Raw genomic sequence first — 57,671 nt, forward strand, 5'->3', positions numbered from 1 at the left:
CTAATAGAGTTTTGTCTTGTTGTTGAGTCAGGAATACCCTTAATCTAGCGCCCATATATTGAGTTACCTCAGTAAATGTCTTCTCTTTCTTTACTTATTTTAACATAGTTCGGTTTTTTGGCGCCGACCTACTTAGGGTCAAGCTGAGGTGGCCAGTTCAACCCCTAACTATTATTAATATCCAAATTGCAAAGTCACAGAAGCTTCTACCTGCTGTTCCCCTCCCACCACAGGCGTTGTAGCGTCAGCAGCAGCCATACGAGGAGCAGCAAACTGCCGATACATTGGAGGCGGCGCGATCGCACCGTTGACTTGAATGCCCAGAATGTCTCCCCGCTTGAGGTTAAGCGCGCTAAAGACTGCATCCGCTTGCGCTTGAGCATCTTGAGTTGCTTTTTTGATTGCTTGTTTTCGAGCAGATTCGATCGCACTTTCGGCGGCGGCAAAACTCACACCGTCGATGCGTGTGGCTCCGGCATTCACCGCATCGTCGAGCAAAGTGCCGACAGATGCAGTATTAATCCGAAAACTGACGGTATTTGTCGCTGTATAGCCAGTCAAGCGCTGCTGGTTGTTTTCGTAGCTGTAAGTCGGGCTGAGGGTGATGCCGGCAGTTTCGAGTTTTTCGACTTGGCGCGATCGCAGCAACTCTACCACAGCGGACGATCGTCTCGCCGCTTCCTGCTGCACCTGGGCCGCCGTTTTCCCCTGCACCTCAACCCCCAGGCGCACTTGCGTTTGAGTTGTAGGAATCGCTTCCACACCCCGCCCAGTAACAGTCAACGTTCTGATCCGCTGTTCTTGAGCCGCCGCCGGATCTAATCCCACGAAACTGACGAGAGTTAAGGTTAAACACAACGCTGTTAGCAGACTACGGAAATTAATGCGATCGCGACGTTGCAAATTTGAATTCATAAACTTGATTCTCCTCACATACAACAGATGCTATACTTTACCTTGCCACTGAAATTGCTAAATATCCGGGTTGTTACATTTTTAGAAACTAAAAAAATAGTCAGTAATATAGTCAGTAATTTTGATATCCTTTCTCTTCGCTGTGCTTATCTCCCTGGTCAGCTTTCCACTTAATATCTTTGCAAAAGTGAGATGCACCCATTAAACAGTCTGTGACATATTCCATAACGACGGGCTGTTGGGTATATTCACCCGATCGCTTTTCGATTAAGCTGCGCCACGTTAAGGATTCTAAGGACTCTAATAGGGTCGCCCGTGAAATTGCAGGTACAATGTTGGCTTGCAGTTCAGCAATGGTTGTATATTCTCGATTAATCGCCAACAAATACATGATGGTTTTTTCTACGGGCGACAATCGCTCAAATTGCCGAGTTAACAAGCGGCGGATGCCATTAAATACCAGTGTCTTTTCTTGCAAAAATGTGGCAATCTCTCCATCAAACAAACTCTGAATTGAGGCAGAAACTATTTTTACTACCAGCGGGTTGCAACAATACAATTCACAAAGTTGGCGTTTTTCCGCATCGGTTCCCACGAGTTGCTTGGAGTCAATGAATGCCAGGGATGTTTCCCTGGAACCTTGCACAGAAAGCGATCGCACTGCTCCGTTTAAATCTTCTAATATGGCGACTTTTGAGGATTTCTCACGACTGGTGAGTAAAATACAACTCTGATGACTGGCTTCTCCCAGTAATTGAAATAAGTCACCATAGTCTGTGAAATCTTGCTGGTAGTATCCGGCGCAATTGCCTGCTTGTAAAATCGTTTCTTGATTATCCAAAATCACCAAACAGCGATGGGTTTGCAGCCAGTACAGGAGTCGTTCGGGTTTAGCTTGGATATCTTGCTGGTTAGAAAGGAAAGGCACCAGTTCGGACAACAACGTATCTAAGAGAGGGGCGTTACGGAGCGATCGCCAAATCACAAATTCAAATTGTTCTTGTAAGAGTTGAGCGACTTTAGCCGCTAAGGTACTTTTACCGATTCCACCCATTCCCACGAGGGCAATCAGTCGGCAGCGATCTTGTATTATCCATTGAGTGAGGGTTTCAATCTCTCCAACTCGACCTTGGAAGCTGGAAACATCGATCGCCTCGCCCCAATCTATTGACGGTTGGATTTGAGGTTGGGGAGTGGCGATCGGGGTATCAAAGTGAGTGAGAATGCCGCGCAGATTGGTTTTGTTGACTTTGCGGCCCAAAGCATCACTGAGAAGCTTCCAGAATTTGGGGCCAATGTCCCGTTGGAGATAGTTGATGGAGTAGCCCGATCGCTCGGCGATGCGATCGTAGGTCAAGTTGTTCCAGGCACCGAATAAAAGGGCAACTTCAACCTCAGTGAGCGTTCTAGCGATTTTGCGGGCGATCGCATGGTTGACAATCTCCAATGCCTGCTCAAATTCCATCTATTTTCTCGCTATGTATAAAACTGCCTCTACCTTAAATCATACTTTCCCTACTTGACAACTCCATACTTTCCTGTAAAGACAGCATCGGGGAGTTGGGATAGATTATTGATTACCAGGGTTTCAAAGCCTTCAGAGCTTAATTATCTACATACTCTCTATACCAGATATTCAGATATATAATCTACCAATTCCAATCCAAAAAACAGGAGAATTTTCTCATGAATATGAACAATTTCCAGGGTGGTCTCTTCAAGATTGTTGCGCTTCACAGCAACAAGGTCTTTGATGTTCCTGGCGACAAGAAGTTAGAGGATTGTGTACAGCTTCAGCAATGGTGGGCTCTTAGCGGTGGAGTGAATGATCAAAGAGAAAATCAACTATTCGTGGTTTTCCCAGTTGATGATATTGGTAAATACTTTGTCATAGCAAGTTGGTGTAGTGGGAAGGTTTTAGATATTAAGGGGCAGTCCGTGGATGAGGGCGCAGCAGTTGTACAAGCTTCGTTTTTAGGTCAGGATAATCAACTATTTGAATTAGAAGCGTTTTCAAACGAAGCAAATACTTATTGTATTAGAGCAAAACATAGTGGTAAATTAATCACTGTTGCAGGAGGACAAGAACATACAGACGGTGCGAAAATTGTTCAATCTCAAACTTTTCCTTCATCTAACTATGGATTTAGATTTGAGAAGATAGGCGAGATTCCAGATATGGACTTGGTTAAAAGTATTCTGGCTCAAGAGCCTGTCCCCTCTTCGTCTGAATTTCCTACGTTAATAAACCCACAAAAGCCTCAAAATACTAGAGAGTGGAAAATGGTGGGAAAACCATTTTTAGTGCCCTATTTCATGGTTGAGGATAACAATCCACATTGGCAGCTCAAAAAATCACCTTATTATGTCTTGACTCGTGAAGTTTGCTATACATTGAATGAGGAATATTTTACTTATAATAATACTGCCTCAGAGCAAGAATATGAGGTAATAGTCAGAGCTGGGTTTACGACAGAAGAGGCTCAATCTTTTAGTAGGACTACAGGAATAGAAGTATCAGGAACTTATGCATTAAAGGTTGGTGCAAAGGTAGGAGCAGAAGCTGATTTTAAAGTTGGTAAAGTGACTGGTGAAGTTAGTAAACAAACCTCTATAAGCCTTACAGCATCTGCAAGCCTTTCTCTAGGTTATTCGAATTCAACCTCCCTCTCTAGACACAACGAAACTGAGATAAGGCGGCTAGTAAAATGTGATCAATATACAAGTCTTGCAGTGTGGAGTCAAACCAGCAAGTTTACTTTGACTCGTTTGGATAAATCTAAGCTTAAAACTTGGGAATTACTTGAAGGAGGAATCTTTATTGATGATATCAAAATTCCTACATAGCGCGATTTGCGTTTTTCATAACGGGACTTAGACAAAATAAGGCGGGAAAACAGGCTCAAATCTAGTTACAGGAAGAGTTTAAGGTAAACTTATGATTTTTCTGTCTGTGACTGGGTTTGAACCGCGTTTACCCCCATCGAGCTAAATCGCTTTGCCAGAGAGGGATAGAGCCTGATTTTAGCTCCAAATTTGTCTAAATCCCGTTAGTAGCGATCACAGATATTGTATGTAGTGAGATCGCTACCTATCTTGTAGAGTGGGCAAGTGCGATCCCTGGCATTATCCAAAGAGGCAATCATTTTCCAACTGGAGGGGAGGAGTTGCTCTTAAAATAAGGGGTCGATCGCCTTCTTAATTTTTGGTACGATCGCGCACACTCATTTCCCAATTTACGCACTACGTGGCTCAGTGTGATTTTCATTAGGAGCGATCGCAATTAGATGAACCTCCAATCGGTGATTGAGCGCACGGGCAATTTTTTGCAGCATTGAAAGCGAATGTCCCTCATACTTCGCATCTTCACGCCGTGCGATCAGCGACTGTTTTGCCCCAATGCGATCTGCAAGTTGCTGTTGGGTCAATCCTGCTGGCGTCCCAACCTCATAAATGAGATGACGACAGGATACGGATACCGTTTGCGAATTCCCCTCTGTTTACACTGAACGGTTTAGTTCATAGAGGAAGCGATCGAGAACTTTTTGAGCCGTATTTTCTCAAGCCATTGAATCCTGAGCCGACAATTATTGCCGTCATTGAGTGTTCTTTTTTAAGGAAAAGTGGCAAAAGAATTGTGGGAAAAGCTTACCTTTATAATCGCATATAGCAATCCTAAATTATTTGTGAATTTCTTACTTCCTCCCCTTGGTAATAAGCATCTACTTTGTACTTTTATTGACAAGTGAGATTGAGATCAGAATTTTATTTTGAATCATCCTAACCTTCCTTCATTCGTGTATTATGGTACTTTCGCTGCTTAAAAATTGTCGGGACTATTGAAGAGTGTAAAAATTTAAAATATGCAATCGTTAAAACAAGCTGCCCGCCGACTTAAGAAAGAGACTTACGCGGTTTGTTTAGCCAGTACAGACCAGAGAGTACCTTGGTACGCCAGAATTTTAGCAGGGCTTACGGTGGCCTACGCTTTTAGCCCGATCGACTTAATTCCTGACTTCATACCGATTCTCGGCTACTTGGATGATTTGATAATTGTACCTTTGGGAATTTGGCTGGTACTGAAGATGATTCCGCCACAGGTTTTAGCCGAGTGCCGGGAAAAAGCCGCTACTGAAATAGAGCGAGGAAAACCGATAAATCGGGCTGCGGCTGCTGTAATTATTGCGATTTGGATTGGCTTGGGAATATTAGCAGCAATTTTGCTCAAACAAATATTGAAACGTTAGAAATCCGGGCCGTTGAAACCGCGGCTATACAGACAAAACCCGCCGACGCAGGTGGAATAATAGGCGGTGAAAATTATGTTTTACCTTATTCTCTCTTCGTCTGCGGAGGCGGACATCGTTTGTGTAGACGCGGTTTCAACCGCCGTCTGATATTCATGATATTATATTGTAGAGTGCGCGCACCTGACCTTAAAAAAAACTCGCGGCATCACATACCAAGTATTATTTATCCTTAAAAAAATCAAACTAACTTTTTAGCTATGACTCAAACTACTACCGATCACCTCAGCCACCTCAACCCATCCCAGCGCCAAGCAGTCGTCCATTACAACGGGCCGCTGTTAGTAGTAGCGGGGGCTGGTTCGGGGAAAACCAGAGCTCTAACTTACCGCGTAGCAAACTTAGTTCGCACCAACCGAGTCGATCCCGAAAATATTTTGGCGGTGACATTTACGAATAAAGCCGCTAGGGAGATGAAAGAAAGAATTGAGAAATTGCTGGCGACTCAGCAAGCTGAAGCTGAATATGGCAAACCTTTGGCAGATTTAGCGCCGGATGTGCAAACCAAATTGCGATCGCAAATTTACCATAGAATTACCAAACAGATTTGGATGGGGACTTTTCACTCTCTGTGCGGCCGGATTCTCCGCTACGATATTGAGAAATATCAAGACGAAAAAGGCCGCCAATGGAAGAAGAATTTTTCAATTTTTGATGAGTCAGATGCTCAAAGTCTCGTCAAACAAATTGTTACCAAAGTCCTCAATTTAGACGATAAGAAATTTGACCCGCGTAAAGTCCGCTATGCCATCAGCAATGCTAAAAATAAAGGTTGGTCTCCTCAAGAATTCCTCGCCGCAGAACCGGATTACCGAGGGCGGGTAATTGCGGATGTTTACAGCCGTTACCAAGATGCTTTAGCCGCCAACAACGGCTTAGATTTTGACGATTTAATTCTGGTTCCGGTTAAACTCTTATCCCAAAACGAGCAAGTATTAAGTTATTGGCATCACAAATTCAGACATATTTTAGTTGATGAATACCAAGATACGAACCGCACTCAATATGATTTGATTCGGATGTTGGTCACAAATAATGTTGACCCGAAAGAGTTTGATAAATGGCAAAATCGCTCGATTTTTGTGGTGGGCGATGTCGATCAATCTATTTACAGTTTTCGGATGGCGGATTATACCATCTTGCTGGAATTTCAAGAGGATTTCGGCGATGGTTTGTCGGATGCAAAAACTCAGACGATGGTAAAATTAGAGGAAAATTATCGATCGCGCGAAAACATCCTGGAACTCGCAAACCACTTGATCGAACACAATACCGAACGCATCGAGAAAGTTCTGCGACCGACTCGCGAACCCGGAGCTCCGATTGTGGTATGGCGCGCCGACAACGAAATAGATGAAGCGCAATTTGTAGCGGGGCAAATTCAGTCCCTGAAGCGCCAAAATTCCGAATATGAACACGGGAGTAACTTTGCGATTCTCTACCGCACCAACGCTCAATCTCGCTCCTTTGAAGAAGCGTTAATGTACTTGGATATTCCCTACAATATTGTCGGCGGCCTGAAGTTTTACGATCGCAAAGAAATCAAAGATATCTTAGCATACCTGCGGACGATCGCCAATCCCGACGATAGCGTCAGCCTCAAACGCATCATCAACACTCCCCGCCGCGGCATTGGCGACACGACATTTGGTAAAATCGAAGATGCTGCAACTCAATTGGGGATTCCGCTGTGGGAAATTCTCAGCGATGAATCTTCTGTAAATACTCTCGCAGGGCGATCGGCAAAAGCTATCATTAAGTTTGCCCAAATGATTAGTAATTGGCAACAAAAACTTGAAACTACGCCCGCGTCGCAAATTGTCCAAGGAATTATCGAAGATTCTGGTTACATTGACGATTTAAAAAATCAAGGAACCGAGGAAGCAGAAAATCGCATCGCCAACGTTCGAGAATTGTACAACGCGGTGATCCAATTTGAAGAACAAAACGAAGAACCGACGCTGACATCATTTTTAGCAAAAGCATCTTTAGCATCCGATTTAGATGATTTGAAAGAAGACGATTCTCGCGTGTCGCTGATGACGCTGCACTCGGCAAAAGGGTTAGAATTTCCTGTAGTATTTTTAGTTGGAATGGAACAGGGTTTATTTCCCAATTTCCGCAGTTTAGATGACCCGAAAGCAGTTGAAGAAGAACGCCGTTTGTGCTATGTCGGCATCACTCGCGCCCAGGAATTGCTATTTCTCACCCACACTCGCGAACGCCGCCTCTGGGGAGGATACCGCGAACACTGCACGCCTTCGCTATTCTTGGGGGAATTACCGACACATTTGCTAGCTGGAAGTGCGAAGAAAACTAAGGCGGGTAAAACTGCTGCATCCCAGGGAAAAACTAATAATTCAGCAGCCGATTCTGGGAGTTCTCCATCAGAATGGAAAACGGGGGAACGGGTTTTTCATCATGCTTTTGGAGTTGGAGAAATTACCCACGTTTTGGGAGTGGGCGATAAAACTAATCTGGCAATTAAGTTTAAAGGTTTGGGCCGCAAAATCATCGATCCGAGGACGGCTAAGTTGCGGCGAGTGTAATAGAAAAAACTCCAAGAATACCGGGCGGTTGAAACCGCGTCTGTACAGGCAAAACCCGCCTCCGCAGGTTGAAGAATGGGCGGTAAAAATGGCGGTAAAAATTACATTGTTTTCTTCAGTCCGCAGAGGCGGACATCGTTTGACTTTCTGGCGGTTTCAACCGCCGGATTTTCTAAGTAAAAAGCAGAAATCAAAAGATAAACTCTTATGTCTTACAGTCAATTTACGACCATCGGCAAGGTTAAAGAAGCCTTCAATCTCGTAGTAGTTGAAGGAATCAGATTTTTGCCAGAAATCGAGCCGATCGCACCCGCGACAGCCTTACAGACCATGCTGGAGACAAATTTGCCTTGGGCGATCGCCACTAGCACAGAAAAAGCCCGTTCAGAAGCTATTATTAACCCTGTCTTGCTGGAAGTTCGCAACATTCTGAACCAACAAATCAGCGTGTTTTCGGGTGAAGAATTTAATGTCGATGCTACTGTTGGACTTACAGGAGTTTGCGATTTTCTGATCAGCCGTTCCCCCGAACAGTTAGAAGTTGAGGCCCCGGTAATTGTGATGGTGGAAGCTAAAAAAGGAGATTTGAAAGTAGGTTTGGGGCAGTGTATTGCTGAAATGGTGGCGGCCCAAAGGTTTAATGAAGCAAAAGGTCGATCGATCTTAGCCATCTACGGCAGTGTTTCTAGCGGCACAGCTTGGCGGTTTCTCAAGCTAGAAGGGCAAATAGTGACGATCGATCTTACCGATTATCCGCTACCTCCAGTCGATAAAATATTGGGATTTTTAGTCTGGATGGTGCGCCAAAATTAGCATATATCAAATCTGCGTTAAAAACCCCGATCGGAGTCGGCGGTTTCAACCGCTACTAAACAACCAAAGTCCGAACAGAGGGATTAAAAAGAAATAATTCAAGGCTATCCAGTAAGGAATCGCCCCTGAATCGATCTTATTAGACCTCTTGCAAAAAAAATATATGTTATAATTAAAGGTTTTGAGTTTTAGACCCCAGAGCTAACTCATAATTGTAAAGTGCTGATATAACCTGCAATCTGCTTCACTTAAGCCAAACCCTTTATTATAGCATAAAATTATTTTGCAAGAGGTCTATTCGATTACCTGAGATTCCACACGCCTGTATTTACCCGCCAAACGTTCTCGACGCTGGCGGCGGTTGTCAGCTTCAAATATGGCAATTGCTTCATCTAACTTCAAATTGAAAGCGTCAAGCTGTCGGCAGACTTCACGCATCTTTTCAACGTGTCGCTTTCTGGTTTCAGCGTCGGGGATTCTAGGTTGTTGATTCATCGTAAGTTCCAATCCATTTTGATTTCTTGAATGCTTGCTGCTGAGGCATCGACAATGGCCTCTCCGTCTTCTATCGTGCCATACAGAAAGGTTAACGTATCCGCAGTCGCAGCGGGTTGAGATTCTGCCACCTGCTGCAAAAGCCTGTACAAACGATTGTAAGAGGTTCTCAACCTTTCCTTAATATTATCCAGAGATTCTAGTTCGGGGAGTGTCGCTTCTGTCTCGCCAAACTGCTGCATTAAAATATATTCTGTGGCGGTTGTTTCGTTGAGGATTTCCACTAGCCGCCGCTGCAATGTGAAAATTGTGTTCAGGATGTCATCAGGTAGCTTTGCCATTGTCCTTAATTTTTAGGGATAACAACTTAACACAATATATCAGAATGTTTGATCGTTACCAGGCTCTGCCTGGTAATGCAGGTGCGGAGGCTCTGCCTCCTTTTATCTAGTAACTTACAGAAGAGAGGACTGTAGGAGGTGTTTAAGTTATTAAATTTTAGATTCTTAACACAATATAGCAGAATGTTTGCTTCCTTATATTTGAGTTTGAATCAAGAGCGATCGCAATCCCAATTACCACATTTAAGCCTAACTAAAAGCATCCAAGTTACAATCTCCCGCATCGATCCGTGAGGTCGCTTTCTTCAATCCTCCAATCTCAAATCGATCGCACTTCGCATCGCCAATAACGCCGTTCCATAAGCAGCCGCAGTCTGAACAGGAGTTTCCACCGGCACTTTCAAATACCGCTTTCTGATCGCACTCCAAACCGCATTTTTTGCGCCACCGCCAGCAGTATAAACCTTTGTCAAAGGAGTTGCACCCAAGTCCTGCAATAATTGATATCCCCGCGCTTCAATCCGCGCGATACTTTCTAGCAAACCGTGCAGAAATTCCACAAAATCAGCGGGACGCGGTTCGAGTCTGGGCGCTAAATTCGGGTCATTAATTGGAAAGCGATCGCCCTTTTTAAACAATGGGTAATAATCCAGCAAATTCTCTTGTTCGGTATTAATTTGTGTGCTATAATTAGCTAATTCAGCATCAGTAAAAAAGTGTCGCAGCACCGCACCTCCGGTATTAGAAGCGCCTCCAACCAACCACAAATCGCCTAATTTATGGCTGTAAATCCCGTATCGAGAATCATCTACGCGGGTATGACTTAACAGTTTGACGGCTAAAGTAGAACCGAGAGAAGTTACTGCTTCTCCTGGTAAATTGACACCGCTTGCTAAAAATGCTGCAATACTATCGGTTGTGCCGGCACAAACTGTACAATCGCGGGGAAATCCGAAGCGACTCCTCACTTCATCTTGAACTTCCCCCACAGGCGTGCCCGGTGCGACAACGTGCGGCAATTTAGGCGTTGCAGCGCCCGCAATTCCCTGGATCAGCCAATCGGGATAGCACAAAGTATCAACATCGAAACCGAGTTTTAAAGCATTGTGATAGTCGCTAATTCCTAATTTTCCGTGCAGCAAAAATGCCAGCCAATCAGCTTGATGCAGGAAAACCGTAGGGGCGGTGGATGATGCGTGCCCGCCTTCCTGCCACCACAGGAGTTTTGCCAGACTGGATGTAGCGCTTAATACTGTGTGGTTATCCGGGGCGATCGCCAGCAACGTCTCTGTCACGGCTGCACCGCGCGCATCGTTGTATAAAATGGGTTCGCATACGGGTATACCGTCAGTATCGCACAGCATGACAGTGGAAGATGTGCCGTCAAGGGCGATCGCCCTTACCTGATTGCGGATGGTTGGGGGGATTTGCTCAATTACAGCCGAGAGTGCATTTTGCCACACCGAGGGTAATTCAGTCTGTTGTTGCCCGTTGTTGGCAAAAGTATATTCAGTCTCACAATGGATTGTACCCTGGGAGTCGATGATTGTCGATCGCGCGCCCGTAGTACCGAAATCTATTCCCAAATAAAGATTCATTTGCCACTCCCGCGATTTTTCCTCTACTTGACGAAACCACAAAGTTTATTTGCATCCTGCCTCTAGTTGTTTAATGATATCTCTGACTTTTATTGGCATTTATTATTAATGTAAGTAACAGGTAATGCAATGACAAAAAGCCGATAACTTCGTAGAAAAATATCCTTAAAAAAATGCTTAACAAAGGGCTGAAATCGCTATAGCTTACAGCTTACAGCTTACAGTTCTCGATGCGAGAGAAGAGAACCAAACCCCACCAGCCCACCAAACCAAACCCAACCCGCACGCAACAACGAACCCACGGTAGGTGGCCCTCTGGTGCTTGCAGATTAAAGGTTAAATCATTGTAGCTCAACCAATCTTTCCTCCCCTTTCTTCTCTTTCGCCAACCGACGCGATCGCCTAGCTTCTTTTCAGTATCCCAATCAACTTTGCCGCCCACTTCCAACCAAATTTTTTTCTGGACACTAAAACCAAAGCGACCCTGACTATATTTTACCCACAACTGGTCGATGGTTCGTAAATCATCGCAAGGAAAATTATCCATTGAACCCGTATCAAAATAATCTTCCTTCTCCCGTCTCGCAGCTTTCAGCATTACCTTTATTGTTTCCTGATCCGCCTCTTTCCACTTCCCTGCTGCTAATAAATCCCGCAGACGAGTATAGTCAACACCCCGCGCTGATTTCAGGGGGTCTGGTGGCGGAGGAGATACTTGAGGTGATGGTTGAGGTGATTGAGAAGCAAGAGCCTGCAAAATTTCAGTAGCAGATTGATAACGTTTCTTAATAGCAGGTTGGATCATTTTATCTAAAATCTGACCCAGTTCCGAGCTGACAGATGTTTTTAAGTGTTCTCGCCACACCCACTCAAACTCGCTATCATCGAATAAATCAATCGGTTCAACCTCAGTTAACAGACACAGACAAGTCACACCCAGACTATAAATATCACTCGCATGAATAGCTTTGCCGTTGGCTTGTTCCGGTGCCGTATATCCAGCCGTCCCGATCCTCGTTCCCGTTACCGCTAGAGCCGTTTGTGTCGCATATTTCGCGGCTCCAAAGTCAACTAAAACCAGTTGCCCATCTTGCTGAAGAATAATATTTTCTGGCTTGATATCTCGGTGAATAACTTGGCGGGAATGAATGAACTCGAATACTGGCAGTAAATTATTAAGCAAATTGCGAATTTGCGTTTCGCTAAAATATCCCTGAGATTTTAGTGTTTGGGCTAAATTTTCACCGTCGATGAATTCTTGGACTAAATACTGCCGTTCATCTTGACTAAAATATGCTAATAATTCGGGAATTTGAGAGTGTTTACCCAACTGTTCAAGGCGGACTGCTTCAAGCTCAAATAACTCAGCAGCTTTCTGGATACTAGAAGCGCCTTGAAATTGGGGGTAAAATTGTTTAATAACACAGGGTGGTTTTGAGGGTTTATACTCGTCAACAGCTAGAAAAGTGCGCCCAAATCCCCCTTGTCCAATGATTTTTTGCGATCGGTAGCGATCGCCCAATAGCAGTTTATTCCCACATTCGTGACAGAAGTTTGTAGAGCCAGACGGGTTTTGCAATAGGCAATCAGGGTTTAGACACTGGCTCATAAAATATGCTTATACATTATAGATTAAAGCTTTCGATGGGATGCCAGCCCAGATGGTTTTAAATGTGAAACAGCAGATCCCGGTAAGGACACGGCATTGCCGATATGTGTCAACTTAACCCCAAAACCTTTGTATCTCTCGCTTTTATCCGAGGCCAGATCCCCCTAAATCCCCCTTAAAAAGGGGAGTAGGGGTTGACTTTGAGCGGACTCTTGTCCTCGTCAACTTAACCCCGAAAACCTTTGTATCTCTCGCTTTTATCCGAGGCCAGATCCCCCTAAATCCCCCTTAAGAAGGGGAGTAGGGGTTGACTTCTATCGGAATCTTGTCCCCCCCTTATTAAGGGGGGTTAGGGGGGATCTGGCCTTAGCAATAAACAGCAGTCTGTGAGTACGTTTGACCTTAAGTTGAGACTAATAAGCAATGCCTAAGTCCCCACTCAAAACTACTTAAACTTTTGTCCCGCACTCAGGACAAAATTTATTGCTCGAAACATTCTTCGCGCCGCAACTCGGACAATAAATCAACTCTGCAGATGGCAACGTGCTGCGTTCCGGCAAACCAACCATTTGAGCGTTACTTTTGCCCGGAACAACCATCGGATAGCAGTTTTCGTCCCGCGTCACCTTGACGTTCATCAGCACAGGACCGTCATGAGCGAGCATTTGGGCGATCGCACCCTCCAACTCATCCGGCCGCGAAACCTGCATCCCCTTCACGCCGTAAGCCTCAGCCAGCATCGCAAAATCCGGCATCCCCACAGTCATATTCGACGACGAATAACGCTCGCCGTAGAAAGCCTGCTGCCACTGCCGCACCATGCCCTGCCAGCCATTATTTACAATCACAGTCTTGACATTAATGCCGTATTGTGCTAATGTTCCCAACTCTTGAATATTCATTTGGATGCTAGCGTCGCCAGCAATACAAATGACTTGCTCGTTGGGTAGCGCCATTTTCGCGCCCATCGCCGCCGGCAGCCCAAAACCCATCGTTCCCAAACCAGCGCTGGAAATCCAGCGACGCGGCCCGTTGTTTAAGAATTGAGCCGACCACATTTGATGTTGACCGACATCCGTCGTGTAGTAAGCATCCGGCGCTTGAGTAGCTAATTCCCAAATCACCTCTTGCGGAGACAAAATGTCGGGGTAGTGGGGTACAACTAACGGATAGTCCTGTTTCCAGCGATCGATCCTGTGCAGCCATTCCGCAGTTTGTCCGGGAGTACCCGAAACACCAGTTTCCCGACAGCGGCGCAGCAAATCCATCAAAACTTGCCGGACATCTCCGACAATCGGCACCTCCGGGCCGCGATTTTTACCTACTTCCGCCGGATCGATATCGATGTGAATCACCTTCGCGCGGGCGGCAAACTCGTCTAATTTGCCCGTGACGCGATCGTCAAACCGAGCTCCGACAGCAATCAGCAAATCGCACTCGGTAACGGCAAAATTAGCGTAAGCAGTGCCGTGCATCCCCAGCATTTTCACCGACAAAGGATGTTTTTCGTCAAAAGCGCCTTTGCCCATCAGCGTTGTCGTGACAGGTAATTGGAACATCTCGGCGAGTTCCTTAATTTCCTCGTGGGCCCCGGCTGCGATCGCCCCGCCGCCCACATAAAGCAAAGGACGCTTCGCTTCCTTCAGCAAATGGATTGCTTGATTAATTTGCCGGGGATTTCCCTTGACTGTCGGACGATAGCCAGGAATTCTCACAGATCCGGGTTCCACCGGCAGATACTCAAACTCTTCTAAACCGACATCCTTGGGCACATCAATCAACACCGGCCCCGGCCGCCCGCTACTCGCGATGTGGAAAGCTTCAGCCACAATTCGGGCCATGTCTCTGGGGTCGCGCACTACATAGGAATGCTTGACAATGGGCAGAGTAATGCCGTAAATATCAGTTTCCTGAAACGCATCAGTGCCGATCGCCGGACGGGGAACTTGACCCGTCACAATTACCATCGGGATAGAATCCATGTGGGCCGTCGCAATCCCCGTCACCAAGTTAGTTGCGCCTGGCCCGGAAGTCGCGAAACAAACCCCAACTTGTCCGGTAGCGCGGGCGTAACCGTCGGCGGCGTGAGCAGCACCTTGTTCGTGCCGCACTAGAATGTGTTTGATCGCGCCTGTTTCTTCAGCCCGGTATAGTTCGTCGTAAAGCGGCAAAATTGCACCGCCGGGATAACCGAAAATATGCTTGACACCGTGGCGGATCAAGCTATCGATTAAAGCAAATCCACCCGTTGCACGCCTGACGGCTACTTTAGTTTTTAATTGCACTGATTTTTTTCCTCAAACTAATTATGAATTTTAATGAAAGCTTTTATACTACTTTAATCTCTACGATCGAACTCTGAGAATTTAACGGCGGATATTTTACAAAAAGTTTCGCGCTGGGGCGGTTTGCGATCGTCCGATCGCAAAATTGTGGAACAGCAGAGGAAGAAAAGAAATAGAAGAAATCGCCGTTTCTATGCCGGTTTACCGCGATATGACGCTATAGGGCATTGGCCAAACAGGTCATTGGGCATTGGCCAAACAGGTCATTGGCCAAACAGGTCATTGGGCATACCTCACCACGCTTGATAACCGCTATATGTTAGAGATCGATCGCGAAAAGAAAGCCATCTTCCTTCTTCCTTCTCCCTTCTTCCTGATGACGTTATATGTTCGCTCGGAGGCGAAAGCACTAATGACTGATGACTAATGACATCTTCCATCTTCCGACGGACATCAGACTTACATCCGTTACATCCGTTACATCCGTTACATCCGTTACATAATCCGTTGCCGAACTTCTTCCTTCTTACCAAAGTTCACAGAGCATCCTTTAAGACTTTGCGAGTGTGGTGCCAAGCTGCCATGCCCATCACCGAGACCAAAAAACCCAAACTCAGCAACACGATCCGCAAACCCAAGTCATCCGATCCCACTACTTTGCTGACAGCATCCGTCAGCGGGCCGGTCAGCGCTAAAGGCAAACTCAGAGCAATATTAATCGCATTGTTCTCCAAGCCAAAGACTTTTCCCCGCATAGATTCGGGAGTTTTCTCTTGAATCAGAGCTTGCATCGGGCCGTTAATTAAGGAAGCGCCAAAACCGAACAGAGCGCTCAATCCGAATCCCAGCCAAAGCTGTCTGGTAAAAGCAAACATTCCCAACACAAAACCCATCATCAAAAAACCAATTAATGGCAAAGGTTTGTGGTGCATTCGATCGCCCCAGTGGCCCAAAAACGCCGCGCCGAAGACCATTCCAACTCCCGCAGCAGCCAGCAAAAAGCCAAATTGAGTTTCTTTGAGACCTATTTTGCCCGAAAGTGCGATCGCCAGAACTTGCAGCGCCGCAAACACCGAATACAAAATCGTCAACTGCAGCATCGCGTTGCTAACCAGGTGGTTGTGCTTCAAATAGCGCAAACCTTCCTTAAGGTCTTGCCAAGGATGGACATTTTTGGCACTGCTACCGGGATGATTTTCTTTGATGTGCATGGCATAGATCAAACCTGCGGATATCAGGTACAACCCACCCAACAAAAACTCTTGATAAGCTGGCCCGAAGCTGTGTTTGACCCAACTAAACAGCGGTTCGCCGATCGTCATCCCGACAATAATTCCGCCCATTGTGGACGAGGCGAACAGAGCATTTGCCGACATCAGTCCCTCTCGCCCCACGGCCAGGGGGATTGCCGCCGCCTCTGCTGGAGCAAAAAATTGCGTTACAGTAGAGACCAAAAACGTAATCACCAGCAACACAGCAAAAGTTTTGGGCAAAAACGGCAAAGCTACAATCAACACGGCTCGAATCACGTTACAGGCAATCAGCATTTGCTTTTTGGAAAAGCGGTCTACCACAATACCGGCCGCGGAACCAAAGAAGATCGCCGGCAGCGTGTAGGCGATCATCACCGCTGACAGCATTGAATTTTCCGAATACTGCCAAGAAACAGGCCAGGGGCGGTAATCGCCGGTTTTCAGCAGAATAATCAGCAATACGTAAAAGATTTTATCCGCCACTTGGGCCAATAACTGGCCCGTCCACAAGGCGAGGAAGGGGCGATTTCTCAGTAGGGCATCAAGCCCGCTGCGGTCAGGGGGAGGGCTGGCTGGGTGCATAGGAATAGTTTAACTGACCGCCTCTAGCAATTATAGTTTTCAGCAATACGTGCAAATCTGACATAGCAAAGCGGAAACTCGGAAAACTCCTGTCTCCTGCGTTCTTTTTCTGTTTTAGCAGATCGGCGGGGGACGGCTGCTGCTGTCTTCTTAACTCTACCGCGATCAGCCGGAGCCGAGAACCCGCGCGCCCGGAAAATCCGAGAAGATTGTTAAAGGTTGGCGTGCATTTCATCGCGAGTACAAGATAGGGTAATATACTTGACAAAATACTTGCTGCTGGCAGTGATCTTAAAAGATGTCACGCCGATTAAGTAATATAACGAAGGTACTAACTGTTAGGAGTGAGAAACTTGAAAAAGGTTGAAGCTATTATTCGCCCCTTTAAACTAGACGAAGTGAAAATCGCACTCGTCAATGCTGGTATTGTGGGGATGACTGTTTCTGAAGTTAGAGGTTTTGGCCGTCAGAAGGGCATGACAGAACGCTATCGCGGTTCTGAGTACACCGTTGAGTTTTTGCAAAAGCTCAAGGTCGAGATTGTTGTGGAAAACGATCAGGTTGACATGGTGGTTGATAAAATTATCGCGGCTTCCCGCACGGGCGAGATTGGCGACGGCAAGATTTTCATCTCTCCTGTAGAACAAATTATTCGGATTCGGACTGGGGAAAAGAACTTGGAGGCAATCTAAGATACTGGGGCATTGGGCATTGGCCAAACAGGCCAAACAGGCCAAACAGGCCAAACAGGGCATTGGTCATTGGTCATTGGTCATTGGTAACTGCCAACGAAAAACCTCTTTCCTGTTTAGTTCTGATACCAAGCGTGTCAATATCCAATGCCACAGTTACCCCATGTTTTGGCTTTTTTCCTCATTAGGGGTTGACAATGTTGGCTAGCTGTGGTATGAGAGCCAAGAATGCTCGACCGCGGTGAGAGCGCGATCGCTTGATATCCGGTGTCATTTCGGCAAAAGTCTGTTGCTGTGCGGGTACGTAGAAAATGGGGTCATATCCGAAACCTCCCGTACCGCGAGGAGTGTGGAGGATTTCGCCCCGGCAAATTCCTTCAACTTGCAAGGCAATTGTACCGTCGGGACGGGCGAACGCGATCGCGCAAACAAATTGTGCTTCCCGGTTTGGTTCGTTTCCCAATTCTTTGAGCAGCCGAGATATCCTGTCAGCATCGCTTGAACCGTACCGCGCCGAGTAAATCCCTGGTTGACCATCGAGTGCATCTACCATTAAACCAGAATCATCGGCGATCGACCATTCGCCAGTTGCTTTGGCAATTTCAGAAGCTTTCAAGCAAGCATTAGCAATAAACGTTTCCCCAGTTTCCTCAATTTCCAACTCTTCCGGTTTCAGGCGCAATTCCCACCCCAAATCCTGAAGATAAAGCTGCATTTCCTTAAGTTTACCCGGATTGCCCGTAGCCACAATTAGCAATTTATTATTTGTCATCAGTCGATTATGCCTTTCAAAAAACTTTGATCCGTTTATCTACGGTACTAAAGTATAATTTACAGCTTAATTGTTCAATAAACACAACTAAAAACCGATTGTGATAGTTGAGGAGGCCGAATGTGGATTCTATAGTAATACTCTTTCATTTATGAATAAGAAAGATTTTTTTTAACCGCAGAGGGCGCAGAGAACGCAGAGAAGAAGAATGGAGAAATAAGTGATATCAAATCCGTTGACATCGGAATTATTCATCTCTATCTCTTCTTTTCCTCTGCGACCTCTGTGGTCTCTGCGGTTAAAAACTCTAATTTTTCTGTGCCCAAGCTTTCGCCCAATTCAAGTTGTGCATCACGTCTTTCAAGGTCGCCGCTTCGGAATACAGCCGCAATACTGGTTCGGTTCCGCTAAATCGAATTAACAGCCAACTTCCGTCGGCTAATCGGAATTTATCTCCGTCTACTTTGTTGCAATCTACAACTGCTTTGCCGGCGATTTCTGTTAATGGTTGATTTTGCAGCAAATCCAGCAAGCGCGCTCTTTCTTCCATGTTTGCTAGGTGCAAGTCGATTCTGTCATAAGCTGAAGTAAAGCTTGTTTCTTGTTGCAGTCGGCTGTAAATTTCGCTTAAGTCTTCCCCGGATTTGACGACTGCTTCTAACAAGTACAGGGCTGACAGTAAAGCGTCTCTTTCGGGTATGTGGGTTCCGTAGCCGATTCCTCCTGATTCTTCGCCGCCTACTAGGACTTTGGTGGTTAACATTCTATCGGCTATATACTTGTAGCCGATCGGCGTTTCAAACAATGGTAAGCCGTAAAGTTCGGCAATTTTGGGCATGATGTCGGAACCGCTGACGGTTTTGATGACTTCTCCGGTGAAGCCGCGCCGTTTTGCTAGGTGTTCGATTAATATGGGAACTAGGATTTGTGAACTGAGAAAATTTCCTTGGGAGTCAACGGCTGCTATTCGATCGCTATCTCCGTCAAATACAAATCCGATCGACAAACCAGAGCTTTTTCGCTGGTGAGTCCGCATCACGCGGAACAACTGCGACAGGTAGCGCGGTAAAGGTTCTGGTGCACCGCCACCAAACAGCGGATCGCGATCGCTATTGACTTCATGCACTGGAACTTCTAATATTTGAACTAAGCCGCCCGCCGCCGCGCCGTGCATTACATCTACAAATACTGTAATTTTACTGGATGCAATTGCCTCTTTTATCGCTTCAATATCTACCATTTCCCGCAAGGTTTTGCAGTAAGCCGGCCAAGGATTGAAATTCTCCAATTTTCCGGGAGTTGCTGCGAGTGTGGCTGGATTTTCGAGTTTTTCTTCTATCTGTTGCGTAACTTCGGGCGAAACTGAACCGCCAAACCCGCCCTTGACTTTTAACCCTAAATATGCGCCGGGATTGTGGCTGGCTGTCAGGACGATCGCACCCAAAGCATTTAATTGTTTGGCCGCTAAACTGAAAGCTGGAGTTGGAGCATAAGAATCGCTCAGTAATACGTCAAATCCGGCGTTTTGGACGGCAACAGCCGCTGTTTGGGCAAAATCTTCAGCCAGAAATCGGCGGTCGTAACCGACAATTACAGTACCGCTGCTGGCATTATTGCCGCCTGTTTGTGCGAGAACTTGTGCCGCTAAGGGAGCGACTAACGCTACGCGATCAAATGTAAAATCGTCAGCAATGATGCCGCGCCAGCCATCTGTACCGAATTTAATAGGATTCATTTAGTCACAAGTCATGAGTCACCTGTCTATTTTATGGGGTTATTTGTCGATCGTCACTAGAAACTGATAACTGTTGACTGTTGACTGCTGACTCTCATTAGCCTTGTTTGATAGTTATGTTGGGTTTCATCTCTCAACCCAACCTACTGACAACTGTCAACTGCCAACTGTCAACTGTCAACTGCCAACTGTCAACTGTCAACTGACTAAAAGAATGCCGGTTGGTGGCGGATCAAATTCAAGAATTCTTCGCGAGTTTTTTGTTCCTCTTGAAACACGCCCAACATGGCACTCGTCACCGTCCAAGCACCAGGTTTTTGTACACCCCGCATTGTCATGCACATATGGCTGGCTTCCATTACCACAGCTACTCCCTGCGGTTCCAATATTGTCTGAACTGCTTCGGCAATTTGGCGCGTCAAACGTTCTTGCACCTGCAATCTGCGGCTGTACATCTCGGCAATTCGGGCTAATTTGCTCAATCCCACTACTTTTTGGTTGGGAATGTAAGCAATGTGAACTCGGCCCATAAACGGCAGCATATGGTGTTCGCACATACTGAATACGCTGATGTCTCGTACCAGTACCATTTCGTTGTGACCTTCGTCAAAGATAGCGCCGTTGAGGAGTTCTTCGAGGGATTCACTGTAACCACTGGTGAGAAACCGCATTGCTTCTGCTACCCGTTTTGGGGTTTTGAGCAATCCTTCGCGTTCGGGGTCTTCTCCTACTCCCAACAGCATTGTCCGAACGGCCTCCATCATTTCTTCTTGGCCTACTTCTGACGGTTTCGGTACGTGGGATTCTTGACCGTTCGAGGAATTGCGATCTGGTCGAGTTGGGATGCGCGGGGTGTTGTTGTCTGCGGTTTCTGAAAGTTTCATGCTGTCAGTCGAGATTGAGTTTGATCCATTGGAACTGGTGTTTGATGAAATTGTCATAAGAAGTTGGTGTAAGGGTGAATCGATTTTGGATTGGGGGATATAGCTAGAGATTCAAAGATTGTTGAATTCGAGAAAAATCCAGCAGTCTAAAATCTCAAGTTCACAAAACTCCTGCGTTGGACATGAGGGTGATTTCTTCAATTACTGCACTTGCTGGCAACTGAACTGCGTGCAGAATTGATTGGGCGACGATTTCTGGGGTTAACATGGCACTGCGATCGAAGTCGGCTTGCATAGTTTTTGTGTCCCACATCGGAGTATTGACAGAACCCGGACAGATTGCTGTTACGCGAATTCCGTGAGCCCGTTCTTCGGCGGCTAAGGTTTTAGACAAAGCCATGAGACCGAATTTGCTGACGCAGTAGGCCCCCCAGTTGGGGAAGGTTTGGTTGCCGGCGATCGAGGAAACGTTGATGATGATTCCCGATCCGCGATCGCGCATTCCCGGCAAAATTCCTAAAATGCACTGCCAGACGCTTGTAAGATTGAGGTCTAGAACGCTCTGCCAGTCGGTTAGGGATGTTTCGGTCAAGGAGCCTGTATACCCCATGCCAGCGCTGTTGACTAGGATATCTACGGGCCCGAATTGAGAGGCGATCGCGCTGATGCCGCTTTGCACTTGCTCAATTTTTGCCAAGTCTAAGGGATAAGCTTCTGCTTTCACTCCAAATTCTCTGGCTGCTGTGGCAACGGCTTCTAGGTTTTCTGACTTTCGGCTAACTAAAGCTAGATTTATGCCTTCAGCAGCGAACGCTAGAGCCGTCGCTTTGCCAATACCGCTGCTCGCTCCGGTAATCAGAGCCTGCTTTGTTGTTCGATCGTTCATTAAATTTCCTGATACTTTCGATCGGCAAATCTTTAAAGCGTTGCAGCCTGCTTTGGCAAATTAGCAAGCTGTTGGCTGCGGGTGATAACAGTTAATTATGAGATAAACATTAAGAACTGTTAAGCCGCTGTCACCTGAGAAATTATAACACTGCTGACGGATTAGCAGAATTATCGGTTGCGAGTTATGAGTTACTCGCTTGAAGTTAAGAGGTTTTTGACTCATAACTCTCTGCTCGATCGACTCAAGCAGCAATTTCAGTGAACACACCGATGTCGCGAAACTTTTGATACCGGAGTTGTCGGCGCTGCTGGCCCGTAAGCTGACTTAGTTCTGCTAAGTTTTCCAACAAAGCTTGTTTAAGCATGGACGCAGCTTTGAGGGGATTCGAGTGAGCGCCACCAACTGGTTCTGGTACTATCTGATCTAGAACGCCGAGGTTTTTCAAATCCCAGGAAGTGATTTTCAGGGCTTCTGCCGCCAAGTTAGCTTTGCCAGAGTCTTTCCAGAGAATGGCGGCACAAGCTTCGGGGGTGGCGACGGTATACACAGAATGTTCTAACATCAACAGCCGCTCGCCGACACCGATACCCAAGGCTCCGCCGGAACCGCCTTCGCCGATGACTGTGCAAATAATCGGAACGTCGAGGCGAAACATTTCTCGGAGGTTACAGGCGATCGCCTCTCCTTGTCCAAGCTGTTCAGCTTCTAAGCCCGCCCAAGCCCCCGGAGTGTCGATAAAGGTGAAAATTGGCATCGAGAAGCGATCGGCGTGTTCCATCAACCGCAGGGCTTTGCGGTAGCCGCCGGGAGCTGCCATACCGAAGTTGCGGGCGATATTGTCTTTAGTGTCGCGCCCTTTTTGATGGCCGATGATGACTGTGGGACGCCCGTCTATGCGGGCAATTCCGCCCACTAGGGCCGGGTCGTCTCCGCCGCACCGATCGCCGTGAAGCTCGATCCACTCGTCGCTAATTGCCTGAATGTAATCGAGAGTGCTGGGGCGGCGCGGGTGACGGGCAAGTTGCAGCCGCTGCATGGGGGACAAGCTGCTGAAGATTTCTTGTCGCAGTTGGGCAGAGCGAGCTTCGAGTTTGCGGATTTCGTCGGTGACATCGACGCTGTTTTCTGCAGCGAGTTCGCGAATCTGGTGAATTCGGGTTTCGAGTTCGGCCAGTGGTTTTTCAAAATCTAGGAGTAGTGGTTTACGGTCTGAGTTTGGCACGCTGATAATTTCTATAAGGTTTTGTCAGGTTTTGTCGATCGACTATTTCCAGATCCTACCCTGTCAGGGGATGCTGAAAAAGAGGGGAAATTTGGAAGTTTTAAATTTTTAATTATGCTTGGCTTACTAAGCTGGTTGAACATCAGAGACTTGAGCCTCGTTTTTTGCTACACTATTTTTGCTTGCTTCTGATTTTTACCATAAAGAATTGGTTTAAAGCCCCAAGCCTGATCTGGAGAAATTAAAAGAAGACTATTCATTACTCCAATCCTCTTCCTTCCAGGTAGAGGTCGCTATCTTGCGGTCAACTGTCAACTGTCAACTGTCAACTGAAGCCCCTATTTCCCAGCGCCCCTGGGTTCCCCACCGCCACAAAAGACCTAACCCTGCTGAACTTTTCCCAAGTCCAAAAAGCGACACCAGCGCGATCATCGAAATCACCCCTTGGGAAGCTTTAACAGCCCTGTCTATATTACATTTTGTCGCCAACTATCAAATATCCGAAGAATTAAATACAAACTCTTGCCACCAATCACATCCGCTTGTTCCGAACTACAAACTACTTTTCTTCGGGTCGTGCGATCGGCTGTAATATTAATAGTTAACTGTTGAAAATTCACTATTAACTGTCCTAAAAAAAGTTACTGGTTATTATCAGAAAAACTTTCCTCAATAACCAATAACCACAACAAATCACATCAAACTGACATTAATAAAGGTCTGAAACCATGCTTGACAGAAATATGACCGATTTGCTCCATCTTTTCCACAGTAATTTGATTCCGTCCCCAAGAAAAATTGGTATACATTTTTTCAAATTCCAGCAGCATTGATTCAGCAAAACAGGCAAACAACTGTCGGCCAGGTACATCCATATTGACAATCTTCATAATTTTCCACTCAATATCGAGGGAATGCTCCACAATCCCGCCATTTAGTACGTAAATTCCGGGATGCTGAACCTGAGTTGCCAAATTTTTCGGATAGCCACCGTCAATCAATAAACAGGGTTGCTTCAATGTCTTAGGGTTAATTTCTACTCCCTTTGGCATACTGGCTACCCAGACTACAATATCCGCTTGGGGCAGGGCTTCTTCCAAATCCATGATTTTGCCTCGCCCTAATTCCGATTGCAAATCTTGCAATCGTTGTTTGTCGCGGGCAATCAGCAACAATTCTGCTACATTTGTTTTGACATTGAGCCAGCGACACACAGCACTGCCAATATCGCCAGTAGCACCGCAAACCGCTACAGTGGCTTTTGAAAGTTCAATTCCCAATTTTGGGGCTGCTTGTTCTACTTGGCGGCAGAGGATGTAAGCCGTGTGAGTGTTACCAGTAGTGAAGCGTTCAAACTCCAACTTGAGATTGCGAATTTGCTTAATTTGCTGCAAGTTGAAAGTCTCAAAAATGATCGAAGAAAAGCCGCCTAAAGCAGTGATGTTAATCCCGTTTTTTTGAGCGTGTGCCATCGCATTAAGGATTTTGCGAGTGGCTGCTTTAATCCGGCGAGTGGCTAGCATTTCCGGCAGAAAACATGACTCCACATAGCGGCCTTCTATTTTTTGCCCGGTGATGCTAGTGACAGTGATATGATCAACTATTTGGGGCGGTGCGCTGCACCAAAAATCGAGACCTTGATCGGCATATTCTGGATAGCCCAGCTCGTTAGCTACTGATTGGGCGTGTTCTAAGCTGGTTAAGTGACCGATTAGACCAAACATTAAGTTGTCAAATGAAGGAAGATTGAAGAAGAAGGAAGAAGGAAGAAGGAAGAAGGAAGAAGGAAAATTTGCTAATTAAAAATGAGATGCCTCATTTTTGATTTTTAATTCTTTTCCCATTCCTTATTTCCCAATTAACTAGGCTGCGAGACCTTGTGCTGACATCCGCATGATGTCGCGGTTGTTAAAGCCAATGTTACCTAGGGCTTCGCCGTAGGCAATCATAAAGTCTTCGATTAAAGCGTCTTTTTCCATACCCAAAACGCGAGCATCGTCTGCGACAGAGTTTAGCAGTCTCCAGATGATGGGCAGGTTTTGGCGGTTTGCAGCTTCGAGTTCGGCTTTGGATTCCTCAAAGTGAGCTTGCAGCCAGACTTCCCCAAAGTTGAGGTGGCTGTATTCTTCTTTGACGACGCCTTCGGTGATTTTGCGAGCAAAGTCATCGGCGACGGGGATGTAGATGTTGTAAGCTGCGATCGCAAAACACTCGATAATTAGTGATTGAATCAGCAAGCAAGTTACAATCTGACCATCCGCCGCGGCCGTTTGGAAGTTTCTGTGCAAATCCGAAAAGAATTCCTTGGCAAATACCATGTCCGGTGTGACTTTGAGATTCCGGCCACAAGCTTGGAAGCCTTTCATGTGGCGGTTCTCCATCTTGGACAAGCCAACTAACTCTGCTTTTTTGTCAGCCAACAGTTCGGCCAGTGTCAGGTAATTGTCGTGAGCTTCTTGTTCGCCTTCAATCACAATGGCGTTGATGCGGCTGTAAGCATCTTTGTAAGTTTCGGTTTGAAAGTCAATTGTTGGGCTAGCCTCAAGCTGGGGCATAGATATGTAGTCTCCTCATATAAGCTTGTGGGATGTCTGGAAACCCCTTTAAAATTGGGGGTCAGTGACAATGCACTTTACCTTTTTTGAACGCACCCCATCTAAATCAGAGATTATAGCTGAGGATTCTTTCGACAAAGAACTTTTCTTTGACGTTCCGGGAAAAACTGGCGTCCTCAGCGTGTTTGGCGGAGTTTTGCCGTCGAACACTCCAGAAAGACTATCGCTAGAATGCTATCTATTTACTAATTACTTGAATTAGTCGTTAGTCGATCTTTTGCCCGGAAATAGATGATAGAAATACGGTCTATGTCTCCACCTTTCAGGGTTTTACATTACCAACTCTATCTATAACATTATATCCTAATCCCAACTTCCTCCCTAGGTAGTCCTTCTTTCCTTCTACGACTATTATGTTGTTGTATGGGAATCTGGGATGCGATCGGCTTTGATAACCTCACAGGCTTATTATTTTAGGTTAATTCACAAATTTATGGGTAAATCCTTTGACAGGTCTCAAGCGCTGGAACTTCTGAGTTTTATTTTGTTGCTGGCGGGGGCTGCGCTGGTGCTGCTACCGCTGGCTGCTGTATTTTTCATTTCTCTATCACCATCTGGTGTCGGTGTCAAGGCCACAGGCCTGACTTTTGCGAACTATCAGGAGGCTTGGCGACGTGGCAATTTTTTGTTGGCATTTGTTAATTCTACTCTAGTGGCGATCGCAGTGACGGGTTTTCAGGTTGTGACTTCTGCTTTGGCCGGTTATGCTTTGGCCAGGCTGAAGTTTCGGGGGCGACAGGCCGTAGTTTTGGGGGTTTTGGCGACGCTGGTAATTCCGTTTCAGCTTTTGGTGATTCCCATTTTCTTGGTTTTGAAGTGGGGTCATCTGCTGAATACTTACGGGGCGCTGATTTTGCCTACGGCGGCTAACGGTTTTGGGATTTTTCTGCTGCGCCAGTATTTTATGACTGTTCCGGTGGAGTTGGAGGAGGCGGCAATGCTGGATGGGGCTAACCGCTGGCAGGTTTTATGGCAGGTGATGTTACCTTTGGCCCGCCCTGCTTTGGTGACGCTGTTTTTGTTTACCTTTATCGGGGAGTGGAATGATTTGTTTAAACCGCTGGTGTTTACCACCCGGCCGGAGTTGCGGACTGTGCAGTTGGTTTTGGCTGAGTTTCAGGAACAGTTTACTAGCAGTTGGCAGTTGTTGATGGCGGCGGTGGTAATTGGAACAGTGCCGATGGTGTTGCTGTTTTTGGCCGGTCAACGGCAGTTTATTCGGGGGATTGCGGCGACGGGGATTAAGAATTGAGTTGGAGAGGCATCGCAATTAAGTTTGTAGTCATTTGTGGAACCATTCTCAAGAACAGGCAAGATGCCTGTTCCACAAAGAGTGAACTTTCTTGTGGAACAGACATCTTGCCTGTTGCTGACATTGATGCCTGTTCCACAAAGAGTGAACTTTCTTGTGGAACAGGCATCTTGCCTGTTGCTGACATTGGTGCCGCTAGGTGAGTTTGTAGTCACTCGGCGATTGAACTCGCTACTATACAAACAAAATTCACTCCAAGCAGACTAATAGATAAAGGGCATATCAAAGCTGTATTATGTGAATCTATGCAAAAACTCGGTTTATTTTTATTTATCGTATCTTTTCTACCGTGGCTCGCAATCTTGTTTGTTGTGCCATTCCTGCCGCTGGACATTACCCAAAAAACTACTTTATCTGTCGTTCTGGCTGTTGGGGCGGAAGTTTGTTTTTGGATTAGCGTAGTGCTGTTGGGGAAAGAAGTAGTTACCAAATATCGGCGTTATTTGCATCCCCGGTATCTTTGGAAAAAAATCAGAAATTTTAACCGCAGATGAACAGGGTTCGACGCCGATAATGAGCCTGGAGATTGGCGTTTATCTGCGGTCAAGGTTGAGCTATTCGCTGAAAATTTGCAAGCGAATAGAGCGTTCTCCATCTCCGAAATCTACTTCAATTTTTTCTCCCGAAAGACTGTCCAAGCATCCCAAAAGCAACCGTAAATTCGGTGTACTTGCTCCTGTATCCACGTACAATCTATCTGCTAAACTGCCTAAACGCTTCCAAATGGTGTAGAGTTTGACTACTGTTTGTTCTAGCTGTGCGGCTTGTTTTACAACGTCGGCGGTGGTTCCCAAACAGCCGACTCGCAAAGATTCTTCTAAGGCCATTTCCATGTCTAAGTGAGACTGATTGAGAGCTTGCACTTGGGCGGCGGCGTCGAGATATTTTGATAAGTTCTTGGCGTCGGATGTTAGCTGTTTGACAGTATCTACGTCGGGATTTTCTGCTACTTCTTTTTGAATTTCGCTTTGGTGAGATGGGGAGAGTTTCTCCATTTCTTTGACTAAAGGAGCGAGGTAGCGGGAAGGTAGAGAACCGGTAGATGCTTTTTCTTTGACTTCTTCTGGCAATAAATCTGAGTTCATTGCCATCCATTCGTCGGAGAGTTGTTTGACTTCGCGGCGGGTGATGCGATCGCCACTTGCTGCGGCATCTGTTACCATTTGCTGCACTTCGGGAGATGCTTTGGCGGTTTCTACAAAGGCTCTTTTGCTGAAGTTTCTAATGGAATTTGGGTCTAAATCTCCTTGCTGGATCAGAGTATCGGCACTATTAGCTAATTCTATCAAAGAATAGGCTTGACTTTTGCCAATTTCTCTTTCTTTGAGCCAGTTCAAAAAGCCTGTACCGCGTCCTTCGCCGCCTTTTTTTTCTCTGTCTCGGACTGTTCGGAGAATGCGTCCCCGCCAAATGTCGGTTTGCAAGTCGAAGCGATCGCACACTTTCCAGGCATTGTCAACCTGATTTTCAAAATCAAATTCTGGTATTTGTTCGTCTTCGGGGTCAGGCAATTGAAAATTGATATCGGTAAAGCCGTTGAGGGCTTCTGCAAGTTCTGCGGGATTTAGGGGGACTTCAGCCATTAGGAAAAATTTGTGTAGTGCAACAGCCGGTTTAATTGGTAACTTGCACGGGTTGACAGTTGAGACGCTATATGTAGCGGTAAGGTAGGCAAGATTTACCTACTAATAGAGCTTTTGTGCAAGTCATATTATTATTGCACGATGGGGGGCGATCGGCGAAAAGATACTCAAAAAGACTCCGGGCACGCCCCTGATGGGGCTTGATGCGAGTGCTGGCTGTGGGGGGATTGAGTTAAAGTGAATTAGGAAATTAAAGGAACTAATAAAATGCTGGAAACTACCAAAAGTTAGGAGCGCTCTATCCCTTTGTTAGCCTAGAATTGAGAAAATAAGCTAAAGGAAAAGTGCCATGTCAGAACAAGACATCGCTAATATCATTACGCTTGAACCGGGTAAGCGAGGCGGTAAACCTTGTATTCGAGGTATGAGAATTACGGTTTATGATGTGTTGGAATATCTCGCCTCTGGGATGAGTTATCAAGAAATCCTAGATGATTTTCCCTATCTTACCCAAGAGGATATTTGGGCTTGTTTGAGTTTTTCTTAAATAGTTATCATATTATGTTTCGGTAATTGCTAATAATGATTCTGTAGTAAGAGCGTAAGGCTCCCGAGCTAGAAGCTCGCACTGTAGTCGTCATTAATTGACTGGACATAATATTATATCCCTGCGTGAAATCATGCCCAAAGACTTCTCCGGTAAAAATCTCCGAGGCCGCAATTTCAAAGGTCAAAACCTCACAGGTGCAAAATTCATCGGTGCAGACATCCGAGGCGCAAACTTCACCAATGCCATCCTCAGAGAAGCTGACTTCACCGGTGCCAAAGCCGGACTGCAACGTCACTGGACAATTTTTCTAGTAACTATCTCGCTATTTCTATCGGTAATATCGGGATTGATTTCAGGATTTGCTAGTTCTTGGGTAGCAATTTTTTTCATTCCAGATGCCATCAAACAGTACACCATTATTCCCGGTGTGGTTGTGTTGATAGTTTTGGCAATCTTCTTTATAGCTACTATCCGCCAAGGTATAGGGGCAGGGGCAGTGGCAGCGGCAGTGGCAGGGGCAGCGGCAGCGGCAGCGGCAGCGGTAGTGGCAGGGCCAGCGGCGGTGGCAGTGGCAGGGGCAGGGGCAGTGGCAGGGGCAGCGGCAGTGGCAGGGCCAGCGGCAGTGGCAGGGGCAGTGGCAGGGGCAGGGGCAGTGGCAGGGTCAGTGGCAGGGGCAGGGTCAGTGGCAGGGGCAGGGGCAGTGGCAGTGGTAGCGGCAGTGGTAGCGGCAGTGGTAGCGGCAGTGGTAGCGGCAGTGGTAGCGGCAGTGGCAGGGGCAGGGGCAGTGGTAGCGGCAGTGGCAGGGGCAGTGGCAGTGGCAGTGGCAGTGGCAGTGGCAGGGGCTGCGACAGGCATAGGACTAGGTATTTACGTTGCTTGCCGTGCCCTGGCTGGGGATGAGAAACAGGCCTTGATTCGCACTGTTGCCATTGCCTTTGCCGCTACAGGTGGCACTAGCTTTCGGAATGCGGATCTAACTGATGCCAATTTCATTGAGGCAACCCTCAAAAGTACAGATTTTAGAACAGCTAATCTCACTCGCACTTGCTTCCGCAATACAGAAAAACTCGATCGCGCGCGAGTCGGTAATTCGATATTAGCTGATACCCCCGTCCGAGAATTACTCATCACTGGCAATGGTTACAAAAAATCCTATGTTGGTGCGAATCTCCAAGGAGCAAACCTGACAGGCGTTAATCTCAACGAGGCTAATCTCAAGCAGGCTAATCTCAGCGAAGCAACTTTGCACCAAGCTAATTTGGAATTCGCAAACCTGACTGAAACTCAAGCCTTAGCAACAGATTTTACAGAAGCTTATTTTAAAGGTGCTTGTTTGGAAGCTTGGAACATTGACGCTACTACAAAGCTCGATCGCGTTGACTGTCGGTTTGTTTATCTTCTAGAATATCCCCAACCGGGAACTGGCGATCGCGAACGCCGCCCTCACCACATCAGTAAATGTTTTGAACCGGGGGATTTCGAGAAACTCTATAAAAAGATTATGGAAACCGTGCAAATCCTGATCAAAGATGGGCTTAACCCCGAAGCTTTTACCGTCGCTTTTCAGAAGTTAATGCAAGAATTTCCAGACATTACACCGGAGTCAATTCAAGGAGTTGAGAAGAAAGAAAATGATGTTTTACTGACTCTTAAAGTTCCCGGAGGAACGGATAAGGGTAAAGTTGAGCAAATTTGGGACGAAGTTTATCAAGCAAGGCTAGAAGCTCAAATGCGAGCCGAGCAATTAAAATCTAAAGATGAAATTATTGCCATTCAGAAACATTATAATGATGTCTTTGAAGACTTAGTGAAAGCAGGATATACTAAAAATTTAAATCTGAATGAATTTGTAAAATTGTTGACTCCACCACCTGTTAATGTTAAATTTATTAATGAAGTTAAATCTACATCAGAGAGTAAAGCTATGAGTGACCAAATCGACCAAAGTCGCAAAATAGAAATTACAGGTGGAACCGTTAACGCTAGCGGTGCTGGAGCCTTAAGTTTAGGTGATATCAGCGGTACTGTTGCCAATACAATTAATCAATTATCTGATTCTGCTAAACCAGATGAACCGGGAATAAAAGAATTATTGACTGAGTTACAAACAGCGATCGAGGCTGAAACTAATTTATCTGATGAGGATAAAGCTGAAGCATTGGAACAGGTTAAAGCTTTGGCAGAAGTAGGGAAAAATCCCCAAGAAAGTACAATGCAAAAGGCGGGGAAAAGGGCAATGACGATGCTGAAAGGTATTCTTACTGGTTTACCTAGTGCGGCGACGTTGGTAGAAGCTTGCAGTAAATTGTTGCCTGCGATCGCAAGTCTCTTACTTTTACCCTAAAATCCAATATCAACGCCCAGTAAGTAATGGTATTTTTAGGGCGGGCGAGACGCCCACCCCACGAAGATTCTTCGCTTCAATCAAAATGACAACGCAGCTTACCGTCCAGATTTTCTCGGCGGTGTACCGTTAGCCCGCGATCGACGGATCAGCACGCTCATCACCTGCTTCGGATTAGCTGCACGTTGTACGGGGCTCCAATCGCCGACTTCGGCAAATCCCAGTCGGTACAAAGTGAGTATTGTTTCCCTGACACCCTTGGGCGAACCGACAACCGTTAACAGCACCACTTCCTGTTCCGATACTGCTGCTGAGTCGTCATTTGGGCGATCGGATTTGTTGTCGTCAGGCACGAATTCCTGTGACATATTATGTTCTCCTGGTTTTGGGTTTTCTAGAAAAACCCAAAAACCCAGCCGCCCCGCATTTCAACACATAGCAGGGCGGCTACAGAGGATGTTAAGATACTCCGTTAGCCTCCAGACTGCTGGTATCAGTTTGGCGGTTAGCTGTCCATTGCTGTTAGCGCAGCTTTGGGCAGTGCAACTAGATTTTCGGGCGACGCGGGCTGCCTCCTCTACAAGCAAGCAACCTCTCACTTCAAAGCGTAGCCGCAGATGGGGGCCGCCGTCAATCCATTTTGGATTTTCGATTTTGGATTTTGGATTGAAGAATTGATCCCCGGACTAATCTGGGGACTTTGGGGGTTTTGATGCGGGATTGGCGGGTTTTGGGCTCGCGCCAATGAGACTCACAAAACGAACGCTCGTATTTTCCACTTACCAACTAAAACGGCGATACTCGATCGCGTTCAACCTCATCGCTGGGAGTTGTTTTCCCGTTCAAAATTGTGCCATCCTCGGGCAGATTTTGCGGGCGATCGCGTTTCCGAAAGCGATCGCGAGCCGAGACAACCACCACATACAGAACCGGCACCATAAACAAACTCAAGAAAGTAGAAACAACCATCCCACCCGCGATCGCATTCCCTAGCGATCTACGACTTGCCGCCCCCGCACCTTCCGGGTTAATTAGGGGAGCAATCCCCAAAATAAATGATAAAGAAGTCATCAAAATCGGTCGTAAACGCTCTTGAGACGCTTCAACTGCTGCCTTAGCAATTGGATATCCCCGCTCCCGCAACTGGTTAGCAAATTCCACAATTAAAATCGCGTTTTTACTCGCCAACCCAATCAACATCACCAAACCAATCTGGCAATAAACATCATTCGCCAAACCCCGCAACGACTGAGCTAAAAGTGCACCTAAAATCGCCAGAGGAACCGATAGCAAAATAATGAAAGGATCGACATAATTTTCGTACTGAGCCGCCAAAACCAAGAACACAAAAACCAGCCCCAAACCAAAAATAATTGGTGCCTGACCCCCCGACTCAATTTCTTCTAAAGAACTCCCCGACCATTCATACCCAAAACCAGATGGCAAAACTTGAGACGACACCTTTTCCATCGATTTTAGCGCCTGTCCAGAACTCGCTCCCGGAGCCGGAGAGCCACTAATTTCAATTGACCTATATAAATTGTAGTGGTTAACAGTTTGCGCTCCCACCACCGGAGTTATCTTCACCAAATTGCTCAAAGAAATCATTTCATTCTTTCCAGAGCGAACATACAACTTACTAATATCTTCAGGGTTATCACGAAACTGTTTATCCGCCTGAACATACACCCTATAATTGCGCTGCTGTAGATTAAAATCATTCACATACTGAGAACCCAGAGCCGTTTGTAACGTACTGAAAACATCATTAATGGGAATATCTAGAGCCTTAGCTCGATTGCGGTCAACTTCCACAATTAACTGAGGCGTATTCGCAGCAAACGTACTAAATACCGCCTGCAACCCCGGAGTCTGATTCGCCTGCTTTAAAATTCCACCCATCGCCTCAACCAGAGAATCTAAACCGCTGTTACCTTTGCGGTCTTGCAATTGAAATTGGAAACCTCCAAATTGACCTAAACCTTGAATAGCCGGCGGATTCACAGGGAAAATTCTAGCTTCTGGAATCGCGAAAAACTTACCCCGCAATTTACCAATAATCGCCTGTACAGTTTGATCTTCTCCGTGACGTTCTTTCCAGGGTTTAAGGGTAGTAAATATAATCCCCTGATTGGAACTGTTACCACTAAAACCAAAGCCACCTACAGAAAAAGTCCCCACAACTTCAGGAACTTTGAGGATTTCTTTTTCAACTCCGTCCATCACCTGCTGGGTGTATTGCAGTGAAACGCCTTGAGGCCCTTGAATAATTGTCAGAAAATAGCCCTGGTCTTCCTCTGGGATAAATGCTGTTGGTACTGATAAATAAAGCCAAGCTGTGAATCCCAGAGAAGCAATAAACAACAGGGTAACAATGGTTTTAAATCGTGTTAAGAATATTAAGGAATCTCTATATTTCTTTTGCATCCAATCCAGAAAAATATTAATCCGGTTAAACACCCAACCCAACGGGCCGCCAAACTTCTTACCTGGGCGCAGTAATATAGCGGCAAGTGAGGGAGTAAGAGTAACCGCCATAAAGGTAGAAAGCAGAACGGAAAAAGCAATTGTTAAGGCAAATTGTTTATAGAGTGCTCCCGTTGTCCCAGGGAAAAATGCCACGGGTATGAACACGGCCATCAATACTAAGGAAGTGGCAATTACAGCACTAAAAAGTTCCCGCATTGACTCGGAAGCTGCTTGGCGGGCATTCATACCTTGGCGGACTAGACGGTCAATATTTTCGACTACGATGATCGCGTCATCAACCACTAAACCTGTTGCTAAGGTTAGACCAAATAGAGACAAACTGTTAATCGTAAAGCCGAAAGCTTTGATAAAGGCAAATGTCCCAATCAACGAAATCGGAATTGTGAGGGTGGGAATAATCGTAGTGCGCCAATCTTGCAGGAAAACAAAAATAACTATCACCACTAGCAAGACTGCTTCAAACAGAGTTTTGACTACTTCGGCCATTGACTCTTGGACAAATTGAGTCGTATCTAGTGCGATTCTATGTATCACCCCGGGAGGAAAGTTTTTAGCTAACTTTGCCATTTCTGCTTTGACGGCGTTGGCAACATTTAGAGCATTACTTCCCGGCAATTGGTAAATCCCTAAACCCACCGCGTCATTACCTCGAAATCGCAGGAAAGAGTTATAATTTTCTGCTCCTAATTCTGCTCTACCAACATCTTTTAACTTAACTAAAGTTCCATTTGTTTCACTTTTAATAACGATGTCTTCAAATTCTGTGGGGCTTTTTAGACGACTTTCTGCCGTCAAATCAATCTGATACATTTGCCCTTCGGGGGCGGGTTCTTGACCAATTCTTCCTACACCAACTTGCAAGTTTTGTTCGTTAATTGCTCTTGTGACATCTTGCATCGTTAGATTACGAGCAGCTAATTTATTGGGGTCGATCCACAGGCGCATAGCATAGCGTCTTTCCCCAAAAATTCGCACGTCCCCCACGCCTTTTACTCTTTTTAAAGTATCGGCTAAATAGAGGTCGGCGTAGTTACTTAAAAATATGGTATCGTATTCTTTATTTTCGGTAAATAATCCTATAGCAAGCAGCAGGCTGTTAGATTGTTTTGTAACTGTAACTCCTGTGCGTTGTACGGCATCTGGCAGTTGTGGTTGAGCGACTGCAACTCGATTTTGCACATCGACGGCGGCGATATCTTTGTCGCGGGAACTATCAAAGGTGGCTGTAATGGTGCTAGTTCCACTGTTAGTGCTACTGGAAGTTAGATATTTCAGTCCTTCAATGCCGTTGATTTGCCTTTCTAGGATGTTTGTTACCGCATTTTCGACAACTTCAGCATTGGCACCGCTATAGTTGGCTGTGACGTTGATTTGGGTGGGGCTGATGTCGGGGAAGCGTTCGATCGGCAATGTGGGAATGCTGATTGCGCCTACCAAAACAATAATTAAGGCGCAGACGCTAGCAAAGACTGGTCGTTTAATAAAGAAATCTGCAAACATTATTTGGGTAATGGGTAGTTGTTAGTTGATAATTGGTAATTGGTAATTGGTAATTGGTAATTAGGTGGGTACAAATAAACACTAAATGGGTCGGGCGGGTTTTGCCTTCATCTTCTGGCTGATCTCATAAATTATTAGCTAAACCCGCCCCTACGACCCATCGGGATTTAAGGATTAAAGGATGGACAGGATTAATTTTAGTCATCTTTAATTCAATCCTATTAATCTTTAAAATTCTGTAAATCCTGATGCAGAAGTTAATTTTTCCCACCTGCTGGTAATTTATTACCTTCCCCTTGCGTTTCTTCCTCTTGAGCAGTAACTGGAGCGCCGTCAGTCAAGTTGAGAATGCCTGCGATAATCACTTTTTCTCCGGCTTGCAAACCTTCGATAACTTGATAATTATTCCCCTGAATGGTTCCCAATTTCACTGGTTTTTGCCGCGCGATTAAAGGTGGCATTCCCGGTTTTGGCTGTTCCGGCTTTTGAGCTGTGAAGACAAAAGTTTGCCCGCCCAAGCGAGTGACTGCGATGACGGGAACTAAAATTCCGGGGTTCTGTTTCCAGATGACTTTAGCTTTTACAAACTGGAGATTAAGCAGTTCGCCACTGGGGTTGGGAAAGGTGGCTTTAGCTAAGATTGTTTGGGAATTGGCGCTGACGTTGGGGGAAATAAAACTGATTTGACCGATCGCGATCGCCTTGCCTTGATTATCCAGCATTTCTACTGGCAGCCCTAAGCGTAATTGAGGCTGACGCTCTAAAGGAATTGATAACCGCAAGTCTAGCAATTGGTTCTCTGTCAGGGTGGCAATGGCGTTGCCTTTTTGCAAGTAATCACCTACTTTCACTGGTATGTCGCCGATGACTCCTGCGAAGGGCGCGATGACAGCAGTTTCTTGTAGTTGTACTTCAAAGCCGCGCACTTGAGCGGCGGCCTCGGCAACTTGCGCTTCAGCTTGATCGAGCTGTTCTTGGCGAGTGCCGTTGGCTAACTGGGCTAATCTACTCTTGGCTTGTGCGACTTCTGCTTCGGCTTTGGCTATTTCTTCTGGGCGCGCACCGTTTTGCAATTGCCGCAAGGCTTGCTGCTGCTGTTGCAAGGCTGCTGTCCGTCGCTCGATCTCGGCTTGTCTGTTTTTTTGTCGCTGCTTGAACCGCCTTTGAGCTTCTCGGAGGTTGGCTTTGGCGCTGCTTTCTTTTTGGATGTATTCTTGGAGGGTGTTTGCTGATGCTGCACCTTCTTTGGCTAATACTTGATATCTGGCAAGTTGCTGACTGGCTAGCTTTGCTTCGGCCGTGTTTGCTTCAATTTGGGCTTTTGCTTGGGCGATGTCTTCTAGGAGGCTGCCTGTTTCGGCGTCGGCGAGATCGGCTTCAGCTTGGCTAACGCGGGCTTGGGCTTGACCAATTTCTTCTGGGCGATTGCCCGATCGCAGTTGGGCGAGGTTGGCTTGGGCTTGGGCGACTTGGGCTTGAGCTTGGGCGATTTCTTCGGGCCGGCTGCCTGCTTGCAGTTCCGCTAAGCGGGATTGAGCGCGGATCAGGTTGGCTTGGGATTGCCTCAAGTCAGCTTGGGCGCTGTCGCTTTTCATGCGGGCGATGGGTTGTCCTTGGTTTATGAAGTCCCCGGATTTGACAAAAATCTCTGTGACGAGCCCTTCTACTTCGGGTTTGATTTGTACTGAACGCTTGGCTTCTAAGCTGCTGACAAATTCCGAGGCATCTTGAACTGAGCTGGTTTTTACGGCGGCGAGCTTGACTGGTATGCCTTGGGGTTGGGCTGCAGCAGCAGGTTGCTGGGCGCGATTATGACCCGATTGCCATGAGTACCAGCCGATACCTGCTGCGCCTGTGGCGATCGCGATCGCGGCAATTAGAGGCCAGCGCGATCGTGGCTTAGCAACAGGTTCGGGGCGATCGGCAGCGGCTGCAAAATCCTCTGGTCGATCGCTGTCTGCATCGGTTGGGTGCAGTTCCGGTTTAGCAACAGGTTGGGGGCGATCGGCAACGGGGGCCAAATCCTGCGGTCGATCGCTGTCTGCTTCAGTTGGGTGCTGTTCGGGTGTGGGAGATTTTTGCTCTTGGGCTTCAACTACGGATTCTGGGGATTTAGAATAACTCATTGGCAGCACCACTTAGATTTTTTTTAACTTCTGACTGAGACTTGGGCGAAATCTTTAATTTTCCGGCGTTCCCCTCAAACATGGGGGTATTTGGACAGTGATTTTAAACAGGATGGAATCGGGAAAGTACCTTTTTAATGAGGTTGGGGTATGTGCAGGGCTTTAGTCTGATCACAGTTAGCCAAGCTTGGGAGTGATTCTTTTTAGGAAAGCTTCTTGTTTTCTCTCAAAAGTTACGATGGCAGGAATGATTACACATCCTTCTTATGAGTCACCTGAGTGGGTGAGTTGGAACGATTTTCCCTTGGAGTCGGCGGATTCAGCGAAGGTTGGGGAGTCACGCACTCGATCGATCGCACTTTTTTCCTTGGCTAGTTGCTCGGTTAACCACTCTATTTCTGACGCCAGCACTGACTTGCAGCGATCGCGAGAGGCAAATTGATAGTCGTCGGTTAGTGGATATTCGCTCTTGAGGCTTTCGATGTAGTCTTGCCTGGTGTAACAGGCTCGCAAGCGGTGTTCCAACAATTTCATCCGTTCTGTCGGTTCTAAGTCGCCAAAAAAGAAAAACTTGATTTGGAACCGGGAACCACTGTTAACCCAGCTTTCTTGAGGGTGTTCGAGCATTTTTTCCCGCCAGAGTTCGCGCCCTTTGGCAGTAATTCCGTAGATTTTGCGCGGACAGCCCGCATCTCCGGCTTCTTCGGCTATTACCGAAATCTCGCCTCGATCTAACAAGCGCTTCAGCAGCGGGTAAATCGCTCCGTAGTTGACGCTGATGCAACTGCTCATAAACAGCTCCAGTTTTTGCTTTAGCCGATAGCCGTGCAGGGGTTGCAACTGTAGCAGCCCAAGGGCTGATAATTCAAGCATTTATATCAATTTGATATTATAGTCTGGATTATATCACTATATCGAACTCAAGGGCGATGGGGTCAATACCTAGTTTGAAAGAAATTTTAGATCAAGATGCACATTTAATAATATTTGTCAATATTCTTAAGATATACTTTTTGAGTTTAACAAAGGGCGATCGCTTTACTTTATAAAGGAAATGCGGAAATCGGAAAACGAGCGAGACTAAAGTCGGCTCGATGTAAGCGAAGCGAGGGACTTTAGTCCCCTTCAATCTTTCTTGAATCTATTCCTAAAACTACGGGAAATTCCAGTAGAGTATTTTTAAGGGATAATTTCCCCGATTATATGCTATTAATATGACACAAAGACAGTGATTTATCTTGAGAATAAAACCAAAGATTAACGCCCTGTAATCACTTGAAATAGCCAGCCAAAAAGCATCACACTCAAGAAAATTACACCTCCGACAATTAAGATCAAACCCAACAGCAAAGCCGCCACAAATAACCAGTCGGCTTTTTTGCCTTGTTCCGGGGAACCTAAATGAGCATCCAGCAATTCTATATTTTTGACATTAGCTTTCCAAGCAACATCCAACAAATCTCCGGCCACCGGTACTGTACCAGCAACTGTATCAAATACGATATTAGCTGCCATTTTTACTAAAGTCTCTTGAGGCACTCCCATTTGAGCGGATTTGAAGACAACATATCCTGCAAAAATTGAACTGATCACATCACCTCCGCCCGGTATAAGTCCCAATATCGGATCGAGTCCGATGCGGTATTTTGTGCCGGGAATCGGAATTGCATTGTCTAGTAAATGGCTGATCCGGCGGAGTCGGCGCAAGGATGTAATATGAGATGGGCTGGGAGTATTTGGGGAGGAATTTTGTATAGGAGGACGAGACATTTAGATTGCTCCTGATTGCAATATTAATATTGATTCCGGCTAAAATACCGCCTTTATATCATGTGCGGTGGTATGGGCGGGGGCGGGTTTATGAGATTGTCGATTATGGGCAATTATTGGTGGTGAACCCGCCCCTACAAAATTTAACATCATATAAGTCCGAATACAGAGAAACCCGGCTTTAATTCAAAACCGGGTTTTCTGCTTTTAGCTCAAGGCTTTTAATTTAGCCTTTTATTTGTTGCCTTCGGTGAAGTCGGCGTCAATCACGTCGTCGCCGCCGCCAGTGGGGCCGCCGTCTCCATAGCCACCAGGGCCACCAGGGCCGCCAGGGCCATCAGTCGGGCCGCCTGCTTGCTGGTACAGGTTGCTGCTGACAGCGTAGAATGCTTGCTGCAACTCTGTTGTTAGGGTTTTGATCCGATCGTCATCTTCACTGCCGATCGCCTCGCGCAAGTCTTTAAGCAACCCTTCAATCTTAGTTTTGTCATCAGCGGGAACTTTATCACCCAATTCTGCCAACTGCTTCTCGATTTGATAGGCTTGAGAATCAGCTTGGTTTTTGCGATCGATCCTTTCGCGACGTTCCTTGTCAGCAGAAGCATTGGATTCGGCTTCCTTCACCATGCGCTCAACTTCATTGCTGGGCAAAGTAGAAGCACCAGTAATGCTAATCGATTGCTCCTTGCCAGTACCTTTATCCTTAGCAGCTACATTCAAAATACCGTTAGCATCGATATCGAAAGTAACTTCAATTTGAGGTACGCCACGGGGGGCAGGTGGAACTCCATCTAAGCGGAAGGTTCCCAAATCCTTGTTATCATTCGCCAGTTCCCGTTCGCCTTGCAAAACGTGAATTTCCACGTTTGTTTGGCCGTCTACCGCAGTCGAGAAAGTTTCCGACTTCTTAGTAGGAATAGTGGTGTTGCGGGGAATGATTTTGGTCATCACGCCGCCCAAGGTTTCGACACCAAGAGACAGCGGGGTAACGTCGAGCAACAAGATGTCTTTGACTTCGCCGGAGAGCACGCCGGCTTGAATTGCTGCACCGACTGCAACCACTTCGTCCGGGTTGACTGTTTGGTTCGGGTCTTTGCCGAGGATTTTTTTGACCAGTTCTTGCACCGCAGGAATGCGTGTAGAACCGCCAACTAAGACGACTTCATTAATTGCTGATTTGTCTAATTTGGCGTCGCGGATCGCATTTTCTACGGGGATGCGAGAGCGATCGATCAAATCTGAACAGAGTTCTTCAAATTTGCCCCGCGTCAAAGTCGTGTCCAAGTGTTTTGGCCCGTCTTGAGTCGCGGTGATAAACGGCAAGTTGATTTCTGCTTGAGTAACACTCGACAGTTCAATCTTGGCTTTTTCTGCAGCTTCCGTCAGGCGTTGCAGTGCTTGCTTGTCTTTGCGGAGGTCAATTCCTTCAGCTCTTTGGAATTCTCCGGCGATGAAATCGACGATTTTTTTGTCGAAGTCGTCACCGCCGAGGTGAGTGTCTCCACTTGTTGCTAGCACTTCAAATACGCCGTCGCCTACTTCGAGAATAGATACGTCGAAAGTACCGCCACCTAAGTCAAATACGAGGATGGTTTCGTTGCTCTTTTTATCTAACCCATAAGCTAAAGCGGCCGCTGTAGGTTCGTTAATAATCCGCAGCACTTCAATCCCGGCAATTTTGCCAGCGTCTTTCGTAGCTTGGCGCTGGGAGTCGTTGAAGTAAGCGGGAACAGTAATTACCGCTTGGGTAACTGTTTCGCCAAGGTATTTGCTGGCGTCTTCTACCAGTTTGCGGAGAACTTGTGCAGAAATTTCTTCTGGGGCAAATTGCTTGCCACGGGCGGGACAGTCTAGTTTAAGGCTGTTGCCGACTTTGAGGACTTTGTAGGAAACTTCAGTGGTTTCGTGGGTTACTTCGTCAACCCGACGCCCGATAAACCGTTTTACTGAGTAAAAGGTGTTTTCGGCGTTCATCACGGCTTGACGCTTGGCGATTTGTCCGACAAGCTGATCGCCATTTTTAGCATATGCTACTACGGAAGGTGTGGTGCGACCCCCTTCGGCGTTGGCTATGACGGTGGGTTTGCCGCCTTCCATAACTGCGACGCAGGAGTTTGTCGTACCTAAGTCAATTCCAACTACTTTTCCCATAGGGGTGTTCCGGCTCCAATCTCTACAAAATTTTGGTTTTCTATCTGTGCGATAGTCTGGTTATTCAGGACTGCGATTTTACCTCGCGGTTTACGGGTAGTGAGTCCTGCTTTAATACAGTCTTCGATAGGGTGCTTATCTCTATACTGCGGGCGGTAGACCTTGCGATGAAGGGGTATTTACCGAACCTGTTGGGGGACGGTTGCATCCGTGAGGCTTGCACCGCTACAGTAGTTGACTGCTTTTCTTTACTCTTCCCAATGTACGGTGTGCGATCCATTCGGGTATTGTGGCAAACCGTATACGTTGTGTTGTATTTGCCGTCTTTGTTGTATAAATTTTGTTTGGTTGGTAGGGGCGATCGGTTTTTTGGCTTCAAATCAGGTTTAATATCAATTCTGAAAAGGGACACGGCAATGCCGTGTCCCTATCAGTTTACTTCCCGGCTGTGCCTGGGAAGGAATATATTATTGAGGGAGAGCCTCAAGTCCGCCTCCTGGGAATCTCGGAAAATTCAAGAATTTTCCAGCTTTTCATTGCTATTTTTTACCGATCAGCAGAGCTGCAGGAAAGTAACTCAGAGCTTCACCAATGGCCAGCGTACCGTTACTTTCTACCGCCTGATTTGTAATTGCATCTTTCCAAACCGACGGCATTTGCTCGGATAATTCCAGATTAGTATCTTTCCAGACTTGTTTGCCGATCGGCATTTCTTCCGGTTTGACAATTCCCGTCAAAAACCGGGGAGCAATGACAATAACTGTAGTCTCTCCAAAGCTTCTGGCAAAGGCAACAACATTATCTTTAAACGTGCCAACTGCTTGCAGGGGCAGATAATCGCCTGATTGAAAAACTTGCAAGTATTTTTTTCTCGCTTCTAGCGCTCTTGCCGTCAAAAATAACTTAATTCTCGCGTCTTCTCGCGTCGCAATCAAATCTTCAACCAGTTGCAAAATATCCGTCTGAGCTTGCTCTTTAATTTCCCGCAAAACCTCGATTCTGCGGTCAAAATCAACGGGACGGCGGTTATCCGGATCGACGTGGCTTAAATCCCAGAATTCCGTCCCTTGATAAATGTCGGGAACCCCTGGCGCCGTAATTTTTAGCAGCGTTTGAGATAAAGAATTGAAAATTCCGTAATGAGCTACTTTTTTCCAGAAAGGTTTAAATTTGTTGAGAAACTGATTTTGTTCCGAAGGTTCGAGAACGCTATCGACAAAGGTCATAAAACCAGCTTCGTAGTCGTTATCCGGTCTCAGCCAAGCCGTATAAACTTTGGCTTCGCGGACAGCTTTAATCACATAATCTTTCAGGCGATCGACATAATCAGTGTTTTCAATTCCCTCAAAGGGAAAACTGCCGAGCAGAGTTTGGTACAGGAAGTATTCGTCATTAGTATCTGGAACCATTCGATTCACAAAGTTGACTTTCTTAGAAGAGTTTACCTCTCTCCAAGACCTGACTTGCTGTTCCCATTCATCGGGAATTTCTGACAAAACGTTTATTCGGGCTCGCACATCTTCACCACGTTTGGTATCGTGGGTAGCTGTCGCATTCATTTTGTGTGGCCAAGCAGCTTGCTGCTGTTTGTTAAACTCGTGAAAATCTACCAGCGACACGCCGAACTGACTGGGATTTCCTCCCACTTCGTTGAGGGATAAAAGCCGATAGTAGACGTATAAAAGCGTGTCTTCAACGCCTTTTGCCATTAATGGGCCTGTCAACTGCTGGAGTTTCATTACAAAGTGCCGGCGCTGCTCTTTTTGTTCGGTTGTTAGGGTTTCTTCTTCTTCCAGCAACAGCACCGTTTCGATAAATTTAAGTTCCTTAAGAAGTCGCGGTACTTGTTCTTTGGCATGGGCGATCGCATATTTTACGTAAGTGCGATCGGACTCTCTCAAACCATCTTGATTGATGTAAGTTCGGTAGACTGGAAAAATTGTCAAAATCGCCGCCAATGCTTTTTCCAAACCGGGACGAGTAAAGTCGTTTCCCTGTCTCGATTGACCGGAGATATTCTTCAAAAGTTGAGCTAGATTGTCTACATCTCCCGCCAAGTTTTTCTCAACAATCAGCCCTTTTTTATCTAAAAATAACTGTTCGTAGGGAACGGTCAAGCGAGTAAATCTCTGATATATTTCACTAAATTGCTGCTCGCGATCGCACCGACAAAAAACGCCGTTTACGTAATTCAAAAAGTCGTAGCCGCTAGTTCCCTCAATCGGCCAATATGAGGGCAAATCTTCTTCGTGTTCCAGAATCTTTTCAACAGTGATGTAAGTATCTCCGGTTTTCTCCCGGAGACGTTTCAAATACTCTGTGGGGTCGTACAGTCCGTCGATGTGGTCGATTCTCAATCCGGTAAACTTTCCCTCATCAACCATGTCGAATATCAGAGCATGGTTTTTGTGAAAAACTTTAATCTCTTCAACTTTTACCGAAATCAGTTCGTTGACTGTAAAAAACCTTCGGTAGTTAATTTCTTCTGCCCCCACTTTCCAGAAAGACAGACGGTAAAACTGCTCGGAAAGCAATTCGTCTAGCAGATTAAAGCTTTCAGAATTTCCCTTTTCTCCGGCAAAAAAATTGATATTTTCATCGATAAACTCCTGCACAAGGGGATTTTGATTGTATAGTTCCCACAGCAGTCCTTTGACAAAAGCTATCTGATCGTATCTGGTTTTACCTTTAGTTTCTGAAGGTGTATTTTTAATCAAATAAAGAATTCCTAAAAACTTGATAAAATCTGGATGGCGTCTGCCTAATTCTCTGGCCAAATGCCCCAAATTATGACTGATAAATTTAGCATACGATTCAATTCTTACTGGCAATTTTAAGCTATAATAATTGATGGTCAGCCCAATTTCGCTGTATTTGAGTTGAATCTCGCCATTTTCCAGACACTCTCCATAAAAATTGCCCAGCAGCGGAGCCAGCACTCGACCCCTGAGATGTTCGTAAGCATGATTCCATTCAATATCGAAGTAATCGAAATAGTCGGAATCTGGCCCGTGTTCCAATACGTCTAACAGCAATAAATTTTGAGTGTCGTAAGCCATGTGGTTCGGGACAATATCTTGCAGCCATCCCATGTTCCGTTTCTTGATTTCGTATGTGAGGGATTCAAAATTTTCTGATGTTCCCAAATCGGGATTGAGCTGATTTGAGTCAACGACATCGTATCCGTGAGAGCTGCCTTTTCTGGCTTTAAATATCGGTGAAGCGTAAAGGTCGGTAATTCCTAAATCTTCTAGATAGCTAAGGATTTGTTTGGCGGCTTCAAAGTTAAAACCTCCATGAAATTGAATCCGATAAGTTGTTGTGGGAATTCTCATCATGTTAATTTTACTCCTGGTTTTTTAGGGTTTTCTCTTTTAATATATGAGGCAGAGCCTCCTCGACTGCATTCCCAGGCAGAGGCTGGGAACGAGAGAGGCTCTGCCTCCCGTTTCTTGTGGGACTAGATTCCGCGACAGAGGCTGAGAACGAGATAGGTTCTGCCTCCTGTTGCTTGTTCCTAGGCTCTGCTAGGAAACGCCTGTATTTGAGGCTCTGCCTCCCGTTTTAATTACTCTAATTCATAGAGTGCGAAACTATGCGGTTTAATGGTCAATTTTTGCTCTGGATTTATTTTTTCAGGCAAGCTAGAACCTGAACCCATCCATTTTTCATCAGCAGAGTCTAAAATTTTGTGACCGTTGCCTTGGGGCAGTGCAGCCGTAAAAGCGACATCTTGCGTGTTGAAGTTTAGAATGCAGAATATCTGGCTGTCATCTGTCCAGCGACGTAGAAATAAGATTTTTTCCGCTTCAATGCTGGACACTTCTAGACTGTTTTTGTCGAGTTTTTTAAGGGCTGGTATTGTCCGCCGCAGTTGAATCAGATGTTGGTGCCATTCCCAAAGGATTTTGTGTTTGCCTTCGCTTTGTTTTTCCCAGTTTAACTTACACTTATCGAAAGTCTCAGGACTCTGGGGGTCGTGAAACTCGCCTCGGCCTTCAAAGCTTTTAAATTCTTGTTGTTTGTCTTTGCGGATAGCTTCAATTAAGTTTTCGTCGGAGTGGGAAACGAAGTAAAAAAATGGTGCTTCTTCTCCGTATTCTTCTCCCATAAAAAAGAATGGAATGTAGGGAGAAATCAAGACTGTGCCGGCGGCGAGTTTCAATCCTTCAAAATCAACTATTTTGGATAGTCTGTCTCCCAAAATGCGGTTGCCGATTTGGTCGTGGGTTTGGGCAAACACCACAAATTTATGACCCGGTTCATCCTTAACAGAATTGCCGTGTTTCCGCTTTCTGTGGGGGGCGTACTGGCCGGAGTAAACAAAGCTTTCTTTGAATGATTTTTCTAAGTGTTCGCACTTGCCGAAATCTTGGTAGTATCGGTCGTCTTCTCCGGTGAGCAAGGCGTGTAGTGCGTGGTGGAAATCATCGCACCATTGGGCATCTAGTCCGAAGCCGCCGAGTTCTTTGGGACGTACAGTGCGGACATCATTTAAGTCACTTTCGGCTATTAAATAAAGTTGCCGTCCTAGTTCTTGGGAAATATCGGCTGTGGCATCGGATAGTTCTTGTAAAAAAGGTCTTGCACCTACTTCAAATATTGCTTGAATTGCATCTAATCTCAGGGCATCGATGTGATAGTCTCGAAACCAGTAGAGGGCGTTTTCAAGAAAGTAGTTGCGTACCCCGTCGCTGTAGGCGTCGTCGAAGTTGAGGGGGTCTCCCCAAATCGAGCCGTATTTTGAGGTAAAGTAGGGGCCGAAGTCCCTGAGATAATTTCCTTCGGGGCCGAGGTGGTTGTAAACTACATCGAGAATTACTGAAATACCGTGTTCGTGGCAGGCGTTGACGAGTGTTTTGAAGCCATCGGGGCCGCCGTAGGAGTTTTGAACTGCGTAGGGATATACGCCGTCATATCCCCAGTTTCGCTCGCCGGGGAATTGGGCTACTGGCATTACTTCGATGGCGTTGATTCCCAATTCTTTAAGTTGTTTGAGCTGGGGAATTATTGCTTCAAATGTTCCGGCTTGGGTGAATGTGCCGACGTGCAGTTCGTAAATAATCATTTCGGCTAGCGGCACGCCTTGCCATTTTGTGTCTGTCCAAGTAAAGATATTTTCATCTATTACTTGCGACGGGGCGTGTACGCCTTGAGGTTGATATTTTGATGCTGGGTCTGGTCGGTCGGTTTTTCCTTCGATTTGGTAAGTGTAAAGGGTTCCTGGTTCGATGTCTGTAGCTGTGGTTTGCCAATAACCTTCTGCCGATTGTTGCAGGGGTATCAGGCGTTTTTTTGGAGAAACAATTTGGACTGCTATTTGTTTGATGGTGGGCGCCCAAACGGTAAATTCACATTGGTTGTTGCCGAGGTAATTTGATCCTATCTTCACTTTGAGTTGTTCTCCTTATAAAATAGGTTGGTAGTTCGATCGCCCGACGCGCTATCAAATGCTTGCCCTTAACGTTCAGCGCCTGTTTAGACGGTAATATTACTTAATATAACAAACAACTAACTTTAGACAGAGGCATCAAAGGCTAAAATTGTGTAACGGCCACAAGTAGCGGTTAGTTATGTCTAAATTAGAGCATGAATCCGCACGGGGGCGATCGCCAAATTAACGGCCTGGAAGCGTTAATATTTCTGGTTGATATCATGTCTAAAATCTACCTAAAGGTAGGTCAAAAATCAGCACGAGTGTGGATTTTATGGTTATGGCTTTTGGACGGGAAATCTGCTGCAATCTCGACTCGGCGGAGTCTCGGGAGTGGTTGGTGACAAACGGGATCGGCGGTTACGCTAGCGGGACGATCGCGGGTCTCCTCACCCGCCGCTATCACGGCTTGCTGGTAGCCGCCCTCAAACCCCCGCTGGGACGCACTTTGATGCTCGCCAAGCTGGACGAGACGGCTGTGTATAATGATCGCGCCTATCCGCTTTATACAAACCGCTGGGCCGACAGCACGATCGAACCTCACGGCTACAACTACATCGAAAGCTTTCACCTAGAAGGCACGACGCCTGTTTGGAGGTTTGCTCTCGCCGACGCTATCCTGGAAAAGCGGATTTGGATGCAGCAAGGTGCTAACACAACGTATATTCAATACCGCTTGCACCGCGCCTCACAACCGATCGCCCTCGCCGTCAAAGCCCTAGTCAACTACCGCGACTACCACCACACAACGAGCGCCGGCGACTGGCAGATGAGCCTACAAACCTTGGAACGCGGGGTTTGCGTGACTGCATTTCCCAAGGCTGCACCCCTGTACCTGCTGACAGATGCCGCACCAGAGGCCACATTTCGAGTCTCTGCGCCCTTATACAATTGGTACTACGGATTTGACTTGGCAGCCGAAAAGCGCCGCGGATTGGACTACTGCGAGGATCACTTGCACGCGGCGACTTTTCACATGATGATCGCACCGGGAAGTTCTCTCACATTGATAGCCAGCACCGATAAAAATCCAGAACTCAACGGCGGTACAGCTTTAGAAGTCCGCCGCACTTATGACCAACAACTGCTGCAAAACTGGTCAAAAGTGAGCGACTCTCCCGACTGGATCGATCGCTTAGTGCTAGCCGCCGACCACTTTATCGTCAGTCGGCCGGTAGCCGAGGAACCGGAGGGGAAAACCATCGTCGCCGGATATCCCTGGTTCAGCGACTGGGGACGGGATACAATGATTAGCTTGCCCGGCCTCACAATCTGTACGGGGCGATCGGAAATTGCGCGATCGATTTTGCGGACATTTGCGCGGTATGTCGATCGGGGAATGCTGCCGAACCGCTTTCCCGATGCCGGCGGCGCACCGGAATACAACACCGCAGACGCGACTCTGTGGTACTTTGAGGCAATTCGCGCTTATATCGATGCCACGGGGGACGATCGACTTTTGAGCGAACTCTGGCCTACTTTATGTGAGATTGTTGATTGGCACATACAGGGAACTCGGTATAACATCCGCCTCGATCCCGATGACGGTTTAATCTACGCGGGCGAAAAGGGTGTGCAACTGACTTGGATGGACGCGAAAATCGGCGATTGGGTTGTGACGCCTCGGATTGGTAAGCCGATCGAACTCAGCGCGCTTTGGTACAATGCTATACAAGCAATGGCAAGTTTTGCTCGAAAACTGGGCAAGCCTCACAATGAATACCAACAATTGGGCGATCGAACGGCCGCCGGATTTCCTCGCTTCTGGAACCCCTCAACCGGTTACTGTTACGACGTTCTGGACGGCCCAGACGGACACGATAGCTCCCTGCGGCCCAACCAAATATTCGCCGTCTCATTGCCCCTATTAACTGGGTATCCGCCTCCGAACTCTTTATCCGCAAGGGGACTGCGGGCAAAGGAAACCCACCGCTATACACCGTTACTGACACCCATCCAGCAGCGCGGCGTGGTGGACGCCTGCGCCCAGCAACTTCTCACTTCGGTCGGCCTCCGCAGCCTCTCGCCGCAGCACCCGCAGTATCGCGGCGCATACGGAGGCGACCAATTCCAGCGCGACAGCGCCTACCACCAGGGCACAGCTTGGGGCTGGCTGATTGGCCCGTTTGTCTTGGCGCACTTGCACGTATACAAAGACCCAGCACAAGCTCGCGAATTCCTAGAACCGATGGCACATCATATAAGAGCCGGCGGAGTTGGCAGTCTGGGCGAAATTTTTGAGGGCGACGCCCCGCACTCGCCGCGAGGCTGCACGGCTCAAGCTTGGACTGTGGCTGAGGTGCTGCGGGCTTGGTTGGCAATTAATACTGTGGGTGTTTAACTACCAGCCGGGAAGTCCCTCGGTATATTCAGAGGGGATGAATCTGAGCGCTACGCGAAGTACCCCGAATGAATTACCGTAGGGATGTCCAGAAGCGTTGGGTGGAGGAACGGAAACCAACAATTAGACCTGCTTACTACGAATCAATCTTCGGTAGCATCTTGATTTTCGATGTTCTTTCCAGTGTTGAAATAGTAATTTTCGGTGTTGCATTTTAGACGTACATAAACTATACTATGCAAAGGTCGAAAAAGGAAGTTTAGAAATGCAATTAACTTACAAATACCGCCTCAAACCCACCAAAGCCCAACTAACGACGATCGTGGCTCACTTAGAACTCTGTCGTCGGCAGTACAACTACCGACTAGGCGAAAGATTCAGATGGTGGGAAGCTACGAGAACACCTATCAACGCCTGCCCATTAGTTGTTTCGATAATCCCTGTTGAGGAGATTTATCGAAATATTCCTTTGACGAGAGTGCAAACTAGAGATGGCAGAAAGAAGGATGAATCAGGCAATCCTTTGACCAAGAAAGGTGACGTTTTCTCAAACATTGAAGGCGGATATGTACAGTGGCAGACGATACAACTTGCCGACCTGAAAAACACTAAAAAACTGTTTCGTGATTACAAAGTGTTGGATTCTCAAGTTTTGCAAGATGTCGTTAACAGAGTTGAAACTTCCTTTTCAAACTTTACTACGCCCGACAAAAACGGCAATCGTAGAGGTAAGCCCAAATTCAAGGGGCTTCACTACTACAAATCCTTCACTTACCCTCAATTAGACAACTTAGATATTGTCAAGGACGAGCAAAATAGGATTTGTATTAGCCTTGCCAAAATAGGTCAAGTACCGATGGTTTTCCATCGTCCAATACCAACAGGGTTCACAGTTAAGACGGGTAGTGTTATCAGAGAAGCGGATGGGTGGTATATTTCCTTGACGCTAGAAGATAAGACGGTTCCCGTAACGGTTGTAGAAATTCAACCGACTGAAAATAATACTGTTGGTATTGATTTGGGAGTCACTAATTACGCTTATCTTTCCAATGGCGAAAGAGTTGAAAATCCGAGATTCTTGAGAAAGTCGGCTGAGAAATTAGCAAGGCTTCAAGCGAAGTTAGCTAATAGAGTTAAGGGTTCTAAACCTTGGAAGATTATCAAGGACAAGATTTTCAGACTCCATCAGTTCGTGGCCAGAGCTAGATTAGATTTTCAATTCAAAACAGCACCGCAGCTCCTTAGCAAGTGTGATGTTTTAGTTATTGAAGATTTGAGTGTCAAGAATCTAACTAGACGTGCCAAGCCTAAAACTGATATTGAAAATGGTAAGTTGGTTTATTTGCCGAACGGTCAGTCAGCTAAAAGCGGTTTGAATAAATCCATGCTTGATGCCGCTCACGGGCAATTTGCCAACGTTCTGAAGTATGTCGCTTGGAAATTAGGTAAAAGCGTTTTACTCGTTGACCCGAAAGGAACTTCTCAACACTGCTGGAACTGTCTCAATAAAGTCCCGAAAGAATTATCGGAACGGTGGCATTCTTGTCAGTGTGGAGAATCTTTGGATCGAGACGAAAATTCAGCTAAACTTATCAGAAAGATTGGCTTGAATTACGAAAGTGGCGGGGGAACTCCGTCACTCAAAAAAGCCTTTGCAAAAAGGAAAAAGAAGCCTGCGGTCTAACTGTACTATGTTGACCGTCAGGTTAGTTCACATGGGGAATGTTATCTTTGGTTGAAAAAGAGATTTATGGCATTATTATTAGCTGGCGATATTGGCGGAACTAAGACAATTTTGCGCTTAGTGGAAAGGACTGTTAAGGGTGAAATGAACGCACTTTACGAGTTTCGCTATCCGAGCGGGGAGTTCCCGGATTTAGTACCGATGGTGGAGCAGTTCTTGAGGGAAGCTGCTATGAAATTGGATTTTGCGCCCTTGCCTGAAAAAGCTTGTTTTGCGATCGCAGGCCCGGTTGTTAACAACACTGCAAAACTGACTAATTTGCCTTGGCTGTTGGATGCGAAGCGTCTGGAACAAGAATTAGGAATATCGCACGTTAGTTTAATTAATGATTTTGTTGCAGTTGGCTACGGCGTGTGGGGTTTGGACGAGCGAGATTTGCACATTTTGCAAGTAGGAAAACCCCGCCAACACGATCCGATTGCTGTGATTGGTGCAGGTACTGGTTTGGGAAATTGTTTTGCAATTCCCGAGGCAAATGGCATCAGGGTTTTTTCTTCGGAAGGGGGACACGGTGACTTTGCTCCTCGCTCGGAGTTGGAGTTTGAATTGCTAAAATATTTGTTAGCAAAACATGACATTCAAAGAATATCGATCGAGCGTGTAGTTTCGGGACTAGGGATTGTTTCAATTTACCAGTTTTTGCGGGACAGAAAGTTTGCCCCTGAATCGTCGGAGGTAGGGGAAGTTATCAAAAAATGGGAGTCAGAAATCGGTAAAAGCGAGAAGACTGTCGATCCGGGGGCGACAATTGCACAGGCGGCACTCAAAAAGTGCGATCGGCTTTCGGAACAAACAATGCAAATGTTTGTAGAAGCTTACGGCGCTGTCGCGGGAAATATGGCTGTGTCACTTCTACCTTACGGGGGTTTGTATATAGCCGGCGGCATTGCTACTAAGATTTTGCCACTGATTCTAGAAGGGGGTTTTATGCGAGCTTTTACGCACAAAGGCCGGATGGATTCGCTGTTAGAAATGATGCCAGTTCGATTGGTTTTGAATGACAATGTAGGGTTAATTGGAGCAGCCGTTTGTGCGGCAGGTCTTTAGTTAATAATTGTATGGTGCGTCACCTTTAAGCTTCTAGATATTTGAAGAAATAACGCTCTGATGACGCACCATACTTAGTTAGAGTTATGTCATGTTCAAAATCTTCTCAGCAGCACCTTCAGATATCGGCATCACCGATAACCGATTGCCTTTTCTCACAACCAAAATCTCATCAGCACTAAACTTTTGTTTCAGTTCATCCAAAGATATTAACTTAGCAAACTCCTCAACAAACTCCACTTTCACAGTTTGCCAACGAGGCGCATCAAACTGCGATTTAGGATCGTAATATTCGCTATTCATATCGAACTGACTCGGATCGGCAATCCCAGTTTCAACGACGCGCACTAAGCCGACAATTCCCGGTATTTTAGTATTAGAATGGTAAAAAAATACTAAATCTCCCCGACTCATTTGTCGCAGGAAATTGCGAGCTTGATAGTTGCGAACGCCGTCCCAAATCGAAGTGCGATCGCCCTTCAAGTCCGCAATACTATAAACATCCGGTTCCGACTTCATCAGCCAATAATTCATAAAATATCTTTCCGCTTCTGCAACCACAGAGTCAACATCAAATAAACGAAAATATGCACGCACAAAATACCCCAGTTTAAACCCAAATTTTCCCAAGTTGGATCGTAAACAGGAGTAGGCTCAAACGGCTGAGGAAGCGTACTCCCATCCGGTAATGTAGTAGGTGTGGGAACCATCGCATTCACATTAACTAAAGAGCCGTAAGCACCCACAGACCAGCGGCTTAACATCAGCCAAGAAAACTTGCTCGCCGCACCTTCCATCTTAAACAAAACTCCCGAAAAAATAATCTGAGGCAGCAATAATAGAGGCAAAGCGCTATTAGCTTGAGAGCTATTTTTAACAATCGCGGAAACGACTAATCCGAGACTTATGCAGCTCATCAAAGTTAGGAATGTGGTAATAGTTGCCCCCATCGCCCAGGAAATCAAACTCGGTTCGGGGGATTTAAAAGCAATCAGAATAACTCCTACCATTAACAGCGTTTGCAATACTGCCAAACCAGCAAGTATAAAAATTTTTGAACCTAAATAAGCAAACAATCCTAAATTGACCAAACGTTCTCGCAGATAAATAGCTGATTCTTTGACAATTTCTTGCAGAGAAGTTGCCAGTCCCACCCAAATCGCCGCACAGGTAAATACAAACAAAACTCGCAACGCCAAAGGTGCTAAAGTGGCCTCCGGCGCGCCAATTAATGGGTCTTTATCTCTGACTGCAAGCCGCAGTAAACTAATGCCGATCGGCGCTGTTAAAAGAGCTAAGCTTAAGTTAACTAAGTCGCGGGAAACGAGTTGAAAATAACGCTGGGCAAGCAAAACGAGTTGTTTTACAAAAGATTGAGATTTTGGCAGAGAAGGTGCTGAAGGTATTTTTGTATTAGCGTTGCCTGTGCTGAAGTGATTGACAATGTATTGCTGATAATATGGAGAACTGCGAAACTTATCTGCCCAGCTTTGAACGTTGGTTTCTCCTGTTTCTAATTCGTTGTAAATGTCTGCAAAATCGCCAGTTTTGACATCAAAAAAATCGAGCGCTTCCCTAGGCGGGCCGAAGTAACAAAGGCGTCCGCCGCGACCCATAAAAACGATTCGATCGCACATCGTGATATTTGCCGTCGCGTGAGTCACCAGAATCACCGTTCGGCCTTGATTTGCCAACTTTCGCAGCAGTTGCATCATCTTCTTATCCAAACCCGGATCGAGTCCTGAAGTCGGTTCGTCTAAAAAGAAAAGTTTCGGGTCTGCTAACAGTTCGACTCCGATGCTGACCCGCTTCCGCTGTCCGCCGCTAAGCTGTTTTACCAAAGCCTTGCGACGGTGAGTCATTTCAATATCTTCTAAAGTTTTGGCGACTACCTGCTTGACATCTGTATCGGGAGGTAAGCGCAATTTAGCTGCATAACTCAAGACTTCTTCTACTGTCAAATCTGCGTGTACAATATCATCTTGAGGCACGTAACCGATTTGATTGCGGTAAATATTGAAGTTTTGGCGCAGGTTGTCGCCGTTGAGAAACACAGCGCCGTTAGTAGTTTTTTCAATGCCTAAAAGCGTCCGCATTAAAGTAGATTTCCCCGCGCCGCTACCGCCGACTAAAGCCACAAACTGCCCCGGTTCGATCGCCAAAGTGATGTTATCCAAACGCTTCGGAATCACCAGACTGTCAGCATCCAAACGAATTTGATGGCCGGAGTCTTGCATCTGCAACTCACCGCTGCGGTAAGTTAGAGTAAACGGGCCGATCCGAATTGCATCTCCCTCGGACAACTGTACAGAATTTGTCACTCGCTGACCGTTAACAAAAACCCCGTTAACGCTGTGGTCTCGCAAAATATAATTGCCGCGACTGTCTTGGTCAATTGTGGCGTGGCGTCTAGAAACAAGCGGCGCATCTAATTGCAGCGAAGCGTTTGGATCGCGACCCAACAAAACCGACCGATTCTTAAGAAGAATTGACTGCTTGCTAGGGACAGCAACCTGATTCGGCAGCGGATTAAAATAAGTCAGCAAAACTTGATTTTGAGGATCGAGACCGATTTTAATTTCTGTGCCGTTTTTCAGACAATAACCGTCATTGGGAGTGATGCGAGTGCGATCGACAAATAAGCCATTAGTGCTCGGCCGCTGCCCGTCACCGTCGTAAATCCAGTAATTATCCCCAATTTGGCGCAAAACAGCGTGAACGCCGGAAACTGCGCGCCAGGGTTCGGGAATGACTAAATCAGCACGAGTGCGATCGCGCCCCAATACGTGCTGCTGCTGTTTTAACTCTAACTGTAAAATCTCGCCTTGATTGCTTAATACTAAATACGGTCGATCGCTTAAAGCAGTCAGTTGTCCTATATTGCCTGTCATACTTCAATCGCGGTTTTTGCACTCACTTTTGTCAGCATATCAAAAGTATGGCAACAATCTACTTATTTATTTTAGAACTCATGCAAAATGTATATACTATCGTCTTCCGCGCACGTTACATCTATATTATTTATTCCCTATTCCCTATTCATTCTGTCAACTGTCAACTGTCAACTGTCAACCGACAAACTACGAAGCCGATTAATTGCCGCCGCCAATTCAAACCGTCGAAACATGGCAAAATCCCCTTCAGGAAAAGGCGATAAAATATCCATCCCCTGCGCGTCAATATCTGCCATCACCAAATCGATAATTTCCGATAAAGTGCGTTTTCCGTCCATGTATTGCTGCTTAGCATAAACCATTGCCGCAGCGATCGCCCTTAACTGTCCGCTGTCCACAATTTGCTCAACAGCACCCAAATCAATATCCTCAGTTCCAAAAGCCAATTCATCAACATCCCGCACCTTCACCCGCACATCTCGCCGTCCCCGACTCGGATCTAAACTAGCAGGAATCGGCACTCTTTGAGTAATCTCACCAAAAGTTTCTCCCCCTTCAGCAGCACGGCTAATCGAGTAATTTATAGCAATTTTTTTAGCTTTTTCCGTCACATTATATGCTTGAAAGTTATCCATTGCAATCACAGTATCTGCCACATCAAAATAATCGCCACTTCCCCCCATGACTAAAATAGTCGATACGCCGCAATCTGCGTACAACTGTTTAACTTTATCAATAAACGGCGTAATCGGTTCCTTATCCTTAGCGATGAGTTCTTGCATTCTGCGATCGCGAATCATAAAATTCGTCGCCGCCGTATCCTCATCAACTAATAAAACAGGCACTAAACCCTGTTCCTTTTTACTTCTCTCCTGTTCCTCATTCCCTCTTCCTTCTTCCTTCTTCCGACTTCCATCGGACTGACATCCGTTAAATCCGTTACAGAATCCGTTGCCGAACTTCCTTCTCCCCACTTCCAAAGCCTCAATAATATTAGCAGCTTGCGACGTGCTACCGCTCGCATTTTCAGTATAAAATTGTGCAGTATCTCTACCTTGTGGCAAGTTGTTAATAAAAGGCGAAATATCGACTCCCGCAACACTTCTGCCATCTTCTGCCCTAATTTTAACCGCCGCCGGATTAGTCACCACAAATTCTCGGCCATCTCCCGGAATTCGGTTGTAAACTCCCAACTCAATCGCCCTTAGTAAAGTAGATTTGCCGTGATAGCCGCCGCCAACAATCAAAGTAATGCCAGCGGGAATACCCATACCGGAAATCAAACCGCGATTCGGACAATTCAAGTCAACTTTTAACGACGGCGGCGACTGAAAAGCCACAGCATTATTTAACAAAGGGCTGTTGTCAACACCGCTGCGGCGGGGTAAAATAGAACCATCAGCAACAAACGCAACTAATCCTTTTTCAGCTAATTGCAGCCGCAGCCAGTCAGCATCTTCTACGGTTTCAACGTGACGGCGACATTCCGCAGCATTTAAGTGAGGATATTTGAGAGAATTGCTGACAATTCGCGGAATATCTTCGCACAGCATTTCAGCAGCTTGTCGCCCTAAGATACTGCGCCCGCCCGCTGGAAGTCCGACGGCAAATCGCAGTTCAACTCCTCCTAAATCTTCGATATCGGATGTATTGGAGGAAATGATAAATGCCGAAGTTCGCTCTAAAACTTCTTGTCCGAAGCCAGTCACTGCAATCATACCGCTTTTGCCAGTACCGCGTTTGCTGCTATTGCTGTATGCGGCTTTGTCAAACTGGCGAGTTAGGTAATCTCGCAGGGCTATTTCTCTACTGCGAGAACTGAAAAATTCGCGGGGAATTTGAGCAATGTTGGGGGGAACTATGACTCTAAATTTACTGGGAGAAGCAAACGGATCTCCCTGCACGTAATCAATAATTAATGTGAATTCAGAAAAGTCGTAGTTACCTTGAATGTCTTTGTAGGCTTTGTAGCCTCGATTGTCTAGTTGCAGTAAATGCCGTTGTAGGCTTTCTTTGTTAGTCATTTGTTATTGGTTATTGGTTATTTTTTATTAATTAATTTGTTATTTTAGCTGGTTCCTAGGCTCTGCCTAGGAACCGATTTCCAGAGGCTCTGCCTCGCTTGCTTCGGGTGGGAAAATTGGAGGCAGAGCCTCCCGATATGCGTTACCAGGCAGAGCCTGGTAACGAGTAGATTACCAATTACCAATTACCGATTACCAATTACCGAATTTCCAATAATTTAGCCGTAGCATTAACAACAATTTGAGCAGAACCTGCGAAAAAAGGTCGATCGATAGTTGCTAAGGTATCGCTAGATTGGTGATAGTGGGGCGATCGCAAATTTGCAGTATCCGTCACCAACACAGCACCAATTCCTTTATACCAGAAAGGCGCGTGGTCGCTCCGCAAAACATCGGGAGTCAGCAACCCTTTCAGGGGAACCGGCAGCGCCACCACCGGCGGCAAATCGGCTTTTCCCGACTCCGCAAAACTTTTCAATAGCAGCGGATGTTCCGCATCCCCAATCACAGCGATAAACTCGCCTTTGTCAGGAGATTTTACCCCCGATGCTTCTAGAAAAGGTTGCGCTGTCAATCCTTCGGGATATTGCTGGCATCCGGGGGTGTGGCAGGCATAACCTACCATATCTAGGACGATCGCTCCCTGCAAATTTTTTAACCGCGCGTCGCTACCTGTAAATGCTAAACTGCCTAAAAGTCCGAGTTCTTCCCTGTCGAAAAATGCTACTTGCAATGTCCGAGGCCTGGGGCGAGAACCCAGCAATCTTGCTACTTCTAAAACTACAGCAACTCCCGTCGCATTGTC

At 46.3% G+C, this 57,671-nt stretch carries 44 protein-coding genes (1 of these 44 running past the window's edge); 14 read left to right on the forward strand and 30 right to left on the reverse strand.

The window, feature by feature from the left end; all coding sequences use genetic code 11:
- Positions 1-174 precede the first annotated feature (174 nt).
- A complete protein-coding gene (locus QUA58_RS21235; protein WP_333395788.1) occupies positions 175-915 on the reverse strand; it encodes an SIMPL domain-containing protein in 741 nt (246 codons plus the stop codon).
- A 112-nt stretch (positions 916-1,027) separates the two neighbouring features.
- Entirely contained in the window at positions 1,028-2,380 is a 1,353-nt protein-coding gene (locus QUA58_RS21240; RefSeq protein WP_333395790.1) for an NB-ARC domain-containing protein, read from the reverse strand.
- A gap of 221 nt (positions 2,381-2,601) precedes the next feature.
- Between QUA58_RS21240 and QUA58_RS21245 the strand changes: the two genes are divergently transcribed.
- A complete protein-coding gene (locus tag QUA58_RS21245) occupies positions 2,602-3,762 on the forward strand; it encodes an RICIN domain-containing protein (protein WP_333395791.1) in 1,161 nt (386 codons plus the stop codon).
- A gap of 389 nt (positions 3,763-4,151) precedes the next feature.
- Here QUA58_RS21245 and QUA58_RS21250 read toward each other — a convergent pair whose 3' ends face one another.
- A complete protein-coding gene (locus tag QUA58_RS21250; RefSeq protein WP_333254864.1) occupies positions 4,152-4,343 on the reverse strand; it encodes a helix-turn-helix transcriptional regulator in 192 nt (63 codons plus the stop codon).
- Positions 4,344-4,778: 435 nt separating this feature from the next.
- On the opposite strand from QUA58_RS21250, the gene QUA58_RS21255 reads away from it, so the two are divergent.
- The 3 genes from QUA58_RS21255 to QUA58_RS21265 all read left to right on the forward strand — a co-directional run bounded on the left by QUA58_RS21255 (position 4,779) and on the right by QUA58_RS21265 (position 8,584).
- On the forward strand, positions 4,779-5,162 hold the full coding sequence (locus QUA58_RS21255; RefSeq protein WP_333254862.1) for a YkvA family protein: 384 nt from the start codon (positions 4,779-4,781) through the stop codon (positions 5,160-5,162).
- A 260-nt stretch (positions 5,163-5,422) separates the two neighbouring features.
- The gene (pcrA, locus tag QUA58_RS21260; protein WP_333395793.1) at positions 5,423-7,771 is read left to right on the forward strand and encodes a DNA helicase PcrA; all 2,349 of its coding nucleotides are present in this window, start codon (positions 5,423-5,425) and stop codon (positions 7,769-7,771) included.
- A gap of 207 nt (positions 7,772-7,978) precedes the next feature.
- A complete protein-coding gene (locus QUA58_RS21265; protein WP_333254858.1) occupies positions 7,979-8,584 on the forward strand; it encodes a hypothetical protein in 606 nt (201 codons plus the stop codon).
- 294 nt (positions 8,585-8,878) lie between these two features.
- Here the strand turns inward: QUA58_RS21265 and QUA58_RS21270 are convergent, their stop codons facing one another.
- From QUA58_RS21270 to QUA58_RS21300, 7 genes are all read right to left on the reverse strand, one after another.
- Entirely contained in the window at positions 8,879-9,079 is a 201-nt protein-coding gene (locus QUA58_RS21270) for a hypothetical protein (RefSeq protein ID WP_106146329.1), read from the reverse strand.
- Positions 9,076-9,420, reverse strand: coding sequence for a hypothetical protein (locus QUA58_RS21275; RefSeq protein ID WP_333254856.1), 345 nt, complete (start codon positions 9,418-9,420; stop codon positions 9,076-9,078). The genes QUA58_RS21270 and QUA58_RS21275 overlap by 4 nt, the downstream gene beginning before the upstream one ends.
- Positions 9,421-9,725: 305 nt before the next feature.
- Positions 9,726-11,018 carry an FGGY-family carbohydrate kinase gene (locus QUA58_RS21280; protein ID WP_333395795.1) on the reverse strand — a complete coding sequence of 431 codons (1,293 nt, stop codon included), beginning with the start codon at positions 11,016-11,018 and terminating at the stop codon, positions 9,726-9,728.
- Positions 11,019-11,229: 211 nt separating this feature from the next.
- Positions 11,230-12,627, reverse strand: a complete 1,398-nt coding sequence (locus tag QUA58_RS21285; RefSeq protein WP_333395798.1) for a serine/threonine-protein kinase — start codon at positions 12,625-12,627, stop codon at positions 11,230-11,232.
- A 449-nt stretch (positions 12,628-13,076) separates the two neighbouring features.
- Positions 13,077-14,912, reverse strand: coding sequence for a biosynthetic-type acetolactate synthase large subunit (gene ilvB, locus QUA58_RS21290; RefSeq protein WP_333395800.1), 1,836 nt, complete (start codon positions 14,910-14,912; stop codon positions 13,077-13,079).
- Positions 14,913-15,448: 536 nt separating this feature from the next.
- Positions 15,449-16,747, reverse strand: a complete 1,299-nt coding sequence (locus tag QUA58_RS21295; RefSeq protein ID WP_333254848.1) for an MFS transporter — start codon at positions 16,745-16,747, stop codon at positions 15,449-15,451.
- Positions 16,722-17,015: a hypothetical protein gene (locus tag QUA58_RS21300; protein WP_333309960.1), complete on the reverse strand. Its 294-nt coding sequence runs from the start codon at positions 17,013-17,015 to the stop codon at positions 16,722-16,724. Before QUA58_RS21300 ends, QUA58_RS21295 begins: the two co-directional genes overlap by 26 nt.
- Before the next feature lie 85 nt (positions 17,016-17,100).
- On the opposite strand from QUA58_RS21300, the gene QUA58_RS21305 reads away from it, so the two are divergent.
- Positions 17,101-17,439: a P-II family nitrogen regulator gene (locus QUA58_RS21305; protein ID WP_006633346.1), complete on the forward strand. Its 339-nt coding sequence runs from the start codon at positions 17,101-17,103 to the stop codon at positions 17,437-17,439.
- A gap of 184 nt (positions 17,440-17,623) precedes the next feature.
- On the opposite strand, the gene rdgB is transcribed toward QUA58_RS21305, so the two are convergent.
- The 7 genes from rdgB to QUA58_RS21340 all read right to left on the reverse strand — a co-directional run bounded on the left by rdgB (position 17,624) and on the right by QUA58_RS21340 (position 25,496).
- Complete coding sequence (gene rdgB / locus QUA58_RS21310; protein ID WP_333395802.1) at positions 17,624-18,211, reverse strand: RdgB/HAM1 family non-canonical purine NTP pyrophosphatase; 588 nt, start codon at positions 18,209-18,211, stop codon at positions 17,624-17,626.
- A 307-nt stretch (positions 18,212-18,518) separates the two neighbouring features.
- Complete coding sequence (locus tag QUA58_RS21315; RefSeq protein ID WP_333395804.1) at positions 18,519-19,946, reverse strand: phosphoglucomutase/phosphomannomutase family protein; 1,428 nt, start codon at positions 19,944-19,946, stop codon at positions 18,519-18,521.
- Between the two features lie 206 nt (positions 19,947-20,152).
- Positions 20,153-20,887, reverse strand: coding sequence for a GTP cyclohydrolase I FolE (folE, locus tag QUA58_RS21320; RefSeq protein ID WP_333254840.1), 735 nt, complete (start codon positions 20,885-20,887; stop codon positions 20,153-20,155).
- Between the two features lie 103 nt (positions 20,888-20,990).
- Positions 20,991-21,716: an SDR family oxidoreductase gene (locus tag QUA58_RS21325; protein ID WP_333254838.1), complete on the reverse strand. Its 726-nt coding sequence runs from the start codon at positions 21,714-21,716 to the stop codon at positions 20,991-20,993.
- Between the two features lie 244 nt (positions 21,717-21,960).
- Positions 21,961-22,941, reverse strand: a complete 981-nt coding sequence (gene accA / locus QUA58_RS21330; RefSeq protein WP_333254836.1) for an acetyl-CoA carboxylase carboxyl transferase subunit alpha — start codon at positions 22,939-22,941, stop codon at positions 21,961-21,963.
- A gap of 698 nt (positions 22,942-23,639) precedes the next feature.
- Positions 23,640-24,665, reverse strand: coding sequence for a long-chain acyl-[acyl-carrier-protein] reductase (locus QUA58_RS21335; RefSeq protein WP_333254832.1), 1,026 nt, complete (start codon positions 24,663-24,665; stop codon positions 23,640-23,642).
- Positions 24,666-24,803: 138 nt separating this feature from the next.
- Entirely contained in the window at positions 24,804-25,496 is a 693-nt protein-coding gene (locus tag QUA58_RS21340) for an aldehyde oxygenase (deformylating) (protein ID WP_333254830.1), read from the reverse strand.
- Positions 25,497-25,566: 70 nt separating this feature from the next.
- Between QUA58_RS21340 and QUA58_RS21345 the strand changes: the two genes are divergently transcribed.
- From QUA58_RS21345 to QUA58_RS21355, 3 genes are all read left to right on the forward strand, one after another.
- Positions 25,567-25,758 carry a hypothetical protein gene (locus QUA58_RS21345; RefSeq protein WP_332984860.1) on the forward strand — a complete coding sequence of 64 codons (192 nt, stop codon included), beginning with the start codon at positions 25,567-25,569 and terminating at the stop codon, positions 25,756-25,758.
- 231 nt (positions 25,759-25,989) lie between these two features.
- On the forward strand, positions 25,990-26,808 hold the full coding sequence (locus tag QUA58_RS21350) for a carbohydrate ABC transporter permease (protein ID WP_333395806.1): 819 nt from the start codon (positions 25,990-25,992) through the stop codon (positions 26,806-26,808).
- 305 nt (positions 26,809-27,113) lie between these two features.
- Positions 27,114-27,362, forward strand: a complete 249-nt coding sequence (locus QUA58_RS21355; protein WP_333254822.1) for a transporter suffix domain-containing protein — start codon at positions 27,114-27,116, stop codon at positions 27,360-27,362.
- Positions 27,363-27,422: 60 nt separating this feature from the next.
- Here the strand turns inward: QUA58_RS21355 and QUA58_RS21360 are convergent, their stop codons facing one another.
- Positions 27,423-28,451, reverse strand: a complete 1,029-nt coding sequence (locus tag QUA58_RS21360; RefSeq protein ID WP_333129130.1) for a hypothetical protein — start codon at positions 28,449-28,451, stop codon at positions 27,423-27,425.
- Between the two features lie 349 nt (positions 28,452-28,800).
- On the opposite strand from QUA58_RS21360, the gene QUA58_RS21365 reads away from it, so the two are divergent.
- Entirely contained in the window at positions 28,801-28,998 is a 198-nt protein-coding gene (locus QUA58_RS21365) for a DUF433 domain-containing protein (protein ID WP_333395809.1), read from the forward strand.
- A 133-nt stretch (positions 28,999-29,131) separates the two neighbouring features.
- Positions 29,132-31,345, forward strand: coding sequence for a pentapeptide repeat-containing protein (locus tag QUA58_RS21370; RefSeq protein ID WP_333395811.1), 2,214 nt, complete (start codon positions 29,132-29,134; stop codon positions 31,343-31,345).
- A gap of 98 nt (positions 31,346-31,443) precedes the next feature.
- Here the strand turns inward: QUA58_RS21370 and QUA58_RS21375 are convergent, their stop codons facing one another.
- The 8 genes from QUA58_RS21375 to treZ form a co-directional block, all read right to left on the reverse strand.
- Positions 31,444-31,713 (reverse strand): hypothetical protein, encoded by a 270-nt coding sequence (locus QUA58_RS21375; protein ID WP_333395813.1) that lies wholly within the window; start codon positions 31,711-31,713, stop codon positions 31,444-31,446.
- Between the two features lie 418 nt (positions 31,714-32,131).
- A complete protein-coding gene (locus QUA58_RS21380) occupies positions 32,132-35,335 on the reverse strand; it encodes an efflux RND transporter permease subunit (protein ID WP_333395815.1) in 3,204 nt (1,067 codons plus the stop codon).
- Positions 35,336-35,592: 257 nt separating this feature from the next.
- Entirely contained in the window at positions 35,593-37,461 is a 1,869-nt protein-coding gene (locus QUA58_RS21385) for an efflux RND transporter periplasmic adaptor subunit (protein WP_333395816.1), read from the reverse strand.
- Between the two features lie 264 nt (positions 37,462-37,725).
- Positions 37,726-38,334 (reverse strand): PadR family transcriptional regulator, encoded by a 609-nt coding sequence (locus QUA58_RS21390; RefSeq protein WP_333254810.1) that lies wholly within the window; start codon positions 38,332-38,334, stop codon positions 37,726-37,728.
- A gap of 384 nt (positions 38,335-38,718) precedes the next feature.
- Positions 38,719-39,231 (reverse strand): DUF4112 domain-containing protein, encoded by a 513-nt coding sequence (locus QUA58_RS21395; protein ID WP_333254808.1) that lies wholly within the window; start codon positions 39,229-39,231, stop codon positions 38,719-38,721.
- A gap of 234 nt (positions 39,232-39,465) precedes the next feature.
- Positions 39,466-41,382 carry a molecular chaperone DnaK gene (dnaK, locus tag QUA58_RS21400; protein WP_333254806.1) on the reverse strand — a complete coding sequence of 639 codons (1,917 nt, stop codon included), beginning with the start codon at positions 41,380-41,382 and terminating at the stop codon, positions 39,466-39,468.
- Positions 41,383-41,921: 539 nt separating this feature from the next.
- On the reverse strand, positions 41,922-44,717 hold the full coding sequence (gene treY, locus QUA58_RS21405) for a malto-oligosyltrehalose synthase (protein ID WP_333395825.1): 2,796 nt from the start codon (positions 44,715-44,717) through the stop codon (positions 41,922-41,924).
- A 233-nt stretch (positions 44,718-44,950) separates the two neighbouring features.
- Entirely contained in the window at positions 44,951-46,774 is a 1,824-nt protein-coding gene (treZ, locus tag QUA58_RS21410; RefSeq protein ID WP_333254804.1) for a malto-oligosyltrehalose trehalohydrolase, read from the reverse strand.
- Positions 46,775-47,090: 316 nt separating this feature from the next.
- Between treZ and QUA58_RS21415 the strand changes: the two genes are divergently transcribed.
- From QUA58_RS21415 to QUA58_RS21430, 4 genes are all read left to right on the forward strand, one after another.
- On the forward strand, positions 47,091-49,157 hold the full coding sequence (locus QUA58_RS21415) for an amylo-alpha-1,6-glucosidase (RefSeq protein ID WP_333395826.1): 2,067 nt from the start codon (positions 47,091-47,093) through the stop codon (positions 49,155-49,157).
- Positions 49,158-49,225: 68 nt separating this feature from the next.
- Positions 49,226-49,375 carry a hypothetical protein gene (locus QUA58_RS21420; RefSeq protein WP_333276727.1) on the forward strand — a complete coding sequence of 50 codons (150 nt, stop codon included), beginning with the start codon at positions 49,226-49,228 and terminating at the stop codon, positions 49,373-49,375.
- Between the two features lie 47 nt (positions 49,376-49,422).
- Positions 49,423-50,841: a transposase gene (locus QUA58_RS21425; protein ID WP_333257021.1), complete on the forward strand. Its 1,419-nt coding sequence runs from the start codon at positions 49,423-49,425 to the stop codon at positions 50,839-50,841.
- A 66-nt stretch (positions 50,842-50,907) separates the two neighbouring features.
- Positions 50,908-51,948 (forward strand): glucokinase, encoded by a 1,041-nt coding sequence (locus tag QUA58_RS21430; RefSeq protein WP_333395818.1) that lies wholly within the window; start codon positions 50,908-50,910, stop codon positions 51,946-51,948.
- An 84-nt stretch (positions 51,949-52,032) separates the two neighbouring features.
- On the opposite strand, the gene QUA58_RS21435 is transcribed toward QUA58_RS21430, so the two are convergent.
- The 4 genes from QUA58_RS21435 to QUA58_RS21450 all read right to left on the reverse strand — a co-directional run.
- A complete protein-coding gene (locus QUA58_RS21435) occupies positions 52,033-52,482 on the reverse strand; it encodes an EVE domain-containing protein (protein WP_333257026.1) in 450 nt (149 codons plus the stop codon).
- Positions 52,479-54,839 carry an FHA domain-containing protein gene (locus tag QUA58_RS21440; RefSeq protein WP_333257028.1) on the reverse strand — a complete coding sequence of 787 codons (2,361 nt, stop codon included), beginning with the start codon at positions 54,837-54,839 and terminating at the stop codon, positions 52,479-52,481. Before QUA58_RS21440 ends, QUA58_RS21435 begins: the two co-directional genes overlap by 4 nt.
- 170 nt (positions 54,840-55,009) lie before the next feature.
- Entirely contained in the window at positions 55,010-56,866 is a 1,857-nt protein-coding gene (locus QUA58_RS21445; protein ID WP_333257031.1) for an ABC-ATPase domain-containing protein, read from the reverse strand.
- 199 nt (positions 56,867-57,065) lie between these two features.
- Positions 57,066-57,671, reverse strand: the 3' portion of a protein-coding gene (locus tag QUA58_RS21450) for a M28 family peptidase (protein ID WP_333395820.1). 432 nt of this gene lie beyond the right edge of the window; 606 of the gene's 1,038 nt are visible here — the last part of the coding sequence; the start codon falls outside the window, past its right edge; its stop codon occupies positions 57,066-57,068.

This window comes from Microcoleus sp. N9_A1 (genome assembly GCF_036701795.1).
In the GTDB taxonomy this organism is placed as follows: Bacteria; Cyanobacteriota; Cyanobacteriia; order Cyanobacteriales; family Microcoleaceae; genus Microcoleus.

What these genes read in the sequence shown, in the direction of transcription:
- QUA58_RS21335 (WP_333254832.1), bottom strand. Translation starts at nt 24,665, where the DNA reads ATGTTTGGTCTAATCGGTCACTTAACCAGCTTAGAACACGCCCAATCA.
- QUA58_RS21355 (WP_333254822.1), top strand. Translation starts at nt 27,114, where the DNA reads ATGCAAAAACTCGGTTTATTTTTATTTATCGTATCTTTTCTACCGTGG.
- QUA58_RS21255 (WP_333254862.1), top strand. Translation starts at nt 4,779, where the DNA reads ATGCAATCGTTAAAACAAGCTGCCCGCCGACTTAAGAAAGAGACTTAC.
- QUA58_RS21380 (WP_333395815.1), bottom strand. Translation starts at nt 35,335, where the DNA reads ATGTTTGCAGATTTCTTTATTAAACGACCAGTCTTTGCTAGCGTCTGC.
- treY (WP_333395825.1), bottom strand. Translation starts at nt 44,717, where the DNA reads ATGAGAATTCCCACAACAACTTATCGGATTCAATTTCATGGAGGTTTT.
- folE (WP_333254840.1), bottom strand. Translation starts at nt 20,887, where the DNA reads ATGACAATTTCATCAAACACCAGTTCCAATGGATCAAACTCAATCTCG.
- QUA58_RS21315 (WP_333395804.1), bottom strand. Translation starts at nt 19,946, where the DNA reads ATGAATCCTATTAAATTCGGTACAGATGGCTGGCGCGGCATCATTGCT.
- QUA58_RS21345 (WP_332984860.1), top strand. Translation starts at nt 25,567, where the DNA reads ATGCACTTTACCTTTTTTGAACGCACCCCATCTAAATCAGAGATTATA.
- QUA58_RS21445 (WP_333257031.1), bottom strand. Translation starts at nt 56,866, where the DNA reads ATGACTAACAAAGAAAGCCTACAACGGCATTTACTGCAACTAGACAAT.
- QUA58_RS21395 (WP_333254808.1), bottom strand. Translation starts at nt 39,231, where the DNA reads ATGTCTCGTCCTCCTATACAAAATTCCTCCCCAAATACTCCCAGCCCA.
- QUA58_RS21275 (WP_333254856.1), bottom strand. Translation starts at nt 9,420, where the DNA reads ATGGCAAAGCTACCTGATGACATCCTGAACACAATTTTCACATTGCAG.
- dnaK (WP_333254806.1), bottom strand. Translation starts at nt 41,382, where the DNA reads ATGGGAAAAGTAGTTGGAATTGACTTAGGTACGACAAACTCCTGCGTC.
- QUA58_RS21270 (WP_106146329.1), bottom strand. Translation starts at nt 9,079, where the DNA reads ATGAATCAACAACCTAGAATCCCCGACGCTGAAACCAGAAAGCGACAC.
- QUA58_RS21280 (WP_333395795.1), bottom strand. Translation starts at nt 11,018, where the DNA reads ATGAATCTTTATTTGGGAATAGATTTCGGTACTACGGGCGCGCGATCG.
- QUA58_RS21265 (WP_333254858.1), top strand. Translation starts at nt 7,979, where the DNA reads ATGTCTTACAGTCAATTTACGACCATCGGCAAGGTTAAAGAAGCCTTC.
- QUA58_RS21285 (WP_333395798.1), bottom strand. Translation starts at nt 12,627, where the DNA reads ATGAGCCAGTGTCTAAACCCTGATTGCCTATTGCAAAACCCGTCTGGC.
- pcrA (WP_333395793.1), top strand. Translation starts at nt 5,423, where the DNA reads ATGACTCAAACTACTACCGATCACCTCAGCCACCTCAACCCATCCCAG.
- QUA58_RS21235 (WP_333395788.1), bottom strand. Translation starts at nt 915, where the DNA reads ATGAATTCAAATTTGCAACGTCGCGATCGCATTAATTTCCGTAGTCTG.
- QUA58_RS21370 (WP_333395811.1), top strand. Translation starts at nt 29,132, where the DNA reads ATGCCCAAAGACTTCTCCGGTAAAAATCTCCGAGGCCGCAATTTCAAA.
- QUA58_RS21390 (WP_333254810.1), bottom strand. Translation starts at nt 38,334, where the DNA reads ATGCTTGAATTATCAGCCCTTGGGCTGCTACAGTTGCAACCCCTGCAC.
- QUA58_RS21385 (WP_333395816.1), bottom strand. Translation starts at nt 37,461, where the DNA reads ATGAGTTATTCTAAATCCCCAGAATCCGTAGTTGAAGCCCAAGAGCAA.
- QUA58_RS21375 (WP_333395813.1), bottom strand. Translation starts at nt 31,713, where the DNA reads ATGTCACAGGAATTCGTGCCTGACGACAACAAATCCGATCGCCCAAAT.
- QUA58_RS21365 (WP_333395809.1), top strand. Translation starts at nt 28,801, where the DNA reads ATGTCAGAACAAGACATCGCTAATATCATTACGCTTGAACCGGGTAAG.
- QUA58_RS21240 (WP_333395790.1), bottom strand. Translation starts at nt 2,380, where the DNA reads ATGGAATTTGAGCAGGCATTGGAGATTGTCAACCATGCGATCGCCCGC.
- QUA58_RS21420 (WP_333276727.1), top strand. Translation starts at nt 49,226, where the DNA reads ATGAATTACCGTAGGGATGTCCAGAAGCGTTGGGTGGAGGAACGGAAA.
- QUA58_RS21325 (WP_333254838.1), bottom strand. Translation starts at nt 21,716, where the DNA reads ATGAACGATCGAACAACAAAGCAGGCTCTGATTACCGGAGCGAGCAGC.
- QUA58_RS21360 (WP_333129130.1), bottom strand. Translation starts at nt 28,451, where the DNA reads ATGGCTGAAGTCCCCCTAAATCCCGCAGAACTTGCAGAAGCCCTCAAC.
- QUA58_RS21295 (WP_333254848.1), bottom strand. Translation starts at nt 16,747, where the DNA reads ATGCACCCAGCCAGCCCTCCCCCTGACCGCAGCGGGCTTGATGCCCTA.
- QUA58_RS21425 (WP_333257021.1), top strand. Translation starts at nt 49,423, where the DNA reads ATGCAATTAACTTACAAATACCGCCTCAAACCCACCAAAGCCCAACTA.
- QUA58_RS21435 (WP_333257026.1), bottom strand. Translation starts at nt 52,482, where the DNA reads ATGAATTATTGGCTGATGAAGTCGGAACCGGATGTTTATAGTATTGCG.
- QUA58_RS21340 (WP_333254830.1), bottom strand. Translation starts at nt 25,496, where the DNA reads ATGCCCCAGCTTGAGGCTAGCCCAACAATTGACTTTCAAACCGAAACT.
- QUA58_RS21430 (WP_333395818.1), top strand. Translation starts at nt 50,908, where the DNA reads ATGGCATTATTATTAGCTGGCGATATTGGCGGAACTAAGACAATTTTG.
- rdgB (WP_333395802.1), bottom strand. Translation starts at nt 18,211, where the DNA reads ATGACAAATAATAAATTGCTAATTGTGGCTACGGGCAATCCGGGTAAA.
- QUA58_RS21350 (WP_333395806.1), top strand. Translation starts at nt 25,990, where the DNA reads ATGGGTAAATCCTTTGACAGGTCTCAAGCGCTGGAACTTCTGAGTTTT.
- QUA58_RS21245 (WP_333395791.1), top strand. Translation starts at nt 2,602, where the DNA reads ATGAATATGAACAATTTCCAGGGTGGTCTCTTCAAGATTGTTGCGCTT.
- QUA58_RS21440 (WP_333257028.1), bottom strand. Translation starts at nt 54,839, where the DNA reads ATGACAGGCAATATAGGACAACTGACTGCTTTAAGCGATCGACCGTAT.
- QUA58_RS21415 (WP_333395826.1), top strand. Translation starts at nt 47,091, where the DNA reads ATGGTTATGGCTTTTGGACGGGAAATCTGCTGCAATCTCGACTCGGCG.